General features: G+C 45.3%; 53 protein-coding genes (1 of these 53 only partly in view). 27 read left to right on the forward strand and 26 right to left on the reverse strand.

The window, feature by feature from the left end; genetic code table 11:
* On the forward strand, positions 1-124 hold the end of the coding sequence (locus AC3IT7_RS00270) for a YcgN family cysteine cluster protein (RefSeq protein WP_489248998.1). It extends 329 nt beyond the left edge of the window; only the last 124 of its 453 coding nucleotides appear in the window; its start codon lies off the left edge, out of view; it ends in the stop codon at positions 122-124.
* 17 nt (positions 125-141) lie between these two features.
* On the opposite strand, the gene AC3IT7_RS00275 is transcribed toward AC3IT7_RS00270, so the two are convergent.
* Positions 142-2,280: an EAL domain-containing protein gene (locus tag AC3IT7_RS00275; protein ID WP_489248999.1), complete on the reverse strand. Its 2,139-nt coding sequence runs from the start codon at positions 2,278-2,280 to the stop codon at positions 142-144.
* A 264-nt stretch (positions 2,281-2,544) separates the two neighbouring features.
* Between AC3IT7_RS00275 and AC3IT7_RS00280 the strand changes: the two genes are divergently transcribed.
* Positions 2,545-3,816 carry a replication-associated recombination protein A gene (locus AC3IT7_RS00280; protein WP_489249000.1) on the forward strand — a complete coding sequence of 424 codons (1,272 nt, stop codon included), beginning with the start codon at positions 2,545-2,547 and terminating at the stop codon, positions 3,814-3,816.
* A 305-nt stretch (positions 3,817-4,121) separates the two neighbouring features.
* Here AC3IT7_RS00280 and purC read toward each other — a convergent pair whose 3' ends face one another.
* The 3 genes from purC to dapA are packed head-to-tail and all read right to left on the reverse strand — an operon-like array spanning position 4,122 to position 6,401.
* The gene (purC, locus tag AC3IT7_RS00285) at positions 4,122-4,841 is read right to left on the reverse strand and encodes a phosphoribosylaminoimidazolesuccinocarboxamide synthase (protein WP_004281247.1); all 720 of its coding nucleotides are present in this window, start codon (positions 4,839-4,841) and stop codon (positions 4,122-4,124) included.
* 37 nt (positions 4,842-4,878) lie between these two features.
* Positions 4,879-5,487 carry a lipoprotein-34 precursor (NlpB) gene (locus tag AC3IT7_RS00290; RefSeq protein WP_180074924.1) on the reverse strand — a complete coding sequence of 203 codons (609 nt, stop codon included), beginning with the start codon at positions 5,485-5,487 and terminating at the stop codon, positions 4,879-4,881.
* A 14-nt stretch (positions 5,488-5,501) separates the two neighbouring features.
* Positions 5,502-6,401, reverse strand: coding sequence for a 4-hydroxy-tetrahydrodipicolinate synthase (dapA, locus tag AC3IT7_RS00295; RefSeq protein ID WP_475655124.1), 900 nt, complete (start codon positions 6,399-6,401; stop codon positions 5,502-5,504).
* Positions 6,402-7,131: 730 nt separating this feature from the next.
* On the opposite strand from dapA, the gene mhpT reads away from it, so the two are divergent.
* The 3 genes from mhpT to AC3IT7_RS00310 all read left to right on the forward strand — a co-directional run bounded on the left by mhpT (position 7,132) and on the right by AC3IT7_RS00310 (position 10,482).
* Entirely contained in the window at positions 7,132-8,337 is a 1,206-nt protein-coding gene (gene mhpT / locus AC3IT7_RS00300) for a 3-(3-hydroxy-phenyl)propionate transporter MhpT (protein ID WP_489249001.1), read from the forward strand.
* A gap of 199 nt (positions 8,338-8,536) precedes the next feature.
* On the forward strand, positions 8,537-9,166 hold the full coding sequence (pncA, locus tag AC3IT7_RS00305; RefSeq protein ID WP_489249002.1) for a bifunctional nicotinamidase/pyrazinamidase: 630 nt from the start codon (positions 8,537-8,539) through the stop codon (positions 9,164-9,166).
* A 341-nt stretch (positions 9,167-9,507) separates the two neighbouring features.
* Positions 9,508-10,482 carry a bile acid:sodium symporter family protein gene (locus AC3IT7_RS00310; protein WP_489249003.1) on the forward strand — a complete coding sequence of 325 codons (975 nt, stop codon included), beginning with the start codon at positions 9,508-9,510 and terminating at the stop codon, positions 10,480-10,482.
* Between the two features lie 127 nt (positions 10,483-10,609).
* On the opposite strand, the gene AC3IT7_RS00315 is transcribed toward AC3IT7_RS00310, so the two are convergent.
* Positions 10,610-11,863 (reverse strand): hypothetical protein, encoded by a 1,254-nt coding sequence (locus tag AC3IT7_RS00315; protein WP_489249004.1) that lies wholly within the window; start codon positions 11,861-11,863, stop codon positions 10,610-10,612.
* 77 nt (positions 11,864-11,940) lie between these two features.
* Here AC3IT7_RS00315 and serB point away from each other — a divergent pair, with 77 nt between their 5' ends.
* From serB to AC3IT7_RS00330, 3 genes are all read left to right on the forward strand, one after another.
* A complete protein-coding gene (gene serB / locus AC3IT7_RS00320) occupies positions 11,941-13,161 on the forward strand; it encodes a phosphoserine phosphatase SerB (protein ID WP_489249005.1) in 1,221 nt (406 codons plus the stop codon).
* A 415-nt stretch (positions 13,162-13,576) separates the two neighbouring features.
* The gene (aciT, locus tag AC3IT7_RS00325) at positions 13,577-13,912 is read left to right on the forward strand and encodes a ciprofloxacin tolerance protein AciT (protein ID WP_489249006.1); all 336 of its coding nucleotides are present in this window, start codon (positions 13,577-13,579) and stop codon (positions 13,910-13,912) included.
* 141 nt (positions 13,913-14,053) lie between these two features.
* On the forward strand, positions 14,054-14,533 hold the full coding sequence (locus AC3IT7_RS00330; protein ID WP_180186341.1) for an SCP2 sterol-binding domain-containing protein: 480 nt from the start codon (positions 14,054-14,056) through the stop codon (positions 14,531-14,533).
* A 305-nt stretch (positions 14,534-14,838) separates the two neighbouring features.
* Here AC3IT7_RS00330 and dtd read toward each other — a convergent pair whose 3' ends face one another.
* Positions 14,839-15,279 (reverse strand): D-aminoacyl-tRNA deacylase, encoded by a 441-nt coding sequence (gene dtd, locus AC3IT7_RS00335; protein WP_489249007.1) that lies wholly within the window; start codon positions 15,277-15,279, stop codon positions 14,839-14,841.
* Between the two features lie 227 nt (positions 15,280-15,506).
* On the opposite strand from dtd, the gene AC3IT7_RS00340 reads away from it, so the two are divergent.
* The 5 genes from AC3IT7_RS00340 (at position 15,507) to asd (ending at position 20,940) form a co-directional block, all read left to right on the forward strand.
* Entirely contained in the window at positions 15,507-17,021 is a 1,515-nt protein-coding gene (locus AC3IT7_RS00340) for a catalase (protein ID WP_489249008.1), read from the forward strand.
* A gap of 186 nt (positions 17,022-17,207) precedes the next feature.
* The gene (locus tag AC3IT7_RS00345) at positions 17,208-17,738 is read left to right on the forward strand and encodes an ankyrin repeat domain-containing protein (protein WP_489249009.1); all 531 of its coding nucleotides are present in this window, start codon (positions 17,208-17,210) and stop codon (positions 17,736-17,738) included.
* Positions 17,739-17,856: 118 nt separating this feature from the next.
* Positions 17,857-19,062, forward strand: a complete 1,206-nt coding sequence (gene pncB / locus AC3IT7_RS00350) for a nicotinate phosphoribosyltransferase (protein ID WP_489249010.1) — start codon at positions 17,857-17,859, stop codon at positions 19,060-19,062.
* 181 nt (positions 19,063-19,243) lie between these two features.
* The gene (locus AC3IT7_RS00355) at positions 19,244-20,092 is read left to right on the forward strand and encodes a sulfurtransferase (protein ID WP_489249962.1); all 849 of its coding nucleotides are present in this window, start codon (positions 19,244-19,246) and stop codon (positions 20,090-20,092) included.
* The gene (asd, locus tag AC3IT7_RS00360; RefSeq protein ID WP_489249011.1) at positions 20,089-20,940 is read left to right on the forward strand and encodes an archaetidylserine decarboxylase; all 852 of its coding nucleotides are present in this window, start codon (positions 20,089-20,091) and stop codon (positions 20,938-20,940) included. The genes AC3IT7_RS00355 and asd overlap by 4 nt, the downstream gene beginning before the upstream one ends.
* A gap of 241 nt (positions 20,941-21,181) precedes the next feature.
* Here asd and AC3IT7_RS00365 read toward each other — a convergent pair whose 3' ends face one another.
* Both AC3IT7_RS00365 and argS read right to left on the reverse strand, forming a co-directional pair.
* Positions 21,182-21,796, reverse strand: a complete 615-nt coding sequence (locus AC3IT7_RS00365; protein WP_489249012.1) for an SPOR domain-containing protein — start codon at positions 21,794-21,796, stop codon at positions 21,182-21,184.
* Positions 21,797-22,024: 228 nt separating this feature from the next.
* Positions 22,025-23,815 carry an arginine--tRNA ligase gene (argS, locus tag AC3IT7_RS00370; RefSeq protein ID WP_489249013.1) on the reverse strand — a complete coding sequence of 597 codons (1,791 nt, stop codon included), beginning with the start codon at positions 23,813-23,815 and terminating at the stop codon, positions 22,025-22,027.
* A gap of 258 nt (positions 23,816-24,073) precedes the next feature.
* Between argS and AC3IT7_RS00375 the strand changes: the two genes are divergently transcribed.
* Positions 24,074-24,361: a DUF2798 domain-containing protein gene (locus AC3IT7_RS00375; RefSeq protein WP_100329529.1), complete on the forward strand. Its 288-nt coding sequence runs from the start codon at positions 24,074-24,076 to the stop codon at positions 24,359-24,361.
* Between the two features lie 94 nt (positions 24,362-24,455).
* Here AC3IT7_RS00375 and AC3IT7_RS00380 read toward each other — a convergent pair whose 3' ends face one another.
* From AC3IT7_RS00380 to AC3IT7_RS00390, 3 genes are read right to left on the reverse strand one after another with little or no spacing between them, the layout of a single operon-like run.
* Complete coding sequence (locus AC3IT7_RS00380; protein ID WP_489249014.1) at positions 24,456-25,757, reverse strand: DUF445 domain-containing protein; 1,302 nt, start codon at positions 25,755-25,757, stop codon at positions 24,456-24,458.
* 11 nt (positions 25,758-25,768) lie between these two features.
* Positions 25,769-26,320: a CC0125/CC1285 family lipoprotein gene (locus AC3IT7_RS00385; protein ID WP_489249015.1), complete on the reverse strand. Its 552-nt coding sequence runs from the start codon at positions 26,318-26,320 to the stop codon at positions 25,769-25,771.
* A gap of 42 nt (positions 26,321-26,362) precedes the next feature.
* The gene (locus tag AC3IT7_RS00390) at positions 26,363-26,902 is read right to left on the reverse strand and encodes a DUF924 family protein (protein WP_489249016.1); all 540 of its coding nucleotides are present in this window, start codon (positions 26,900-26,902) and stop codon (positions 26,363-26,365) included.
* A gap of 212 nt (positions 26,903-27,114) precedes the next feature.
* Here AC3IT7_RS00390 and gshA point away from each other — a divergent pair, with 212 nt between their 5' ends.
* Both gshA and AC3IT7_RS00400 read left to right on the forward strand, forming a co-directional pair.
* The gene (gene gshA, locus AC3IT7_RS00395; RefSeq protein WP_489249017.1) at positions 27,115-28,692 is read left to right on the forward strand and encodes a glutamate--cysteine ligase; all 1,578 of its coding nucleotides are present in this window, start codon (positions 27,115-27,117) and stop codon (positions 28,690-28,692) included.
* Between the two features lie 18 nt (positions 28,693-28,710).
* The gene (locus AC3IT7_RS00400) at positions 28,711-29,238 is read left to right on the forward strand and encodes a disulfide bond formation protein B (RefSeq protein ID WP_489249018.1); all 528 of its coding nucleotides are present in this window, start codon (positions 28,711-28,713) and stop codon (positions 29,236-29,238) included.
* Between the two features lie 52 nt (positions 29,239-29,290).
* Here AC3IT7_RS00400 and AC3IT7_RS00405 read toward each other — a convergent pair whose 3' ends face one another.
* Positions 29,291-30,622, reverse strand: a complete 1,332-nt coding sequence (locus AC3IT7_RS00405; RefSeq protein WP_475653660.1) for a PGAP1-like alpha/beta domain-containing protein — start codon at positions 30,620-30,622, stop codon at positions 29,291-29,293.
* Between the two features lie 246 nt (positions 30,623-30,868).
* On the opposite strand from AC3IT7_RS00405, the gene AC3IT7_RS00410 reads away from it, so the two are divergent.
* Positions 30,869-31,462 (forward strand): YqiA/YcfP family alpha/beta fold hydrolase, encoded by a 594-nt coding sequence (locus AC3IT7_RS00410; protein ID WP_489249019.1) that lies wholly within the window; start codon positions 30,869-30,871, stop codon positions 31,460-31,462.
* A gap of 1 nt (position 31,463) precedes the next feature.
* Positions 31,464-33,344, forward strand: a complete 1,881-nt coding sequence (gene parE, locus AC3IT7_RS00415) for a DNA topoisomerase IV subunit B (protein WP_475653662.1) — start codon at positions 31,464-31,466, stop codon at positions 33,342-33,344.
* Positions 33,345-33,419: 75 nt separating this feature from the next.
* Here the strand turns inward: parE and AC3IT7_RS00420 are convergent, their stop codons facing one another.
* The 9 genes from AC3IT7_RS00420 to urtA form a co-directional block, all read right to left on the reverse strand.
* Positions 33,420-33,716, reverse strand: coding sequence for an FmdB family zinc ribbon protein (locus AC3IT7_RS00420; RefSeq protein ID WP_489249020.1), 297 nt, complete (start codon positions 33,714-33,716; stop codon positions 33,420-33,422).
* Between the two features lie 104 nt (positions 33,717-33,820).
* On the reverse strand, positions 33,821-34,999 hold the full coding sequence (gene fmdA, locus AC3IT7_RS00425; protein WP_475653664.1) for a formamidase: 1,179 nt from the start codon (positions 34,997-34,999) through the stop codon (positions 33,821-33,823).
* A 37-nt stretch (positions 35,000-35,036) separates the two neighbouring features.
* A complete protein-coding gene (locus tag AC3IT7_RS00430) occupies positions 35,037-36,152 on the reverse strand; it encodes an AAA family ATPase (protein ID WP_489249021.1) in 1,116 nt (371 codons plus the stop codon).
* Between the two features lie 24 nt (positions 36,153-36,176).
* Positions 36,177-37,226 carry an aliphatic amidase gene (locus AC3IT7_RS00435; RefSeq protein ID WP_489249022.1) on the reverse strand — a complete coding sequence of 350 codons (1,050 nt, stop codon included), beginning with the start codon at positions 37,224-37,226 and terminating at the stop codon, positions 36,177-36,179.
* 238 nt (positions 37,227-37,464) lie between these two features.
* Complete coding sequence (gene urtE / locus AC3IT7_RS00440; RefSeq protein WP_489249023.1) at positions 37,465-38,163, reverse strand: urea ABC transporter ATP-binding subunit UrtE; 699 nt, start codon at positions 38,161-38,163, stop codon at positions 37,465-37,467.
* Positions 38,164-38,174: 11 nt separating this feature from the next.
* Entirely contained in the window at positions 38,175-38,933 is a 759-nt protein-coding gene (urtD, locus tag AC3IT7_RS00445; RefSeq protein WP_489249024.1) for an urea ABC transporter ATP-binding protein UrtD, read from the reverse strand.
* Complete coding sequence (gene urtC / locus AC3IT7_RS00450; protein ID WP_489249025.1) at positions 38,930-40,093, reverse strand: urea ABC transporter permease subunit UrtC; 1,164 nt, start codon at positions 40,091-40,093, stop codon at positions 38,930-38,932. The genes urtD and urtC overlap by 4 nt, the downstream gene beginning before the upstream one ends.
* 19 nt (positions 40,094-40,112) lie before the next feature.
* The gene (gene urtB / locus AC3IT7_RS00455) at positions 40,113-41,033 is read right to left on the reverse strand and encodes an urea ABC transporter permease subunit UrtB (RefSeq protein ID WP_489249026.1); all 921 of its coding nucleotides are present in this window, start codon (positions 41,031-41,033) and stop codon (positions 40,113-40,115) included.
* Between the two features lie 81 nt (positions 41,034-41,114).
* The gene (gene urtA / locus AC3IT7_RS00460; protein ID WP_489249027.1) at positions 41,115-42,353 is read right to left on the reverse strand and encodes an urea ABC transporter substrate-binding protein; all 1,239 of its coding nucleotides are present in this window, start codon (positions 42,351-42,353) and stop codon (positions 41,115-41,117) included.
* A 207-nt stretch (positions 42,354-42,560) separates the two neighbouring features.
* Here urtA and AC3IT7_RS00465 point away from each other — a divergent pair, with 207 nt between their 5' ends.
* Together AC3IT7_RS00465 and AC3IT7_RS00470 are read left to right on the forward strand one after the other, a co-directional pair.
* Positions 42,561-46,028, forward strand: coding sequence for a hybrid sensor histidine kinase/response regulator (locus AC3IT7_RS00465; RefSeq protein WP_489249028.1), 3,468 nt, complete (start codon positions 42,561-42,563; stop codon positions 46,026-46,028).
* Positions 46,022-46,942, forward strand: coding sequence for a response regulator (locus tag AC3IT7_RS00470; RefSeq protein ID WP_489249029.1), 921 nt, complete (start codon positions 46,022-46,024; stop codon positions 46,940-46,942). Before AC3IT7_RS00465 ends, AC3IT7_RS00470 begins: the two co-directional genes overlap by 7 nt.
* Before the next feature lie 12 nt (positions 46,943-46,954).
* Here the strand turns inward: AC3IT7_RS00470 and AC3IT7_RS00475 are convergent, their stop codons facing one another.
* The 3 genes from AC3IT7_RS00475 to AC3IT7_RS00485 all read right to left on the reverse strand — a co-directional run bounded on the left by AC3IT7_RS00475 (position 46,955) and on the right by AC3IT7_RS00485 (position 49,148).
* Positions 46,955-47,680 (reverse strand): hypothetical protein, encoded by a 726-nt coding sequence (locus AC3IT7_RS00475; protein ID WP_489249030.1) that lies wholly within the window; start codon positions 47,678-47,680, stop codon positions 46,955-46,957.
* A gap of 134 nt (positions 47,681-47,814) precedes the next feature.
* The gene (locus AC3IT7_RS00480; protein WP_489249031.1) at positions 47,815-48,327 is read right to left on the reverse strand and encodes a GNAT family N-acetyltransferase; all 513 of its coding nucleotides are present in this window, start codon (positions 48,325-48,327) and stop codon (positions 47,815-47,817) included.
* A 77-nt stretch (positions 48,328-48,404) separates the two neighbouring features.
* Positions 48,405-49,148, reverse strand: a complete 744-nt coding sequence (locus AC3IT7_RS00485; RefSeq protein ID WP_475654181.1) for an outer membrane protein OmpK — start codon at positions 49,146-49,148, stop codon at positions 48,405-48,407.
* A 646-nt stretch (positions 49,149-49,794) separates the two neighbouring features.
* On the opposite strand from AC3IT7_RS00485, the gene AC3IT7_RS00490 reads away from it, so the two are divergent.
* The 5 genes from AC3IT7_RS00490 (at position 49,795) to dsbD (ending at position 53,989) form a co-directional block, all read left to right on the forward strand.
* Positions 49,795-50,031, forward strand: a complete 237-nt coding sequence (locus AC3IT7_RS00490; protein ID WP_489249032.1) for a hypothetical protein — start codon at positions 49,795-49,797, stop codon at positions 50,029-50,031.
* Between the two features lie 281 nt (positions 50,032-50,312).
* On the forward strand, positions 50,313-50,678 hold the full coding sequence (locus AC3IT7_RS00495) for an HPF/RaiA family ribosome-associated protein (protein ID WP_489249033.1): 366 nt from the start codon (positions 50,313-50,315) through the stop codon (positions 50,676-50,678).
* Positions 50,679-50,805: 127 nt separating this feature from the next.
* A complete protein-coding gene (locus AC3IT7_RS00500) occupies positions 50,806-51,348 on the forward strand; it encodes an ankyrin repeat domain-containing protein (protein ID WP_475654179.1) in 543 nt (180 codons plus the stop codon).
* Between the two features lie 21 nt (positions 51,349-51,369).
* Complete coding sequence (locus AC3IT7_RS00505) at positions 51,370-52,125, forward strand: transporter (RefSeq protein WP_489249034.1); 756 nt, start codon at positions 51,370-51,372, stop codon at positions 52,123-52,125.
* Between the two features lie 16 nt (positions 52,126-52,141).
* Positions 52,142-53,989, forward strand: coding sequence for a protein-disulfide reductase DsbD (gene dsbD, locus AC3IT7_RS00510; RefSeq protein ID WP_489249963.1), 1,848 nt, complete (start codon positions 52,142-52,144; stop codon positions 53,987-53,989).
* 29 nt (positions 53,990-54,018) lie between these two features.
* Here dsbD and AC3IT7_RS00515 read toward each other — a convergent pair whose 3' ends face one another.
* Positions 54,019-55,215 carry a GGDEF domain-containing protein gene (locus AC3IT7_RS00515; RefSeq protein ID WP_489249035.1) on the reverse strand — a complete coding sequence of 399 codons (1,197 nt, stop codon included), beginning with the start codon at positions 55,213-55,215 and terminating at the stop codon, positions 54,019-54,021.
* A gap of 264 nt (positions 55,216-55,479) precedes the next feature.
* On the opposite strand from AC3IT7_RS00515, the gene AC3IT7_RS00520 reads away from it, so the two are divergent.
* A complete protein-coding gene (locus AC3IT7_RS00520) occupies positions 55,480-56,049 on the forward strand; it encodes an FMN-dependent NADH-azoreductase (RefSeq protein ID WP_489249036.1) in 570 nt (189 codons plus the stop codon).
* A gap of 65 nt (positions 56,050-56,114) precedes the next feature.
* On the opposite strand, the gene AC3IT7_RS00525 is transcribed toward AC3IT7_RS00520, so the two are convergent.
* On the reverse strand, positions 56,115-57,026 hold the full coding sequence (locus AC3IT7_RS00525; protein WP_489249037.1) for an alpha/beta hydrolase: 912 nt from the start codon (positions 57,024-57,026) through the stop codon (positions 56,115-56,117).
* Positions 57,027-57,182: 156 nt separating this feature from the next.
* Here AC3IT7_RS00525 and AC3IT7_RS00530 point away from each other — a divergent pair, with 156 nt between their 5' ends.
* Positions 57,183-57,620, forward strand: a complete 438-nt coding sequence (locus AC3IT7_RS00530; RefSeq protein WP_475654174.1) for a DUF2147 domain-containing protein — start codon at positions 57,183-57,185, stop codon at positions 57,618-57,620.
* Positions 57,621-57,671 lie beyond the last annotated feature (51 nt).

Here is a 57,671-nt window from a genome sequence, read left to right on the forward strand (position 1 = left end):
TCTGGTCAGCGGTTCACGGCAAAGCGTGATTCAGGCACGCAAGTCGGCAGCAGGGCGCTGCCTGAGTGAAGCGGACATCCATGAAGATGACATCGAAGATTATATCGTACGCTGGGTACGTTAATTTGCCGCGATAAGCGCCTATTGATTTGCCGGCTGCAGTAGGGCCTGAGCCGAAGCACCGGCCATCGGACGATAGAAATAAAAGCCTTGCCCAATCTGACAGTCACAATTGATCAGGGTGTCCAGCTGCTGGGTATTTTCAATGCCTTCGACCAGAACATCCAGTGCAATACTGGAACCGATCTGGGTAATGGCTTTGACGATTGCCAAGGCAGAAGGATCACTGTTCATACGTTCTACAAAGTTGCGGTCAATCTTGATGCAATCCACCGGATAATCCTGCAAACGGGTCAGTGAAGAATGACCGGTACCAAAATCATCCAGTGAAATCTGGATTCCGGCCTGTTTCAGTAGGTTCAGAGCACGTACCACATAATTGGCACCATGCTCGGACAGGCTTTGTTCGGTAATTTCCAGTTCGATCTTATGCGCAGGAATATCAAAATTGGACAGGCGGGCCAACATCTTTTCTGCATAGTCATCGCGCAGGAATTCAACTGGTGCGGCATTGATTGAAATAGGTAACAGATCCAGACCCTCTGCCTGCCAGCGGCTCATATCGGCAAAGACTTTGAGCTGCATGGTTTCACTGATGCGTGAGGCCAGTTCATAGTCCTGAAAGGCACCAAAAATCTCGGAAGGCAGTTGCACCTGCTGATCCTGATCCTGCCAGCGTAAGAGCGCTTCAAAGCCAATCACCACGCCATCAGAAAGACGTACTTTGGGCTGATAATAGGGAATGATCTGATCGGCCTGAATGATTTTACGTGCCAGGGTCAGCTGCCTGGTCATATTTTCCAGTGAGCCGCACATGTCCTGACTAAACATGCGGATGCCACCACGCCCACTATTTTTCAGATCATTTAAGGCAATGTCGGCACACTTCAACAGATTCGAGGTATTCAGGGCATCACGTGGATAGATGGCACAGCCAATACTCATGGCACTGCTGATGCTGTTACCTACATAATTGATGGGCTGATCCAGCTGGCTATAGGCCAGTTGTGCCGTGGCCAGCAGCTGTTCTTCATTTTCCAGATTTTTTACCAGAACCGCAAATTCATCCCCACCCAAACGGGCAACAATGGTATTCGGGCCAAAACAGCTTTGGAAGCGCTGACCCAGGACATGTAACAGATGATCGCCAGCAATATGGCCCAAGGTGTCATTAATATGGCGGAAATAGTCCAGATCGATCAGCAGCAGACCTGCCATGCCCTGTTGCTGATTGGCCTTTAACAGCACCTGCTTGAAGGTTTTATAGAAGGTGCTGCGATTATACAGCCCGGTGAGCTCATCCCGTTTAATGGCTTCTTTGAGGCGGGTTTCTGCAATTTTCTGCTGGCTGATATTACGTGAGACACAGAGGATGCTTTGGGTAATATTGTGCTGATCCAGAATCGGGGTCAGCAGATGATCCCAATATTGGATCGGTTGGTCTTTGAGCTGGCTTTTGCTGGAGAAACGGCTATTTAGGCCTTGAGCTGCCTGTTTCAGTGCGCGTTGTCCGGATTTTCGGGCTTCAGGTGCTAAACGGTTCAACCAGGACAATGAACTGTCCTGAGCCTGCGCGACGGTTTCGGTTTCCGCAATCAGGCCACAGCACTGGTTGCTATGCCGAATCTCGCCATCCGGACTGATAATATTGATACAGTCTGCACTGGCATCTAGCATGTTTTCCTGGGTTGAAACAATCTGGGAAAGTTGCTGCTGGATTTCAAAATAATCATGTACATCGGTCAGGGAAACTGCCCACTGCAACACATCTTCCAGATCATGATGGAATTTTACCGCCAAGTTACACATACGATAATGGGTATCGCTGCGTTTGATCCGGCACTGGGTTTCAAAATTCTGATGCTGATCCAGCGCAGCATGCCATTGCCCCGAAAACAGCTTTAAGTCCTCGGCATGAATAAAACTCTGCCATGGTATATTGTCCGGTTGATTCAGATTGACACCAAGATAACTGGTCATGGCGGCGTTAAAATATTGCAGATGTGTTTTGGTACTGACCCATAGCGGCTGGGGTAAGGCATCAATCAGTTTTTGAAGCTGAACGAATTCATTCAGATGAACATGGTTCGCAATCAGTGATGCTGACAGCAGTGGCTTTGACTGGCGCACCGCTCCTTGTTCAAATTTATCATGCTTCATGCATTCACCAATACAACCCAAAAAATGCCTCAAGGGCGACATACGTTTCTTTTAATTAGAATAAACAACATGAAAATTACAGTGTAATTAATTCACAATTAATCATGTTTAAATTATTTGCTTTTATGAAGATTAATTCATTCAGAATTAAAAAAATAGTGGATTTCTGCATAAATTAATTTTTTATGCTTTATGTTTGCAATCTTGGAATCAAAACTGCTGGTGTTAGAATGAGATCAGAATTTAGTTTGAGCCAATAATAATATGTCAGATAGTCATATCCCGCTTCCAGAACGCTTACGGCCACGTGACCTTGCAGAGATTATTGGGCAGGAGCATTTGCTGGGAGAACAGGCACCCTTACGCCAGATGATTGATCAGGGGCATCTGCCTTCGATTATTTTCTGGGGGCCACCCGGGGTGGGTAAAACTACCATTGCCTTACTCCTGGCTCAGGCTGTAGACCGGCCTTTTATCAGTCTGTCTGCACTGAATACCGGGGTGAAAGAACTACGTGAAATCATTGCCGAAGGCGGTGATCTGCTGACTCCAGTAGTGTTTATTGACGAAATTCACCGTTTTAACAAGTCCCAGCAGGATGCACTGTTAAACGCAGTGGAGAAGGGAAAAATTACCTTAATTGGTGCGACTACCGAAAACCCATCTTTTGAAGTGAATAGTGCCTTATTGTCACGTTGTCAGGTGTATAGCCTGAATGCCTTGAGTGCCGAATCGATTCAGACCTTGCTGACTCAAGCCTTGCAAAATGACCACTTCTTGCAAGAAAGACATATCCTGATTGAAGAATTTGATGCCTTGGTTCAGTTCGCCGCAGGCGATGCCCGTAAGGCACTGAATCTGCTGGATCTGATTGCCAGTACTTTTGAGCCGGATATGGAAAATATCATCACCAATACGGTGGTGGTCAAAGTGGCACAGCAGAATATTGCCCGCTATGACAAGTCGGGTGAACAGCATTATGATCTGGTTTCGGCGTTTATTAAATCAATTCGCGGCAGTGATCCGGATGCAGCGCTGTACTGGATGGCACGCATGCTCAAAGGCGGTGAAGACCCGGTATTTATCGCGCGCCGTATGCTGATTGCAGCCTCGGAAGATATTGGCAACTCCAATCCGAATGCCTTGCTGCTGGCAGGTGAGTGTTTCCGTTCAGTGCAGGCGGTCGGAATGCCGGAATGCCGGATTATTTTAGGACAATGTGCGGTTTATCTGGCCACCAGTGCCAAAAGTAACAGCACCTATCTGGCAATTAACAAGGCAATGGAACTGGCAGATAAAACCTCGAATTTGCCGGTGCCGCTGCATCTGAGAAATGCACCGACCAAGCTGATGAAAGAGCAGGGCTATGGCGTGGATTATCTGTATCCACATCATTATCCTGAGCATTTTGTGCTGCAGGAATATCTGCCGCCCGAACTGAAAGATACCAAACTGTATGAATCGGCACGCAATAAACGTGAAGTTGAAGCTGAACGTTTACAGCAACGCCGTTGGCAACAACAGCAACAGCAGTAATCATCTCGGTATATAAACCGGTTGAATTCAGGCAAAAAAATGCCCAATTCAAGGCGAACTGGGCAGAAAATAGGATGTTGTTGAGGGAGATAACATCCTAGAGGGTAGAGGAACAATCTGGTCTGAAACCTGACGTTAAATCATTCAACGCGCTGATTTGCCTGGTATGTGATGATATTAAGCCAGAACACTTCTGTTGTAAAAACGATCATTTTTATGATAAAAATTTGTTTTTCCGATTAAAAGCCAGACATAAAAAAACCGAGCTGAGAGGCTCGGTTTTTTTATGTCTATCCAGGGATAGATCAGATGTTGTCGAGGTTAATACCTAAACGGCCCGCGACTTCTTCGTAGGCTTCAACCACACCGCCTAAACCTTGACGGAAACGGTCTTTGTCCAGTTTTTTCTTGGTGTCTTTGTCCCATAGACGGCAACCATCCGGAGAAAATTCATCACCCAGAACGATACGGTCATGGAATACACCAAATTCAAGTTTGAAATCGACCAGAATCATATTACCTGCATCAAACAGTGCTTTCAGCACGTCGTTCACCTGGTAAGTCAATTCTTTCATTTTCGCCAATTGTTCAGCTGTTGCCCAGCCTAAAGCAATCGCTTGCGATTCATTGACCATTGGATCGCCAAGCGCATCATCTTTAAAGAACAGTTCAAATGTTGGAGGCGTCAGTTCCTTGCCTTCTTCCACGCCCAGGCGACGGCATAAAGAACCCGCTGCATAGTTACGGATGACACATTCTACCGGGATCATATCCAGTTTTTTTACCAGCACTTCATTTGGAGTCAGCAGCTTTTCAAAATGGGTTTCAATGCCCGCTTCTGCCAGCTTTTCCATAATGAAGGCGTTAAAACGGTTGTTCACCTTGCCTTTACGATCTAGTTGCTCGATTTTTTCGCCATTGAATGCAGAAGCATCATCACGAAAGACTAAAATCAGATGGTCTGAACTATCTGTGGTATAGACAGATTTCGCTTTACCAGTATAGAGCAAGGTTTGTTTTAACATGAGGGAACCTTTTACGAAAAAAAATGCCTAGAAATGTCTAGGCTGGCCAATTTTGGTAAATCTGGTTAAGCAGTTCTGCGGCTTTTTCACGGTCGGCAAAACTGTTATCGGCATTGAACACAGCGAGGTTATTACTTGAACCGACAGAAGATAATCTTAATACATAGGTCTGCTGATCGACCTGAATCGTGACTTCGTAACGATTTTTGCTCTGGGCAACGACGTTATGATTCAGGCTGCTCAGGGTGGCAAGCGTGTATTGCCAAATTGTAGCAGAATTTCCGTCAATTTTAAGCAACGGATTAAGATTTCCGTCAGTAAGCAGCTGTGGTTGACCGACAGTATTGGTTTCAGTCAGATCGGCTTGAACGCTGTTCTCGGTCTGGGCCGCCTGTGGGCGCGGCAGGGCAAAACGGTTGCCACGCTGGTTTTCCAGCTTCGGAGCATTTTCAATTGCAAGCGGATCGACTGTCGGAGCAGGATACAATGGCGTTGCAGGACGAACCATGGCGCCTTCAGGATATTGTAAAGCTTCCAGGCTGGTAGTTTCTTTATAGTCTAAAGTGCCATTATTAAAGGCCATTGAACTACAACCTGCCAAACTGAATACTGAAAGTGTGAGGCTCAGTCCTAAACGTAATTGCATAATCTTGTGCTCTTTTATTGAATAACGCCCGCGGCAAGCAGTGCTTCATGTAGCGGAGCGCGATATTGTTCTGCAAGTGGTGTTAATGGAAGGCGAATACCTGTACCAATTAAGCCCATGTCATGGAGAGCCCATTTCACAGGAATTGGGTTCGATTCGCAAAATAAAATATTGTGTAAATTTGCAACCTGAGCATTTGACTGTTCAGCGCCTGCTGCATCACCGGCAATCGCCGCTGCACATACTTGGCTCATGGCTTTAGGTGCCACATTTGCTGTGACCGAAATATTGCCTTTGGCACCGTGAGCCATCAGCTGATATGCAGTCGCATCATCACCTGAATAAACCACCATGTCTTTGCCTTGCAGGCCTTGCAATAATTCAGCACCACGCGCTACATCGCCAGTTGCATCTTTAATCCCGACGATTTGTGGAATATCTGCCAGACGAATCACGGTTTCATTCAGCATGTCGACGCCGGTACGGCCAGGGACATTATAGAGAATTTGCGGCAGATCTACTGCTTCAGCCACAGCTTTATAATGCTGGTACAGGCCTTCTTGGGTCGGTTTATTATAATAAGGCGTCACCAGAAGTGCAGCATCGGCGCCAAGTTCTTTGGCCTCACGAGTCAGTTCGATGGCTTCACGGGTCGAGTTTGCGCCCGTACCTGCGATTACAGGAATACGTTTATTGGCTACACGAATGATTTCTTTGATCACTTGTGTGTGCTCACTCATGCTGAGTGTAGATGCTTCGCCTGTTGTTCCAACGGCAACAATACTGTTGGTACCCTCTGCAATATGCCACTCAACCAGCTTCTCGAGACCCTTCCAATCTACGCTGCCATCTTCAAACATAGGGGTGACGATTGCGACTATGGAACCTTGAATGGTCTGTGCTTGCTGAGTCATTTTAAAAAACTATCCTATTTGTCCATCCGAAAGGAATAAAAAACATAAATTGGGATGGATTTGTATTTTGATTTATAGCAAATTCAATAGACTTGCGTGAAATTGAATATTGCTTATGCAAATTATGACTGATCAAACGCATAAGAACAATATGCTTTAGTCAAAGCCAATAAATTCTTTATACAAAGCCTGCGAGTAACAATCAAGCTTTTAAATACAGCAACGGTGTAGCCATGTATTGAATTAAAAAGCATCAAAATCAGAAAAATTCGAATTAATGCAATTTTTTTAAACAAAAGTTCTCATAAACTGCGAATTCAAGCCCTTAAAAAGCTGTAAATGCTGCGATATAAGCATTTTAAAGCCTTAAGTTAGATGTATATATGATGATGTAAGATCTAAAAGATATAGTCTGTTTTAATATCAATCGTGCTTTAAGCGGCTTAAAAGCGGCTGACTGATCCGTTTTAGATATGAGTGAATATTCAAGTATTTATCTGGTGTTTAAGTTTGAGACTTGATCTATAAGACTTATAGGGCAATCTGCTGATTTTATATAATTTTATTAATTGTTTCTGCGACTTTATCCCATCCGGGATGAAAACAAGAAAGTTCCACTTTTATACGGGATATCCGAGCAAAACGTTCAACTTATTGGTAGTTAATACTGCAGCCGCGCATCATGGATGATAGCACCTTATTTGAACGCTGATTGAACAAGGATATTCCAATGGAAAAATCAGATAATAAACATGCGATTATCACCGTTGCGATCTGTTTTCTGATTGCGGTGATTGAAGGCTTGGACATTCAAGCCGCCGGGATCGCAGCAGCGGGGATTCGTGAACATTTTGGGCTCGATAGCTCGCAATTGGGTGTGTTTTTTAGTGCAGGGATTCTGGGCTTGTTGCCTGGTGCACTGGTTGGCGGTCGGTTTGCAGACCGTATTGGCCGTAAGAAGGTTTTAATCTGGTCAACCGCAGTGTTTGCCGTATTTACCTTATGTACGGTCTGGGTAAACAGCTTTAACAGTCTGCTGGCAGTACGTTTTCTGGCTGGAGCCGGCCTGGGCGGCGCAATGCCAATTCTGATTACACTGGCGTCTGAAGCTGTATCGCCACAAAACCGTGGCCGTGCAGTGGGCCTGATGTATTGCGGTATGCCGGTTGGTGCTGCGATTTTATCGTTAATTGCTGCCACTGAATTTGGTGCTAACTGGAAGAATGTCTTCTATCTGGGTGGCCTGCTGCCTATTTTTGCAATTCCACTGATGATGCTGTTTTTGCCTGAGTCGAAGGAATATCTGAAAGCCCAGAACAAAACTGCAGCAGAACTTGCTGTGGCACCGCAAGGCTCGTTTAAAGACCTGTTTAACTCGGACAACCTGTTACGTACCTTGTGTATCTGGATCACCTACTTCTTCACGCTGATGGTGGTATACATCATGCTGAGCTGGTTACCGTCACTGTTTATGGAGCTTGGCTTTACCCGTAAGGATGGTTCAACCGCACAGTTCTACTTCATGGTTACGGCGACGGTTGGTACGATTATTTTGGGTATGCTGACCGATCGCTGGAAAAAAGCCTATGTGATTTTGTTGATGTACGGCGGTATTTTGGCAGGACTATTGGCGCTGAATGCTGCAAGCTCGCTGAACCAGATGTACATGGCCGCAGCACTGGCAGGTGCATTCGTGATTGGCTGTCAGGGCGTACTGTATGCCTTTGGTAGTATCGTATATCCAACCGAAGTGCGCGGTACCGGTGTTGGTGTGGCTTCTGCAGTAGGACGTATTGGTGCCATGCTGGGTCCTGTGATCGCAGGTCAGCTGCTGGTTGCCGGTTTTGGGGCGGCTGGGGTCATTAGTGCTGCCATTCCATGTATTATCATCTCTGCACTGTGTATGCTGTTTTTGGTGAAGCGTACCAAAGTGTAAGACAGTACAATTTCAAAAAAAGCCTGCACTTGCAGGCTTTTTTATGCTTGGCATTCAAGCCAGCAGATCTGCAGCATAATTACACACAGGCAGACTGAGCAGGGGCAGTTCTATCATTTTTTAACAGCAGCGCTAAAAATCCTCTGACAATTTGCGCTATGCTTGGACATGAATCGAAGCTTTCAATGGATGGAAACAGATGCAGAATAATATCGCTTTACTGGTCGTCGATGTACAAAGAGGTTTTACTCCGGGCGGCAATCTGGCAGTAGCCAATGCGGACCAGATTATTCCCAGCATCAATGTATTGGGACAGCATTTTCAAAATATTATCCTGACCCAGGACTGGCATCCTGAAAACCATATTTCTTTTGCAGACAATCATCCAGGCAAAGCAGCCTATGACAGTATTCAGCTGGAATATGGCAGTCAGGTCTTATGGCCAAAGCATTGTGTGCAGGGCACACTGGATGCCGAACTGCATCCGGATTTAAATTTACCGCAAGCGCAACTCATCATTCGCAAGGGCGTTCATTCCCAGATTGACAGTTATTCGGCCTTTATGGAAGCCGACCAGAATACCAGCACCGGTCTGGCCGGTTATTTGCGTGAACGTGGTATTGATAGCGTGTTTGTGGTCGGAATTGCCACGGACTTCTGTGTGGCCTGGACCGCCATCGATGCTCGCAAACTGGGGTTCAAGACCTATGTGATTGCCGATGCCACCAAGGGCATTGACCTGAATGGTTCCTTGCAACATGCCTGGCAGGATATGCTGGCGCATGGAGTGAAACGTGTCTATATGAAAGATATCGTTCAGGCAGCTTAAGGCTGGGTCAGGATAGATTTTGAATATCGCTTTGATATTTTTTATTTAAATTGATAGAGCTCTTTCATCAATTAAAAAATGATCGTTATATTCATATTTGCATGAATATTGATAGTTCTTTTTCCCTTGGGGATGAGACGTATTGCTTTGCAAGAGGATGGGGGAGCTTTCTTGGAAAAACATCTCCCTTGCGCAGCAGTGCTGCTCTTCTCCGACAATGAGAGGGCATTGCCTTCGTCGTGATTTTAAATGATTGATCAAATAACCCTTATAATGCCAGGTGTCGAGCGATACCTGTTTGATTTCACTTCTGCTCCCTTGATCTCACCTGGATAAAACCCATGTCAGTCCTGCTCCAGTTTAGCCAGTTTGTCCAAAAAACCTTTGCTTTATGGGTGCTGCTGTTTTCCGGCATTGCCTTGCTGGTTCCCGAGGCCCTGCTCTGGTTACGTGCTTATATTCCGTGGATGTTGGGTATTATTATGTTCGGCATGGGCATGACCATGACCGTCGCAGATTTTAAAAGTGTACTGCAAAGTCCGAAAGCGGTCGGGATTGGCGTCGTAGCGCAATTTGTAGTGATGCCTGGTCTGGCTTTTCTGCTGTGTCAGCTGTTCCGGCTTCCGGCTGAAATTGCGATCGGGGTGATTCTGGTGGGTTGCTGTCCGGGTGGAACCGCCTCCAATGTGATTACCTATATGGCCAAGGGCAATACTGCACTGTCTGTGGCCTGTACTTCGGTTTCGACCTTGTTAGCTCCGATTTTGACCCCTGCAATTTTTTATCTCTTGGCCAGTCAATGGATTAATATCAATGCCTTATCCATGCTGGTGTCGATTCTACAAGTCGTGCTATTCCCAATTGTGCTGGGCCTGATTGTACGGGGTCTGCTCAAGCAGAAAGTAAATACTTATATTCAGGTAATGCCGTTGATTTCCGTGATTGCCATTGTCGCAATCGTGGCAGCGATTATTGCCGGCAGCAAAAGCCAGATTCTGCAATCTGGACTGCTGATTCTGGGGGTAGTGGCCTTACATAATGGTCTGGGCTATCTGCTGGGGTATTGGGCCAGTCGCATGTTTAAGCTGGCAGAAATAGACTGTCGTGCGGTATCGATTGAGGTCGGGATGCAGAATTCGGGTTTAGGCGTGGCATTGGCGGCAACCCATTTTGCAGCATCTCCACTCACAGCCTTGCCCAGTGCGATTTTTAGCTTATGGCATAATATTTCCGGGCCAGCCCTGGCCACTTACTGGGCTGCCAGAAGCAAGGCGACGACAGCAGCAGAGGAACAACATCCGGATATACAGCCATAGCAGTTTAAAATCTGAGAATCGCTTTGCTGGCAGCCAGCGGCTCAAGACAGAACTTGGCCAGTCATTATGCAAAAATGCTGCGCATAAAAAAGCCCGATATCATATCGGGCTTTTTACTGTACAGGTTTTATGAGGCTTTGGACTGTTTGGATTTTAAAATCTCGGTTCTAAAGGTCTGTGCCAGTTCTGCGGTTTCTGCATCCATGCCGTTAAGGACAAAGGCATGACGGGTCAGAACATTGGTTGGATTCGGCATGCTGACCAGCTGGAAGTGCTCGCTCACATCTTTCAGTAACGTATTCGGTACATGCAGTGCACTTTCTTTCGCGACCAGATGCTGGCTCAGACGCTCAGCAGCCTGTACCGAGTTGAGCTGCATTTCTTCAACCTTAGAGGCAATCGCACTACGGGTTTGTAGTACAAAACGTTTTTCTTCACGATAGCGTTTATACAGAACTTCCGAGAGTAACTGGAATACCGCACTGATCATGGTCAGGCAGGCCAAGGCATTTGGCTTGTCTGCGGCAATGCTGATGGTTGCACCTTTCTCATCAAACTTATGCACCGTACAGATATCACTGCCGTTGAGTTTATAGCGCTGCACACACAGTTCAGTGGCTTTATTCAGGAAAATCTGACACAGGTTAAAATAAGGTACTGAAACTGTTTTATTGACACTATCGAGTAACTGTTTCGGATCATAGAACTGGATATTCAAGCTCAGGCTGTCATTATCCAGTACAGCAGGTTTATGCTCTTTCTCTTTGACTTTATTTTTTACTGCCTGCTGGGCCTGGGCAATCGCCAGTGCAGCATTATGCTTTTCCTGCTCCAAAGCCTGCGTCAGGGTCTGGATCTCGAATTTTAAACGGGATTCATTATTGATCCGTGCCAGATATTCGGTCCGGCTCGGACGCGCGATGGCACGATAAGCCACCCAGATTAAGGCATGAATAATGAACGAGAACAGAATCGCCAGCCATTGTGTCCGCAGAATTTCACCAATACTTGGTTCAATCAGGGTGATTTCAATCAGGCCGACTTTTTTCTCGTTTTGCAGTGCATCCCGGACAAAAACCTCGCCATCGCGGGTTTTGGTCAGTCCGCCGGTGGCTAAAACCTGACCTTTTGCATCCAGAATCCGAATCGATGCCACACTAGGGTTGGTCGCATAACGATTTGCCAGCAACGCCAGGGAAACACGATTGGCCGGTTCCAGCTCGGACAGGCTGTCTGTCACCAGTTGACTGGTGATCAGCTGCCCCTGATTGGCACGGTTTTCATTCAGTTGGTGAGTGGTTGCCAATACCAGTAAAAAGGTATGCAGAGCAAAACTTACAATCAATAGGCTAGCAAATAGCCCTTGTCTAGGCGCATTCAACGTAAACTTCCAAGGCAATTCTGTTCAATTTCGATTATGATTCTAACAATAGTTGTAGCTCAGACCCGAGTCAATTCATGCGAGAAATCATTCTTATATCATTCTTAGGACCTGACCAGCCTAATCAATTTACACGATTAATGCAGGTTTTGTCCGCCCATTCCCTACAGATTTTAGATGTGGGGCAAGCGGTTATTCATAATCAGTTAACCTTAGGTATTGTTGTAGCATCTGATGACCAGACGGCGACAGCATTAGCCATGAAGGAAATCCTGATTCTAGCACATGATATCGGGTTAACTGTGCGCTTTAAACCGATCTCTGCGACTGAATATGATCAGTGGGTCAAAGAGGGTGGACGCACACGTTATATCGTAACGGCATTGGCCCCTGAATTAAATGCCTCCCATCTGCAAGCCGTGACCCATATTGTTTCCAGTCAGGGCTTCAATATTGAAACCGTGACCCGTCTGTCTGGCCGCCCGGTTCTGGACGGCAGCAGTGCCGGTCCGAAACGTGCCTGTATCGAATTTGGTTTAAAAGGCCAGATGCTGGATGCTGCAGCCATGCGTGCGGCCTGTTTGCGCTTATCCAGTGAACTGAATGTCGATGTCGCCGTTCAGGAAGATAATGCCTATCGCCGTAACCGCCGTCTGGTCTGCTTTGATATGGATTCGACCCTGATCGAACAGGAAGTCATTGATGAACTGGCAATTGAAGCTGGTGTCGGTGAGCAAGTTGCCGAAATTACCGAGCGTGCCATGCAAGGCGAGCTGGACTTTCAGGCCAGCTTCCGTGCCCGTGTTGCTTTGTTGAAAGGCATGGATGCATCGGTACTCCCGAAAATTGCCGAGCGCCTGACTATTACCGAAGGTGCTGAACGTCTGATTTCGACCTTGAAAGCCTTGGGTTACCGAACTGCAATTCTTTCTGGCGGCTTTCAGTACTTTGCCGAATATCTGCAAAGCAAACTGGATATTGATGAAGTGCATGCCAATGCGCTCGATGTTCAGGATGGGGTCGTTACCGGTGAAGTCAAAGGCCATATTGTCGATGGCGCGCGTAAAGCCTTCTTGCTCGGCGAAATTGCCAAGGAGATGGGCATTTCACTGGAACAGACCATTGCGGTCGGTGATGGTGCCAATGACCTGCCGATGCTGTCGATTGCCGGTTTAGGGGTGGCATTCCGTGCCAAGCCACTGGTGCGTCAAAATGCCAATCAGGCGATTTCCAGTGTCGGCCTGGACGGGGTGCTGTATCTGCTAGGGGTACATGACAAAGACCTGAATCGCGCATAACTACACATCTTTAGTGCAATAAAACGCGGCCTTAGGGTCGCGTTTTTTGATTGCGTATAAGGTTCGGTGGCACAGCAACACAGAAATTTGAACACAAAAACATCGATCATCTTAAACGGAAAAATAATTTTTCACTGCCTAAGCACCCTGATAATTTTGTAATGACACGCCAACATTGACGCAGTCATTGATCCACAAAAATGGCAAAAGCAAAAAATGTAATGACAATATAATATCGCGACAAAGTATGTCGTGAGGCAAGATCACAGGACTTTTTTTATGCAAAAAACTCAGCATAATGCAGGCATAGAGATACAAATCAACAGATTCCATTTTATTGATTGAACGAAATTCAATAGATAGAACCGTTGCAATATCAGACAGGCAAACTATCTATTTGGATGGAGGGGGTTATATGGTAACAGCGAATTTAGCAACGATTGTGGGCTTCAGTTTAGTCGCTGCAGCTGTAGTTGCTGTGTTCTTCTCGCCTTATCGTCGCTGGTTAAGTTTTATGGCAGCAGGAATGTTGCTATGGGGCCTGATCGAGGTAATTCGTGTCGGTACGCAAACCTTGTTTGAACTGCCCATGACCTATAGTTATCTGAGTGCGTTGACGGCAGTCATGATGGTGGTCACCTTCTTGTTATTGCGTGAAGACCGTCGTGCGGAGCGTGCTCTGGCCAAACGCCGTTACATCGAACATACACCTGTCTATGAAGATGACCAGCAGCAGCTTTCAAGCCGTTAAGTCTACAAAATCGCAAAGAAAAAATGCACCTTCGGGTGCATTTTTCAGCTTGGAAATATGATACAAACTGCTTAATCAACCTAGCCAAGAATTATGCTAGGATATTTATCAATTTTCGTACAATTAGAATAGGCATCCTCCATGAAACTGTCGTCCATTCCTGTTTTAAAACTTCCTTTAGTCGATATGAGCACCGATCCACTGGACTTGCTGGTTGCAGGTTTAGCTTTACGTATGAAGCAGTTGGCACGTACCAGCCCGAAATTTATTGAACTGGTACATGAGCGTCAATTCCGGATCCAGATTGGCACAGATGAGGGTATGGCGCGTCAGATCATTGTCAATAATGGCCAGATTGATACGGTTTCAGGCGATGCGGAAAAGGCAGATTTTGTGTTGCAGTTTGCCGACAGTGAGCAGGGCGTAAAGACCCTGGTTAAAGGCGACCCGACTGCATTTATGACCGGTATGCAAAGCGGTACTATCAAAATGGAAGGTGACTTTGGTTTGCTGGTCTGGTTTAACCAGGTGGCGAAAATGATTCCACCAAAACTGCCAAAGCCAGTCAAAGAAAAATTTAAAATGGCACGCCAGTTTATTAAAGAGAAAACAGGCAAATAAAACGCTGCTCCTGACTCGCCCGCCTTTTTCAAGGAGGGCGGAGGGCAGGATTCAGCCAGTTTCAGTCTGGGTAATGCCAGTCAATTAGGGAGTTTAGATCTAAGCTCCTTAATTTTTTAAATCTTTTACAGAAACAGTTATTTTCTAATCTTGCGGTGCAATACACCTCATGCCCCAGACCGTTGGGGATGAGGTTTCCTGCTATCCCATATCCTCATGAATTAACAATAATAAAAAACCAGACAGTTTCCTGCCTGATCTGCATTACTCAATCTGAGGGTTTTTTAAGGTGGAAAATAGTGTCGCTATTCAACTTCTAAATTAAAAGTCACCGGCCCATCATTGACTAGATGCACTTTCATATCTGCTGCAAAAATACCGGTCTGTACATGCTCAAACTGGCTGCGGGCGTATTCTACCAGCTGTTCATACAAGGCTTTTGCTTCAGCCGGCGGCATGGCCGGGCCAAAATCTGGACGTAAGCCTTTTTGAGTCTGCGCCATCAGGGTAAATTGTGAAACCAGTAACAAACCGCCGTTGGCCTGACTGACATTCCAGCCCATCTTGCCTTGTTCATCATCAAAAAAACGGTATTTCAAGATCTTATCAATCAGTTTTTTGCCTTTTTCCAGATCATCACCTTTGCCAAGACCTAAAAAAACCAGAATGCCTTTTTCGATTTCACCGCTGACTGCACCGTCTACCACGACTTTAGCTTCTAAAACTCTTTGTAATAACGCACGCATTTCACATATTTACTGATGACTATGGGAGGGCGTAATTGTAGCAAGAATACAATCTGCTAAAGGGGTAAATGCTGATTTTTTGGGCTACAAACACCTGAAAAATAATTGATTAATTTTTATATATTTAATAAAGCGATTAAAGTAATGAGAATAATCCGTTTTAACAATATTTGGTTTTTCTATATCTTAGCCCATGCAGGAAAGGTAATAAATTGAGAGATTTAGAAATGTTTAAGCGTTCATTACTGGTTGCAATGCTTGCAACGATTACAGCTGCACAAGCGGCTCCTTTGACTAAAGACAATGGCGCACCAGTCGGTGACAATCAAAACTCGATCACTGCTGGTCCAAATGGTTCTGTTTTACTTCAGGACGTTCAGCTGGTACAAAAATTACAACGTTTTGGTCGTGAGCGTATTCCAGAACGTGTTGTTCATGCGCGTGGTACAGGTGCTTATGGTGAATTCGTTACCACCAAAGATCTGTCAGATCTGACCATTGCTTCATTGTTCAAAGCGGGAACCAAAACCCCGGTCTTTGTGCGTATGTCGACAGTTATTCACGGTAAAGGTTCTCCAGAAACCTTGCGTGATCCGCATGGCTTCGCCATCAAATTCTATACCCAAGAAGGCAACTGGGACTTAGTCGGTAACCAGACCCCTGTATTCTTTATCCGTGACGCGATCAAGTTCCCGGACTTTATTCACGCGATGAAACCAAGCCCGGTCAACAACGTTCAAGATGCCAACCGTGTGTTTGATTTCCTCTCTAGTCAACCATGGGCAACCAACATGTTGACTTATGTGTATGGCAAGCAAGGTGTACCAACCAGCTACCGCGAACAGGATGGTTTTGGTGTTCATGCCTACAAACTGTATAACGACAAAGGCGAATATAAATACGTTAAATTTAACTTCCGCTCTCAACAGGGTGTCAAAGGTCTGAACGTTAAAGAAGCAGCGGAACAGCAAGGTAAAGATTTCAATCACCTGACCAATGATCTTTACAACAACATCAACAAAGGCAACTTCCCGAAATGGGATCTGTATATCCAGGTATTGGACCCTCAAGACCTTGGCAAGTTTGATTTCGATCCACTGGATCCAACCAAAATCTGGCCAAACGATTTAGTTCCAGAAACCAAAGTCGGTACCTTGACCTTGAACCGTATGCCGAAGAACTTCTTCAATGAAACCGAGCAAGCTGCATTTGCACCAGGTAACCTGGTTCCGGGCATCGAACCATCTGAAGACCGTTTGCTGCAGGGCCGTATCTTCTCTTATTCAGATACACAAATGTACCGTTTAGGTGTGAATCACCAGCAAATTCCTGTAAACCGTCCAATCGTTGCTGTGAACAACAACAACCAGGAAGGTTATATGAATGTGAGCGAGCGTGATTCTGATGTGAACTACGAACCAAGCCGTAAAGAGCCAAAAGCTGCAACTGAAAAAGCGCGTGCAGTTCAGACTCCACTTGCCGGCACAGTCCAGCAAATGGGTGTGAAAGAGCAAAACTTCAAGCAGGCCGGTGAGCTTTACCGTTCATATACTGCCAAAGAAAAAGACGATTTAATCATGAACCTGGCGGCAGATCTTGGCAATGTCAAAGATTCTGAAACCAAGCACATCATGTTGTCTTACTTCTACAAGGCAGACGCGGATTATGGTACGCGTATGACCAAAGCAGTGAAGGGCAATCTTGCGACTGTGAAAGCCAAAGCAGCGCAATTCAAAGACTAATTTGGATTAGTCCGACAAATTGGTGACTAGGGTCTAGCACGTCACCTCAAGAAAGTCCTGTAAAACTCCAAACCTTTCCTGCACCCTAGGGGGAGTTTTACAGGCACCCGGTTTTATTCATTTTCTCTTATTTGAACTGAATCAGACTCGATTCATGTCTCTACTCGATTTCTGTTGGAGTCCATCATGAAAGTTATGCAGCATGCAGTTTTAGCCAGTATTTTTGCCTTGGGTGCCATGTTTGCAAACCTGAGCAGCGCACAAGATCTCTCTTCCGCTAAAAGTGTTGCAACTACACCGATGAACTCGCAACAGGAATTGGTTGCACTGTTCTTTGCCGCGGCCAAAACCGGCAATGACGAAGTGATCAATGAATTTTTAAAGCACGGTTTTCCGGCCGATGTGCGTAATAGCGATGGCTATACACCACTGATGATGGCGACCTATTATGGACATCAGAGTATTGTAACGAGCTTGCTCAAACACGGCGCTGACCGCTGCGCCCGCGATAATAAGGGCAATACTGCCTTGATGGGTGCGTTGTTTAAAATGGAATTTACCATTGCCAGACAGCTGCATCAGGTCGACTGTGATGCCCAGGCCGAGAAAAGCGGACGAAAGACCACAGCCGAGTTTGCCCGGGTGATTGGTCAGGAAAAACAGCTCCAGAAAATCATTCAGGAACAGGGCACAACCCAGGCCCAGCCTCAGAAATAAAACGCTTTATGGCCTGATACTTTTGTCGCAGTTTCAGCCGGCTGTACGTAAATCCTGCAATATTGCATGAATTTTTATGCTTTAATGCAGAGATAAGCACAGCGATATTTCCTTAATTATGGCTCCAATTATCCGTTCTCTGTTAGATACTGACTTGTACAAATTCACCATGTTGCAAGTGGTATTACACAAGTTTCCGCAAACGCATAGTGTCTATCATTTCCGTTGTCGTAATCTGGAAGACACGGTCTATCCGCTGACGGATATTCTGGATGATCTCAATCATCAACTTGATCTGCTGTGTCAGCTCAACTTCAAAGAAGACGAGTTGCAATACTTAAGAAGCCTGCGTTTTATCAAGAGTGATTTCGTCGACTATCTGGAACTGTTTCAGCTCAAACGCCGTTTCATTCAGGCCAGTATTGATAGTGAAGGCCGTTTAGACATTAAAGTGGAAGGCCCGATGGTTCAGGCGATGATGTTTGAAATCTTCGTGCTGGCAATTGTCAATGAACTGTATTTTAGCCGGATCCGTAGCCCTGAAGTCATGGCTGAAGGTGAGCGCCGTTTACAGGCAAAAACGCAATTACTACAACAATATGATGCATCGCAAAATCCACAGGATCCACCATTTCTGGTGTCGGACTTTGGTACGCGTCGCCGTTATAGTTTCGAATGGCAAAAGCATGTGGTAGAAGAATTCAACAAAGCTGCACCGCATGTATTCCGCGGTACCAGTAATGTGCTGTTGGCCAAGGAACTGGGTATTACCCCGATTGGCACCATGGCGCATGAATTCCTGCAAGCATTTCAGGCGCTTGATGTACGTCTGCGTAATTTCCAGAAATCTGCGCTGGAAACCTGGGTACAAGAATATCGTGGCGATTTAGGCATTGCCCTGACCGATGTGGTCGGTATGGATGCTTTCCTGCGTGATTTCGACCTGTATTTTGCCAAACTGTTTGACGGCCTGCGTCATGACAGTGGCGATCCCTATGTTTGGGGCGACAAGGCCTATGCACATTATAAAAAGCTGAAAATTGACAGCAAAACCAAAATGCTGACTTTCAGTGATGGTCTGAATCTGGAAAAAGCCTGGAAACTGCATCAATATTTTAAAGACCGTTTCCAGGTCAGTTTCGGCATTGGCACCAACCTGACCAACGATATGGGGCAAACCCCTTTAAATATTGTGCTGAAACTGGTGGAATGTAACCGGCAGTCGGTGGCAAAAATCTCGGACAGTCCAGGCAAAACCATGACCAATAATGATACTTTCCTGGCTTATCTGCGTCAGGTTTTCGAGATTACTGAACCTGCCTAAGTCTATTTCAGACATACGCAATTTTAGAACCGCTTCTCTGTAGAGGCGGTTTTTTTATCCCGGACGGTTTTTGGGCTGGCTTATCTAAAATCTTGCTAATCATCTTAAAAGAAACCGCATAAAGCTAAAAATGAGCTGTGCTAAGATCAAGGTAATTTGACCAAGAATAGCCATGATACCGATGACCGCTTCAGCCTTTAATTTTGGCCTGCTGATTGAGGCAGAAGATTTAGTTCCCTATCTGGGCCATGAAAAACTTCGTATTGTTGACCTCAGTCGGGCTTCGGTATACGAGCAACTGCATATTCCGCATGCCCTGCATCTGCAACCCAAGCTGCTGGTTCGTCAGGAAGAACATAGCATGGGCTTATTGCCGGACATCGACGGCTTGCAGGCGCTGATTGCTTATCTAAACATTTCGCCTGAGCATCATGTGGTGGCTTATGATGATGAGGGCGGGGCATGGGCTGGACGTTTACTCTGGAATCTGCATTGTCTGGGGTTTGAAAATACCAGTTTATTGAATGGCGGGATTCATGCCTGGCTTGGTGCCGGTTTGCCGACCTCTTCCGCTCAGGAAATATTTAGCCCGGTCAGTCATTTAGTTCCGGTAAATCTCGAACAAAAAGCCGCGTTTCAAATTGGGTATGATGAATTGTGCCAGCTTGTTGAAAAGCAAGAAGTTCAACTGTGGGATTGCCGCACTGAAGATGAATATACTGGTCTGCGTCTGGCAGCGCGACGCGGCGGTCACATTCCGGGAGCACGTCATTTTGAATGGAGTACTGCCCTTAACCGGCAAAATCATTTAAAATTGCAGCCTTTACCACGTACTCAGCAGCGTCTGGAACAACTGGGCTTCGATTTGAATCGGCCGGTTGTGGTGTACTGCCAGTCCCATCATCGCTCAGGTTTGGCCTATATTCTGGGCCGCTTACTGGGCTGGAAAATTCGAGCCTATGATGGTGCGTGGAGTGAATGGGGCAACCGCCTCAATAGTCCAATCGCTACAGGGGAGGTGCCATCTTGAGCATCACATCACGTTTAAAACAACAGTTTTTTATTAAAGCTCAACGATTAGTACCGCAACATCGCTTGTCTCGCGTGGTCGGCAAAATTGCTGCCAGCGAAAACCCGATTATCAAAACGGCTGTGATTACCGCCTTTAAGGCCCAGTACGGCATTGATATGTCGATTGCTGAACAGGTCAATGCCCTGAAGTTCAAATCTTTTAATGAATTCTTTACCCGGGCCCTGAAAGAAGGCATCCGCGCGGTTGATCCCGATGCCAGCAGCGTTGTTTCGCCAGCAGATGGTGCGATTTCCCAGCTTGGTAAAATTGAAAATGGTGATGTGTTTCAGGCCAAAGGTCAAAAATTTACTGTAGAAGCGCTGATTGCTGATCCGCAACTGGCTGAGCCCTTCAAAAATGGCGAGTTTGCGACGGTATATTTGTCGCCACGTGATTATCACCGTGTGCATATGCCATTTGCAGGCACATTAACTGAAACCTTGTATGTACCGGGCGAGCTGTTCTCGGTCAATCAGGTTACGGCAGAAAATATTCCGGGTCTGTTTGCCCGCAATGAACGCATGGTCTGCCTGTTTGATACTGAAATCGGCCGTATGGCGGTGGTGCTGGTTGGTGCGATGATCGTGGCGGGTATTGAGACCGTCGCCACCGGCAAGGTTAAACCTTCTGGCCGGATCGAGTTAAACCAGCATGATCTGTTCCTGGAAAAAGGCGCCGAACTGGGACGTTTCTACCTCGGTTCAACTGCGGTGATTTTATTTGAAGAAAATAAAATGCAGTGGGATGCAGCCTTCAAGGCCAATTCTCTGGTGAATATGGGGGAAGCACTGGGGCATACAGTTTAAAGATTTGAGTCTCTTATTGCTTCCCCCTTTTTCAAAGGGGGATTGAGGGGGATTTAATATTTAATCTCCGCCTCTTGCGCTTTAATTCAAAGCAAGACGTTTCATCTCCGAGAAGGAGTGGGAGCTTCCTGTTTTCCAAAGGGAATTTAATTTTAGCTAATCCCTCCCAACTTCCCTTTAAAAAAGGGAGAAATTGAAAAACTAAAAAAGCGCCTGATGGCGCTTTTTTAGTTCTAGAAATTTATCGTTTCACTACAATTGAATCAATCCCGCTATTTTGCAAGGTTTGCTGCGCGATAATCGCGGCTTCTGCAGAGTCATAAGGTCCCGAAACCACACGATACCAGACTTTGCCATTTTCTACGCTTCTGACCACATCGGCAGACAGGCCATTCAGAATAATTTCGGCGCGGCGCGCATCGGCCTGATCCGGATCATCAAAACTGCGGACCTGCAGAATATAGCTGGCCGGAGCTGCAACTGGTGCTTCGCTGGCTTCTAAGCCAGGTTCGGGATTGGCTACAGGTTCAGGCACTTCCGGTCGAGGCGCTTCTACAATGACTACAGCATTCTGACTTTTGGTTTCTGGTACAGCCTGTTCAGGAATCGGAGTCACTTGTTGTTGTGGCAACAAATCATAAAAACGGTAATCTTTATTGGTATCTTCTTGCTGAAGATGTTCAGAGCTGGTCTGTACTTGAGGCTTAACCGGTTCCCATGGCTTCCACAGCATCAGTGCCATTAAAAAACTTAACACGATTAAAATGATCACGAGTGTGCCGAGCCAGGTCGGAATCAGTGGCTTTTTAGGCTTATTCGGTCTTTCAGATACACCGCGTTGCGTTTTTCCAAACACTTGGAATTTCCTCTATATGGGGTGGCCTCATAGCAAAGGCATCACCGCAGTAATGCCTGACTATTATTTCATCCTATGTGATTCGGATCTAAATGTCATTATTTAGATCAAACTGCACACCAGATTTATACTGGAGCTATTTTTCAAATACCTGGCAGAATTTGCCAGGTATTTTTGAATCGCTACAACAATCGTTTTAGGTGTAACATCAAGTATGCAAAGCAGTGCTTACATACTCTCAGGCGCAGACACACCAAGCAGTTCCAGGCCATTGCGCAGTACCTGGCGAACATTTACCGATAACAGTAAACGTGCCTGAGTCAATTCAGCATCATCGCCCAATACTTTATTGTCGTTGTACCAGCCGTGGAACAAGGCTGCCAACTCTTTCAGATAATTACCAATTTGATGTGGCTCATAGCTGTTTGCAGCACGTACCAGAATTTCTGGATATGCCGCCAGTTTGGCCAGCACTTCAGCTTCAGCATCGAGTTCCAGACGTGCCGCCAGAGTACGTGCTGTCGTCGCATCAAAAGTCACGCCTGTAGCGGCCGCTTTTTCCAGCATACGGCAGATTCGGGCATGCGCATACTGGATGTAATACACGGCATTGTCCTTGCTTTGCGATACAGCCAGGTCCAGATCAAAGTCGATGTGTTGTTCAGATTTACGCATCACGTAGTAGAAACGTGCAGCATCGTTGCCGACTTCTTTACGCAAGTCACGCAAAGTCACGAACTGGCCTGAACGGGATGACATTTGTACCATCTCGCCGCCACGCCATAGGCTGACAAACTGAACAAGAAGGACTGTTAATTTTTTCGAGTCATAGCCCAGTGCATCAATCGCAGCTTTGACACGTGCAATATAACCGTGGTGGTCAGAACCCCAGATATCAATGATATCGGTATAGCCACGTTGTAATTTATTTAAGTGATAAGCGATGTCAGAGGCAAAATAGGTGGTCTGGCCATTACGGCGTTTTACCACACGGTCTTTTTCATCGCCAAATTCAGTCGATTTGAACCAGATGTTGCCATCTTTTTCATAAAGGAAACCGCGTTGTTCTAGGGTCTGTAAGGCTTCTTCAATTTTTTCGGTTAATGATTCTTCGCTGAACCATTGGTTGAAAGTGACACCAAACTCGCCCAGGTCATCTTTAATATCATCCAGAATCGCTTTCAGTGCGGCCTGCAAGAATACGCGGTAGCCTGTACCAATCAACGCCTGAGAATTAAAGATCAAACCATCAATGTGTTTTTCTTTATCGCCAGAGAGCACCACCTTGTTGCCATCTGCATCCAGTTCAGCTGCAAATTGCACATCTTCAGGCACATCTTTATACACATCAGCCACAGGGCGGACATAGGCATCGCCATGCTGGTCAATAATGCTTTGCGCGATTTCTTTGACATAGTCGCCCTGATAAGCATTTTTTGGGAATACCAGTTCCTGACCGGTTAATTCTAAATAACGCAGGTAAGTTGAGGTTGCCAGAATGTCCATTTGACGGCCAGCGTCATTGACATAGTATTCGCGGTCAACTTTGGCACCAGTCGCTTCTAAAAGATTGGCAACGGTCATCCCATAAGCTGCACCACGACCATGACCTACATGCAGGCTAGAGGTCGGATTGGCAGAGACGAATTCAACCTGAATGCGCTTGTCAGCATTGACATGGGTACGGCCATAAGTTTCTTGTTGTGCTGCAATTTGATCGAGTACCACAAAGCGCTGGTCTGCATTTAAAAAGAAGTTAATAAAACCAGGACCTGCAATTTCTGCCTTGCTGATATCTGCTACTTCAGGAAGTGCAGCAAGAATTTTTTCTGCTAAATCACGCGGCTTCATACCCGCAGCTTTAGAGGCAATCATCGCGATATTTGACGCGAAATCACCATGGGTTCGGTCTTTGGTACGCGTCAAACTGCTGGTATTGTTCCAGTCAGATGGGAGGACACCTTCAGCTTGAAGGGATTGCACTGCATGTTCTAGAGCTGCTTGGATTGCCGTGTTCATAATCAGTCGAAAATAAATGTCGCAGAAAAACAGCAAATATAGCAAATTTCATGCTCTTTAGGTAAAAGCATTTCCAGGGAATAAAATTTATACGATCAACTGCCATAAATTTTGTGCAGTAAACCCAAAAGCACCGGACGGATCTGGTGAAAATGAAATCAGTTTTAGAGAAAATGCTGCCAATAAAAAAATCAGTCCTCCAAAGTGCGGGATTTGGCTTATTATTGGTGATCTGAAAAATAATTAACAAGAGTCAGCATGGCTTTACCACAACGTCCGACCATTATCGGCAATATTCCTAAACTTCCTGCAAAATGGGCACTGATCATTGTGCCATTTATTTTGTCCTGCCTGATGAGTGGCATTATTTCCTTGATCAATATGCTGCGCAACTTGGGCTGGATCGATGGATTTATAGCGCTCTGGTTTCATAACTGGATGATTTCCTGGGCAATTGCCTTTCCAATCGTGGTGACCTTATTGCCATTTGTACGCAAATTTACCGGACTGCTGGTAGATATGTCAGGCCCCCAAGCCCCCAAGTGATTGCTTGGAACAACACTGACAGAGGCTGAATTAATTAGATTTCAAACCGCCTGGCTTTGCTGCAGGGCCAGGCTGTGTCCAGGAAAAATGATATTTAAATCAAATGCTCCACTGCTGCTCTGATCATCCCGAGCACCAGACCGATACAGGCACCGACCACGACACCATTGACACGGATCATATGCAGGTCACCACCGACTTCATTTTCAATCTTGTCGATCATCTCGCTCGAATCCCATTCGTGAATGCGTTCGCTGATAAATCGAATCACTTTCTCACTGTACTGATCACTCAGGTCAACCGCGATCCCGCTAAGACGTTTATTTAACAGCTCACGTACTGAAGCATTCGAGATAATATTTTCTCCAACCTGCTGAATCGCAATCCTGAGATTCTCGGCAATACCGGAATCCGGTTTTTGCAAATCCTCCTTGATCGCATCACATAAAATCACCACGGCACCGCTGATAAAATTCAGTACCTGCGGGCTATCGAGCAGGGCATCCTTGGTTTCATTCAGACGCTGGCTGGCTTCACTGTGGTTATCGGCCAGTTGCAACATCCAGTTGTGACCAGTTTCCTCAATTTTAAGCCGCCAAGGGTGATCCGGGTCGGCCAGCATCGCTTCAACCCGCTGAATCACAGAATCAATACTGCGTTGCTGCACATCAATCCCGATCCAGCTCGCGCCTTTGGCCAGTTTCCAGACACCCATTTCCTTGAACAGGTTGCGGGTGAGTTCCCGGGTTTCTTCAGGATGGGAGCTCATCCAGGCATGTACCACGTCTAGTCCGCGTTGTAGTACATCCTGATGGAAATCATTTTCGAGTACGGCGCGCAGCATCTCGCTGGCCAGGGTATTGATCTGGGTATTCTTGACCCATTGCACGCTATTATTCTGGATAAACCCGGCAATCTGTTCTTGCCCGACAAATTCAAAAACCTTCGGCACGGTTTGCTGGATCACCTGGGTGACCTGGGCATTATTCTGCGGATTGGCCAGCCAGCGCCCCGCGGCCAGACTCAGGTCGGTACTGGCCAGACTGCGCTGTACAATTTGCGGAGAGAGAAAGTTTTCCTGCACAAAACGGCCCATCGACTCTGCAATACGGGCCTTGTTGCGGGGAATGATTTCAGTATGGTCACGTAAAAATTTCGGGATCGGCAAGCGGCCAAAAGGATTGCGGAACAGTACGGTAATCGCATACCAGTCAGCCAGACCGCCGACCACACCGGCTTCTGCAGAGAGCATCAGGATATGAATCAGCCAGACATATTCTGGCAGCAGTTTGGCGGCAAGCATGAGTGCCAACCAGATCAGTACCGCGACCACCAGTGCGATGGTCGCAAAACGTTTACTGCGTTGTAAGCTCGGTGAGATACTCTCTGTCTGCATAAATCATCCTGTCAAGAGGGATTGGCCGGTTGCGGTTGCAGCACCGCGCCGGATGGACTTAAACCATATTTAGCCCCAAGTGACTGTAAAATCAAGCGCGCATCGAAAGCATCGCTAGGTGCCTGACCGGCTTTGAAGCATTCAATGGTATATGCCACCTGAGCCGGATCCAGGGTGACGGTATAAGGATGGTCATAGAATGGATCTGGCCAGAACCCCGGATAGCGACGGTAATAGCCATACGGATAAAAACTCGGTGCCGGGTAGACGATTGCCTGACGTGGCGGTTGCTGGGTGCGGTTACTTGGATCATTCAGCACTCTAAAGAACTGAAAGCCATTTTGTACGGTGGTCTGGGCGGCTTTGACCAGGGCAATTTCTTCGGCCGTACCGAAGCTCATATTTGGCCGGGCCTGAAATCCGATACGATAGGTGTTGTTGTTGAGTGGTGTGGTACTGTAACGGCCTAACTGATCAAACGTTAATGGTTTTGACGGCGTCGTTGCACAACCTGTCAGGCTGATGGCAGCGATCACACTCAATCCCAGTAGCATATTTTTCATGTTCGATCTCCTGATGCAATGATCCAGTCGCCACCACAGCCTTTAAAAGCTGCTGTCGGGCTGGGTCAGGAATGTTAATTCTTCCGCGGTCGATTCACGACCGAGGATCCGGTTACGATGAGGATAGCGTCCAAAGCGGTCGATAATAACCTTGTGCTTTTTCTCGAATTCCAGATTGGTCGGATTGCCCAGACGCTGGAACAGCTTGAGTGCAAATTCGTGTATCAGTCTAGATTCGCTGTGCATGAATGGCATATATAAAAAAGCGCGTTGTTCAGGACTGAGCTGCTGGTCCAGATCCAGGCTAATGGCTTCTTGTGCCAAGGCCAAGGCCAGACTGTCCTGCGCAAAAGCTTGTGCAGAATCACGGAATAAATTCCGTGAAAACTGATCTAGAACGATAATCTCGGCCAGACGGCCTTCTGCTGTTTTACGCCAGGACCAGAGTTCAGCCCGGGCGGCCTGCTGGTGCGTGCTCATGAACTGCTGCGCAATACTTTGGTCGAATTCGTGACTTTGACTAAACCACAGCGGTTGACTGTCGGCATGAAACCAAAAGTCTAAAATATCTTGATAATTCATAATATTTACAATTCATTAGCATTTCTTTCTTAATAAAATCACAAATTTCACATGTCTTATAGAGAAACTTTGTGTTAAAAATTTGCCAAATTAAAAATCAATGGTTTGCCTGAAATCTATACAGCCTATAATGTGCCGACCAGAAATCACGTTATACTGATTAAACTGATGATTTTAATTTAATAGTTTAGCCCCCCTTAAGCGAGATTGTAATGAGTCAACCTGAATCGACTTCCCAAAATGTGTTACCGACCTGGGTCGAGTCGTCACTCATCAAAGGCATGCTGCGTGGTATTGAGCGTGAAAGCTTACGTATGCAGAGTGATGGTTTCCTGTCACAGGCAGGGCATCCGCGTGCCTTGGGTTCAGCCCTGACTCATCCACATATCACCACCGACTATTCTGAAGCCTTGATGGAGTTCATTACTCCACCGCAGGATACCATCAAGAAAGCCCTGGACTATCTCAGTGATATTCACGCGATTGTGCATCGTCATCTGGAAAATGATGAAAAACTCTGGCCAATGTCGATGCCCTGCATGCTGGATAGCCGCGATGAAAGCATTCCGCTGGCGCAGTATGGCAGCTCGAATATCGGCCTGTTTAAAACCTTGTATCGTCATGGTCTGGGCGTGCGTTATGGTCGCCGCATGCAGACCATTTCAGGGGTGCACTACAACCTGTCTTTCCCGGATCACCTGTTTGAAGCCTTGCAAGCGCAGGAACAGGATGAGGCACTCAAGGCCTTAAGCCTGCAGGATTATCGCAGCCACCGTTATATGGGCCTGATCCGCAACTTTATTCGTCTGACCCCACTGGTGATGTTCCTGGTGGGTGCCAGTCCGGCAGTCTGCCAGTGCTTTATGACCGGTCGTGATCATCATCTGTTGCCTTTGGTGAAGGGCACCCTGTATACCCCGTATGCGACAGCATTGCGTATGGGTCGTTTTGGCTATCAGAATTCCGCCCAGAAACAGCTCGGCATTCACTATAATAACTTGCAAGACTATTTAGAGGGACTGCAAAAAGCAGTCAAAACGCCGTATAAACCGTTTAGCCGTCTTGGGCTGAATGCAGCCGATGGCCAGCCGACGCAGATCAATGATCATGTGCTGCAAATCGAAAATGAATATTACAGTCTGGTCCGTCCGAAGCAGGTGCCGCTAGAGGGTGAAACCCCATCTCAGGCCCTTGAAAATCGCGGAATTGCCTATGTCGAGCTGCGTGCTGTCGATGTCAACCCATACAGCCCGATCGGGATTAATGAAGAAACTGCCGGTTTCCTGGAAGTGGTGGCCTTGTACTGTTTATTGCAGGACAGCCCGGCATTATTCAGCGCTGAACAGGATATTATCGAGCAGAACCAGGCCGAGGTCGTCAATCGTGGCCGTGCGCCGAATGCTGCCATTCTGGCCGATGGCCAGAGCTATCCGATTGAAGACTGGTGTGCCATGCATCTGCAACGTATGCAGCCTTTGGCCGAGCTGTTAGACCAGACCTATGCCACCGACCTGTATTGCAATGCCATGAAGATGATGCAGATTCGGGTCGATGAAGTTGATGCGACCTTATCGGCACTGGTGGTGGGCGATACCCGCACTCAAGGCAGTATGTGGCACTTTGGACAGCATCTGGCGCAGCAACATAGCAGTGTCTATGAAGCGCATCAGCTTAGCCCGGAAACCCTGGCTTATTTTGAAGAAATGTCACAAAAGTCATTGCAGCAGCAACAGCAACTCGAGCAAGATAGCAGCGTCAGTTTTACTGATTATTTAGCCCAATATCGATAAAAAATAAGAGGATTCACCATGCAATGGGGTTATCGCTTCGTGAGTGGTATGTTGTTTCTGGCTGCTGTCATCGGCATGGCATTTGCCTTATATCTTGAGCATGTACAAGGCCTGGCGCCTTGTCCATTGTGTGTATTTCAGCGTGTGGGATTAATTGGACTGGGGATCATCTCACTCATCGCATGTCTGCATAATCCTAAATCCAATGGCATGAAGCGACTGTATGCCTTGCTGGGTTCGCTCAGTATTCTATGGTCTGTGGGTGTGGCCGCCCGGCATGTCTGGCTACAGAACCTGCCACCGGATCAGGTGCCGAGTTGTGGTCCTGGTCTGGAATACTGGCTGGATACCTTGCCAATGCAGTCCGTGCTGCAACAGGTGCTGAATGGTTCCGGTGAGTGTGCCACCATTGACTGGACTTTCTTGGGGCAGTCTTTACCGGTCTGGTCCCTGATCTTCTTCAGTATTTTATTGCTGGTCAGTCTATGGCAACTGCTGCGTAAATATAAAACCGCACCCGTAAAACGACTGAGAGATAAATATTAATCAAGTTGCTATTAAAAAGCCCGCAATTGCGGGCTTTTTAATGTACTGAGGGTTAAGTCAGGGCAATACCTTCCAGACTGTCCAGATCCGTCATATATTCACGAATCTGGTCAAAGGCTGCATCTTCCAGACTTGGATAGAACCAGCGTGCCACCTGTTCCGCCACCAGCGGATGATATTGAATTTCAAAATGGTTCAGGCCATAGAAAATCGCCTTGTGTGCATCCGGCACTTTGAGCTGGAAACGCGGATTGGGATGCTCACCCAGAGCACTCTTGATACTGACCAGATAGTCGCCAATCACATGCAAGGTCTTGTTCTTACGGTTTTCAAATTCGATGGTGCCTGCAACCAGATAGGTATCGATATGCGAGGGAATCGGGGCCGGTTTACGGTTATCGTCCATGAAGCCGATCCGAAGCGGATTATGTTCCCAGTCATCATCACGGACGCTGCCATGGCGTAAATCCAGAATCCCGTTACTGCGAATATTGACCAGATGACCAATCAGCCGGATCAGAGGGAAATGTCCGAGTTTGTCCTGCAGGCTAAAACCAAACCGTTCCAGTACTGCACCATGATGCGGTGAACCCAGACAAACCAGATTCTCTACCATATTGACCCAGTCATACACATTCTGCTTGCCATAAAACAGCGCACTACGCGAGACCAGACCGCCCATGCTATGCCCGATCAGGTCAATACTGGTAATTCTCGGATTACGAGTGACCAGATCCTGCAAGGTATTAGCCAGGCTGCGACCATTGGCAGAAATCCGCCGTCCGGTATTGTAGTTTAGATACAGCATGGTATTGCGGTCGCGCTGTGCCAGTAATTTTTCCCCGATCCCTTCATACTTGCGATTTGACCAGTCGAGATGGTTCATACATAAGCCATGCACAAACAGGGTAATTCGCCCGCTTAACTCGCCATTTTGCAATGAACCATAGTGGTCATAGATCACCATCGGCAGCGCCAGAGGATTCTGATATTTCAGTAGATAATCCCCGATAATGCCATTCAGGGCACTGACCAGAAAATGCAAGGAAGGTGTCAGCGGCTTATTATGCAGTTTGGGAAAACGCTCAATAATCTGGCGTAGCCCGGGCGCAATCAGGGTGTTGCCATAGTGAAACAGCATGTCATAGGACATTTGATAAAGCCGGGCAATCGATGGAATATTCTGAAGTTTTTGTGAATTATTTTCACTCAAACCAAAAATACTCATTAAAATTTCGCGTTGAATACTCTTGATCAGCTCCTGAATCACGTCGTTAAAGCGCGTCGTTACCAGCTGTGCCAGACCTTCCAGTACATCGGCCTGACTCGGTGGGGTTCGGTCCCAGCGACAATAGGTTTCATGTAACGGTGTCAAACTTGGCATCTGATCCTGTCCTTTCAATGAGCCGCATGTGTTGCCATCTTTCTTTTTAAAGAACTTCGCGGTATAAATTCTTTTTCTTATGGTGTTTCCAGGTTTTTAGGGCCTCATTCTAAAATAGCGAGAATTACAGAACATCTCCGGCTTTTTTGTCAGACAATTTAAGCAATTAACTGGTCTACTATTGTAGTGTACTTCACATTTTTTAAATTAAATTTTAATGATTAACGGGATTTTTGTTGGTAGTTCATGAATATTATTTATTTGCATGGCTTTAGAAGTAATGCGCACTCAATCAAGGGTACATTGCTGCAACACTACTGTGCAAAATACCCCGGAATTCAGGTACATTTGCCCGATTTAAACATGCCACCCAAAGATGCGATTGCACATGTTTCTGCCCTGATTGAGTCAATGCATGAGGTGGCCCTGGTGGGGAGCAGTCTCGGGGGATTCTATGCGACACATCTGGTCGCAGAGCATGCTGTGCCTGCTGTACTGATTAATCCGGCAATGCGACCATGGCAGCTGTTTCGTGAACTGTTTGACGAGCAGTTGCCTTTGCAGGTCCATCCAAACTGGTGTCTGGATGAGACAGATCTGCTGCAACTGCAACAATTGGCCCTGCCAGTTGCACAAGATGCAGACAAAATGCTGGTTCTGCTGCAACAAGGCGATGAAGTTTTGGATTATCGTGAAGCACATCGTTATTATAGTGCTGCGCGTCCCCCTGCAATGCTGATGACCGAAGCAAATGGCAGTCACGGGATGGATGATTTTGCGGAGAAAATTCCGCTGCTCTTACAGTTTTTGTTGGACTGCATAAAAAAGGAAACCGAATAACGTGTCTCAATATACGGCTCAATCTCTTGAAGTTTTATCTGGTCTGGATCCGGTACGTCGTCGTCCGGGCATGTATACCGATACCTCTCGTCCGAACCATCTGGCGCAGGAAGTGATTGATAATGCTGTCGATGAGGCACTGGCCGGACATGCCAACAAGATTACCGTGACCGTCTACAAAGATGGTTCATTGTCTGTTGACGATAACGGTCGTGGTATGCCAGTCGATATTCACCCCGAATATGGTCAAAGTGGTATTGAAATCATCATGACCAAGCTGCATGCCGGTGGTAAGTTCAGTACCGACAATTACCAGTTTTCCGGTGGTTTGCACGGGGTCGGAATTTCCGTGGTCAATGCGCTTTCGACCCGTGTAGAAGTCGAAGTTCAGCGTCAGGGCAACCTGTATAAAATGGCCTTCGAAAATGGTGAACCGGTGGCACCGCTTGAAGTGCTGGCCGGCAAGGCACCGAAACGGGCATCTGGAACTGCAGTGCATTTCTGGCCTGAAGCCAAATATTTCGATTCACCCAAGTTTGCCTTAAAAGCCCTAAAGCATAATCTTAAAGCCAAAGCGGTTTTGGCGGCGGGCTTACAGATCAATTATATTGATCAGATCAATGATGAAAAGATCACCTGGCAGTTTGAAAATGGTCTGGTCGACTATTTGATGGATGAGCTAGAAGACCGTGAAATTATTCCTGCACCCGCTTTTGTAGCAACAGGTGAGGCCGAGCGGGCCAGTGCCGAATTTGCAATTTGCTGGAATGTGGAAGGCGGCGACAGCATTCAGGAATCCTATGTCAACCTGATTCCGACTGCGCAGGGCGGGACCCATGTCAATGGTCTACGTTCAGGCGTGACCGATGCGATGCGTGAGTTCTGCGAGCTGCGTAATCTGTTGCCACGGAATATGAAACTGTCTGCAGAAGATGTCTGGGATGGAGTCAACTATATACTGTCGCTGAAATTTCAGGAGCCACAGTTCTCGGGTCAAACTAAAGAACGTCTGTCGAGTCGTGAAGCATCCGGGATTGTGCAAAATATTGCCAAAGATGCCTTTGCACTCTGGTTAAATCAAAACTCCGACATTGCCATGCAACTGGCAGAAATGGCAATTTCCAAGGCCGGTCGCCGTCTGAAAGCGGCAAAAAAAGTTGAACGTAAAAAGATTGTGGCCGGGCCAACCTTACCGGGTAAATTGTCGGATTGTGTCGGTCACGAACTGGAACAATCTGAACTGTTTATTGTCGAAGGAGATTCAGCAGGGGGATCTGCCAAACAGGCACGTGATAAAAACTTTCAGGCGATCATGCCAATTCGCGGCAAGATTTTAAATACCTGGGAAGTGTCTTCTGATGAGGTTCTGGCGTCGCAGGAAGTGCATAACATCGCAATTGCGATTGGGGTCGATCCGGGTTCGGATGACTTGTCAGAGCTGCGTTATGGCAAGATCTGTATTCTGGCCGATGCCGACTCTGATGGTCTGCATATTGCGACTTTGCTGTGTGCCTTGTTTGTGAAGCATTTCCCCACTCTGGTGGAAGCAGGACATTTATTTGTGGCGATGCCGCCGTTGTATCGTATCGATGACAACAAAGACGTGCATTATGCCCTGGATGACGACGAGCTGGATGGCATCCTGAAAAAATGTAAAAGCAAAAATCCGCAAATCACCCGCTTCAAAGGTCTGGGCGAGATGAATGCCAGCCAGTTACGTGAGACCACACTTGATCCAAATACACGCCGTTTGGTGCAGCTGGACCTGGATGATAGTCATTTCACCGCAGGCTTGCTGGACAAGTTACTGGCAAAAAAACGCGCCAGTGACCGTAAAGAATGGTTAGAGCAAAAAGGCAATCTGGCCGATATTATTGTGTAATACAGCTATTTTCTTTTAACACAAAGCCCGTAATTGCGGGCTTTTTTATTATTAAAATCTTGGCTCAAATTGATGTTATATATCGCAGAGTGAGCAGTTAATACCGCGACAATTGTGGAGTACAGAGTTACGTGCATTATTTTGACTGGTCCCAGGACCTTCTACCAGTGGACCTGCAAGCTGTTCAGCACCTGAGCTTGGACGCCATTTGGTTTTCATGTTGATTTGCTGATGACCTGTGATCATCGGTTTTGCTAAAGTCTGTTGGTTACAGTAGTTACATTCAATCGTATCTGTTGAAATACGAGCAATAGGTACACGCTGTTCAAAAATTCCTTCACAGTGTTCACAGCGGAAATCATATAACGGCATTTCTGTACTCCTGTACCTAGAAAATTTTAAATTAAAAAAGCCGAGTAGCGAAATTGATAAGGAACTGCTACTCGGTGTGAAGCTTGCATGAAAACACTTAAAAGCTAGCGTCTACGTCCCCAGAATTTATCATCATTGAGCGCGCCTTTCGGCAAAATGTCTTGCTCAAAGATTGAGGTTGGTAAAGAGACTGTACACGCACAGTTTGGAATGTCCACGATACCGCCAATACGACCTTCAATAGGTGCAGCCGTTAACAGCATATACGCTTGAGAGCCTGTGAAACCGAAATTCTCTAAGTACTTAATCGCTTTTAAACACGCTTGGCGATACGCCACCGTTGCATCTAGATAATAGTTCACATCATTTTCGACGCTGATGCCTTCGAAGGTTAACCATTGATCATAGTTTGGCTTCACATTACTTGGTACAAAGATCGGTGAATCAATGTTGTATTTCGCCATACCCCCTTTGATCAAGTCGAAACCGACACGGGTTACACCATCCATTTCGATTGCACCACAGAAACCGATTTCACCATCCCCTTGCGAGAAGTGTAGGTCACCCATCGAGAAGCCTGCGCCTTTTTGATAAACAGGGAAGTAGATGCGGCTACCTGCTGCCAAGTCTTTAATATCCGTGTTACCACCATGTTCACGCGGTGGAACGGTACGAGCCGCTTCTGCCGCCATACGATCAAATTCAGCACCGGTCACGCCACGTAAAACGGCAGTACGTGGATCTGGTGGATTGGCTTGACCTTTTGGTACAAGCAGGGCTTCACGACGATTCCACTCTTTGAGCAGATCATGAGAAGGCAATGTTCCCATCAAACCAGGGTGTTTTAAACCTGCAATACGCACGCCCGGAATATGACGTGAAGTTGCAAATAAACCTTTTAAATCCCAAATGGCTTTGTCTGCATCAGGGAAATAATCAGCAAGGAAACCACCGCCATTTTCTTTGGCAAATACACCTGAGAAACCAACATCAGAGATCGGTTGAATATCTAATAGGTCAATGACCAGCAAGTCGCCCGGTTCAGCACCTTCAACATAGAACGGCCCTGTCAGTGGATGGGCACGGGTCAAATCGACATTTTGAACGTCAGAAACGTCATCATTGTCCTTGATCTGAGCATCCAAGAAATCCAAGCTTTCAATGAGAATTTCTTCCCCCGGCTTGACCGAAGTCAAAAATGGCAAGTCTGGATGCCAACGGTTATGACCAATTTCAGCTTGTTCAGCTAGTGGAACCCCAGGTTTAATTTTAATATGTTGCATGTGTTATCCCCTATGTTGAGGTCAAATAAATCTCGTTTTAATGTTTGGTTTCATCCATGACCAAGACCGATTCTGTCTCGGTAGCGACATCGCTGTTTAGGGCAATGATGGTTAAACCTGTACCGTCGCAATCCACCAAAATCTGGCTTGCGTCAGGATGTTGCAGGAAAAACTTCGCCAATTTAGGCTCAAGTAATATTCTAAAACGTCGCCCTAAACCGCGTGCCCCGAAACGTACATCATGCCCACTTGATAGCAACGAACGTGCTGCTGGACTTAACTCAAGGACACGACTTTGTTTATGTAAACGTTGATTCAGTTTGCTGAGTTCTAAATCCACCAAAGTGGCCGCAAAATCTGACTCAACAGCCGCATAATGCAAAATTCGTTCAATACGATTTAAAAATTCTGGATCGAACTTCTTATGCAAAGCACGTGCCGTAATTTCGCTATCATCTAACTTGGTCAGTCGCGCGAGGTTTTGTAAGGGTTTGGGAAGCTTAGCAATGGTTTTTAAACGTGCTTGAGCATCCTTTGCACCGACATTACTGGTCATAAAGATCATGCAGTTTTTAAAGTCGAGAACTTTGGTGCCTGCGGTGAGCTTTAATGTGCCTGTTTCTAAGACATTGAGCAGACCACGAATGACTTCGGTACTGGCTTTTTCAATCTCATCAAACAGCACAATGCCTGGCTTAGAAAAACTGCCCTGAATCAGTGCTTCATCAAATAAAGTGTTGCCTTCTTTTGAACCGACATAACCCGGAGGTGCACCTGTTAAGGCTGCGGCATAATGCTCTTGAGCCAAGGTATTCATGTCGATTCGGCAAAAGGCATCGGCTTTACCATGAATCGCTTCTGCAATGAGGCGAACGGTTTCAGTTTTACCCACCCCAGTGGGACCCAACATGAGGGTCACACTGAGCGGACGGTGAGGGGCATTAAAATCTGCCTTCACCGTCACCAGCATATTTTCAATTTCATCCAGTGCAGCACTTTGTCCAATGATGCGAGAGCGCACGTGTTGCATCACTGCATCAGGATCAAAACTAAAGCGTGAGGTACGCGCAATACGTTGTTTGCTTTGCATCTCATAACGTTGTTTTGCCAAAGTATCTTGGTTGGCTGTCATTCGTTCACTGGCAAATGTCATGGGTCATACCTCCCTCAATGGCGCTTAAGAAGCTTCTTTTTCTAGACCTTCATGTGGCAAGTTGCCGATTGGGCATTCCGCCACGCCAATGGTTGAACGGGTAATTTTTTCCACATTTTCTTGGGCTTTTTGTGCATCCAAAACCCATGTTTTATAGAAGTCGAATGGACAGTCTGGGATGCCTTTATCACCATCACCATCACCATTGGTATGTACGCCTGTATAACCACGGTGTAATAATTTAAATAAATGGTTTTGTGATTGGTCATATTTGCGTGCATCACGAATTTCGTGCAGTGAAAGCTGCGCATATTGAATGCCATTTTCTTCCGTGCCACATTCACCTAAGGTACGACCGTCGAAACCGACCAATGCAGAGTGACCAAAGTACGTGTAGACGCCATCAAAGCCTGTGCAATTGGCAACTGCCACATAGACATTATTTGCCCATGCCATTGATTTCGACATGTTGACTTGCTGTTCAGCAGCAGGGTACATATAGCCTTGGCAACGAACCACAAGTTCAGCACCTTTCATGGCACAGTCACGCCAGATTTCAGGATAGTTACCATCATCACAGATGATCAGTGACATCTTGATGCCTTTAGGACCTTCAGTCACATAAGTCGTATCACCTGGACACCAGCCTTCAATTGGACACCATGGAATAATTTTGCGGTATTTCTGAACAATTTCGCCTTGGTTATTGATCAGCACTAAAGTGTTATATGGCACTTTATGCGGGTGTTCTTCATGTTGTTCACCTGTAATGGAGAACACGCCCCACACATTGGCTTCAATGCAGGCTTGCGAGAAAAACGCTGTTTCATCACCCGGAATAGTGGCAGCCGTTGCCATCATTTCATCATGATCGTACATAATGCCCATGGTGCTGTATTCAGGGAATACAATCAGATCCATACCTGGAATCCCTTGTTTAATCCCTTTTATCATTTCTGCAATTTTTTTTGCATTCTCAAGTACTTCAGCCTTGGTATGTAGGCGAGGAATTTTATAATTCACGACTGCTACACCGACTGTATTTGGACTACTTGAGATATCACCGTGACGCATTTAATTTCTCCAACACTACTGAGTATTTATTCTTGATAGATCGAGTGTCGCCTGAAATGTGCGGTTTAAAAATACGTTGAATTGCGTATATGAAATGTGATTTTTTCTGCTGATTTTTGAATGAAAAGTAAAATAATTTATCGACTTCAAACAGAAAAAAAGTTGAATAAAAAATGATAAAAACAAGAATAAAAAAATCCCCTGAATCAACAGGGGAGAGAATGAAACGATACGCTATTTAGACAGATAGATATTTGCTGATGGTGGTTTCATCGACATTTTCACGCACGTCTTCATAAGCGAAACGACCTTTATCAATCACCAAGAAGCGATCTGCCATTGCCATGGTAAAACTTAACACCTGCTCAGACACCACAATGGTTAAATCGCGTTGGTTACGAATTTCTTTTAAGGTTTTGGCAATGTCTTTAATAATCGATGGTTGAATGCCTTCGGTTGGCTCATCCAAGAGCAACACTTTAGGATTGGTGGCTAAAGCACGGGCAATCGCCAATTGCTGTTGTTGCCCTCCCGATAAGTTTCCGCCTTTACGTTTACGCATATCCCAAAGCACAGGGAACAAGGCATACAAATCATCAGGAACTTTGCCATTGGCAGATGCAGGTAGACCGGTTTGGATATTTTCCAATACAGACATGGTCGAGAAAATCATCCGTCCTTGAGGAACGTATGCCACGCCATTTTCTACACGTTGATAAGGATCAAGCGTTTCTAAATTTTTACCATCGAGTTTGATTTCACCCTTGGTATTTTTAATATCACCGATCAGGGTTTTAAATAGGGTGGTTTTACCCATCCCGTTACGTCCCATGATGGCAACAATTTCTTTAGGTTGAATCTTGAGTTCTAGGTCATGAATGACCTGACTTTGTTTATAGCCTGAACACAAAGAATTAATTTCTAATAATCCGCTCATCGTGCGTCTCCTTAGTGTCCGAGATAGACTTCAATCACTTTTGGGTCATTTTGGACATCATCCATTTTCCCCGCAGCTAAGATTTTACCTTGGTGTAAAACCGTCACTTTGTCGGCAATGGTTTTTACAAATTCCATATCGTGTTCGATCACCAGTACCGAACGCCCTTTACTAATCTCACGCAAAAGCTGTGCCGTTTGCTCACGCTCTGACACACTCATACCTGCAACAGGTTCATCTAACATAAGCAGCTCGGGGTCTTGCATCAGCAACATGCCAATTTCAAGCCATTGCTTTTGACCATGTGACAGTAAACCTGCTGAAGTTTCGAGGAGATCCGTTAAGAAAATTTTGCTTGCAACTTCTTGAATACGATCTTCAACATCCTTGCTACGACGGAAGAACAAGGCACCAAAAACATTACGCCCACGTGGGAAAGACATTTCTAGATTGTCGTAAACCGATAGGTTTTCGTAAATGTTCGGGTTTTGGAATTTACGCCCTACACCTTTACGCACAATGTCGAATTCTTTGAGTTTGGTCAGTTCAATGTCGTTAAATTTAATCGTGCCTGAGGTCGCTTTGGTTTTACCGCAGATCAGATCTAAGACTGTGGTTTTACCTGCACCATTTGGCCCAATCACGACATGGACTTCATTTTTGTCGAGGTAGAAGTTGAGATCGCTGACGGCTTTGAAGCCGTCGAACGATACTGTGAGATCTTCAATTACCAAGACGGGTTTATGCATTTCTACGCCGACTTTACTCATTTCACGCCTCCTTCTACCACAGGTTCAATAGGACTGTCTGGGTCACTGTTCGGTGGTGGGGCAGCTTGATCGCTGACTTCTTTCTTCAGGAATAATGGACGGACATATTTTTCATACAGACCCGCTAAACCATTCGGTAAGAACATCACAACACCAATGAACAATGCACCGAGGAAGTACAACCATACTTCAGGGAACGCTTCTGAGAAGTAAGTTTTGCCTAAGTTCACCAGTACTGCACCGTACACTGCACCGATCAGAGATAAACGGCCACCCACAGCTGCAAGAATCACCATCTCAATAGAAGGCACGATGCCAATAATGGTTGGTGACATGAAGCCCACTTGTAAGGTGAACATTGCTCCGCCAATTGACGATACTGCTGCAGCAAAACAGAAGATAAACACTTTGTACATCGCCACGTTGTAGCCAGAAAAACGTACGCGTTCTTCTTTATCACGCATTGCAGAGAGTAGCCGACCTAGTTTAGAACTTAAAACGAAACGGCTAATCATGATCACTGCAATGAGCAGGAGGGCATTGATGTAGTACAAAACATATTTGGCTTCATCACTACGGATGTCCCAACCATGTAAGGTTTTTAAATCTGTGATGCCGTTAATACCGCCTGTTAAACCTTGTTGACCAATGATTAGGATCGTGAGGATTGCAACAATCGCTTGCATGATGATTGAGAAGTACACATCACCGACGCGACGGGTAAACATCGCAAAACCAATGATAAAAGCAATCAAAATTGGAATCACAATGATGGCAAATATCGTAAAACTGAAACTATGGAAGGGTTCCCACATCATTGGAAGTGAGGTGATTTGGTTCCAGTCCATAAAGTCTGGAATACCAGGTGTGGTCTGTGCTGCTGTGGATTGTGGATCGGATGCTTCAAGTTTTAAGAACATCGCCATGCAATAACCGCCGATGCCGAAGAAGATACCTTGACCTAAACTCAAGATCCCGCCATATCCCCAACACAGCACCAAGCCAATTGCGACAAAGGCGAAGGTTAAATATTTGCCCATCAAGTTCAGACGGAACACATCGAGGAACATTGGCATGACCAGTAAAATAATGACTGCAAGAATGGCTAAGCCAATTGCACCCTCTTTACCGCCTAGAAAGGCATTCATTGGATTACTCATATCAATCTCTCCTGAATACCTATTTACGAACTTTGATTGAGAATAGACCTTGAGGGCGCATCATGAGAATGATGATCACAACAGACAAGGTAAGCACTTTGGCGATAGAGCCAGATAAGAAGAACTCAAGGATCGATTGTGCTTGCGCGATACTAAATGCAGAGGCAATTGTGCCGAGTAAGCTTGCTGCACCACCGAAGACCACGACCAAGAAGGTATCTACGATATACAGTGAACCAGCTGTTGGACCTGTTGAGCCGATTGTGGTGAATGCTGCACCTGCGATGCCTGCTAAGCCACAACCCAAAGCAAAGGTTAAGCTGTCTACACGTTTGGTATTGATACCCACTGCACCACTCATAAAACGGTTTTGGTTGGTTGCACGCAGTTGTAAGCCCCAACGTGAACGGTAAATCAGGAAATATACAAAGGCAGTAACTGTGAGCGTTACACCTACAAGGAATAAACCATTTAAAGGGATATCAATGGCATCCGTTGGTTGGTATGAACCCATGAGCCATTCTGGGAGAGTCGGGCTGACTTCTTTAGGGCCAAATGTAGAACGGAAAATTTGTTGCATGATGAGGCTGAGACCCCATGTTGCAAGTAAAGTATCGAGTGGCCGTTGATAGAGCCGACTGATCATGAGCCGCTCGACCATATAGCCGACGATGCCTGCTGTTAAGAATGCCGCAATGATGGCAATAAAGAAGTAATAGGAAAGCAACTGAGGAAAATAGCTTTCTGTTAAAGTTGAAATGACAAAGGTCGTATAGGCACCAATGGTAAGGAACTCACCATGTGCCATGTTGATCACACCCATTTGTCCAAAGATAATTGCAAGACCCAGTGCCATGAGTAACAGCACGCAGAAAACCGATAGCCCATTAAAGCCTTGCATCGTAAATATTGCACCGAAGTCTGCAAATGACATATCCATTGCATCATCCTCCAAGCTTTAAATTAATTGTGTGGAATAAAAAGATCAGGAGAAAATCCCCCTGATCTGATGCCGGCTCGATTAGTACCCTTTAGGGAATGGGTTTGGTTTAATTAAGTTTTTAGATTCGTAAACTACTTTAAATTGACCGTTGGCTTGTACTTGACCAATACGTGATTTGCTCCACAGGTGATGGTTAGGATCGACTTTCACATAGCCTTCAGGTGCTGTTTTCATTTCTAAGCCTTTAGATGCTGCAGTCACTTTTGCCACATCGAAGCTACCTGCTTTTTCAACAGCTGCTTTCCATAACCAAGGGCCTAAGTATGCAGCTTGCGTTACGTCACCGATCACTGCTTTAGGACCATATTTCGCTTTAAATGCTTTGACAAAGGCTTGGTTATTTGGGTTATTTAGGCTCTGGAAGTACTTCATTGAAGAGTAGAAGCCCTTCATGTTCTCGCCGCCAATACCTAATAATTCATCTTCAGTAACTGATAATGTGAGAAGTGTTTGTTTATCACCTGTCACACCTGCTGCTTTCATCTGTTTGTAGAACGATACGTTTGAACCGCCGACAACCGCAGCAAAGATTGCATCTGGTTTACGAAGTTTGGTTTTGTTGATCAATGAACCAAATTGGGTATGACCTAGTGGGTAGTATTCTTCGCCAACCACTTTACCTTTCAATACTTTTTCAATGTGTGTACGTGCAATTTTCATGCTGGTACGTGGCCAGATGTAGTCAGAACCAATCAAGTAGAACGTTTTGGCATTTTTCTCTTTTGCCAGCCAGTTTAATGCTTCTAAAACTTGTTGAGTGGCTTCTTGACCTGTGTAGATGACGTTTTTAGATTGTTCTAAGCCTTCATAGAATGTTGGGTAGTAAAGCAGTGAGTTATTACGTTCAATGATCGGTAATACCGCTTTACGTGATGCCGATGTCCAGCAACCGAAAATCGCAGCAACACGATCACGTTCAGAAAGCTTACGGGCTTTTTCTGCAAACGTTGGCCAATCTGATGCACCATCTTCTTGAATGATTTTAATTTGACGGCCAAGCACACCACCTTGTTTGTTAATCTGTTCAATCGCCAGACGCTCTGCTTGGATTGCACCTGTTTCAGAAATAGCCATCGTACCTGTTGCAGAGTGAAGCTGGCCAACATAGACAAACTTGTCTGTCACATTCAGTTTAGTGGAGTTCACTTTAGCGGTTGCAGGAGCACTTGCGTTGGTTAGGACAGGCGTAAGGAGGAATGGAACAGCAAGCAAGCCTGCGATGAGTCCGGAAGTTTTAATTTTTGATTTTAAGGTCATGTGTGTTCCCCTATTTAAATAAGCTATCTTTCATGCGCTATGTCATTGAAGTGCGCTAGGTATGGCTTAAGCCTAAGGGGAGTTAAAAAATGAGCATATACGTCACTTTACGTATATCTCTGCGTAGGGCATTGCTGTTTATCATGCACTTAGAATGGGTATAGTTTTTGCTTTAAAACTGATCATCTTGCTAGATGATCAGCCGTAATGGATCCGACGAACGCTTCTAATGCTGCACCACAACGTGTCATTCACACACGCCGTAAATACAATACGTGGGTGGTGGATGAAAGTATTGAAGATTATGCCTTACGTTATGCGCCGAAATCGGTGCGTAAATGGTCGGCTTGGACTGTAACCAATACCGCAATTGCTGCGGTCAGTTTCCTTGCAATGGAAGCATTGGGTGCGACCATGCTGTTCCAATATGGCTTTAGTAATGCATTTTGGGCATTGGTGGTGGTTGCAATGATCATCTTTTTAACCAGTTGGCCGATTGGTTACTACGCTGCAAAATATAATGTCGATATTGACTTGCTGACTCGTGGTGCAGGCTTTGGTTATATTGGTTCTTCTATCACTTCAGTGATTTACGCCAGTTTTACCTTCATTTTCTTAGCTTTTGAAGCCGCTATCATGGCATTGGCTTTAGAGTTGGGTTTGGGCATCCCCTTAAGCATCGGCTATTTACTGTCAGTATTGATCATTTTGCCCTTGGTGGTCAAAGGCATCGGCTTCATTAATAAAGTACAGGCAATCAGTCAGCCTCTATGGTTATTCTTATTGTTAGTGCCGTGGTGCTTTGTTTTGTTTAAGCATCCGACTTTAATAAATGACCTTGTCTTGGTTGAAGGGGCACAAAGCCAAAGTTCAGGCTTTAATTTGATATATTTTGGTGCATCGTGTACGGTGCTTTTTGCCTTGATTACGCAAATTGGTGAGCAAGTCGATTATTTACGCTTCTTACCTGATAAAAAAAATATCAAAAAAAAGTGGAATCTCGCGGTATTTTTAGGTGGCCCTGCATGGATCTTGGCAGGATTCATTAAGATTTTCATGGGCATGCTGCTCATGGTCTTGGCAATTCAATTTATGGTGCCTGAATCTGAACTTACCAACCCGAATTATTTGTATTGGATCGCCTATCAACAAGTCGTAGCACATCCGGGATTAGCTTTATTTTTCGCAGTGCTATTTATTTGTATCGCCCAAATCAAAATTAATGTCACCAATGCATACGCAGGCTCTTTAGCATGGTCGAATTTCTTCGCGCGTTTAACCCATAGTCACCCAGGGCGCGTGGTATGGTTAGTTTTTAACGTCTTTATTGCATTACTTTTGATGGAATTGGGCGTAATTCATGCGGTTGAGCGCGTTCTGGGTCTATATAGTAATGTGGCTTTAGCATGGATTGGGGCAATCTTTGCTGATTTGGTGATTTGTAAGCCTTTGGGTTTAAGTCCAAAAGGCATTGAGTTTCGCCGTGCGTATTTATATGACATTAATCCTGTTGGCGTCGGCAGTTTAATTATTGCGTCAGCACTTTCAATCTTATGCTATTGGGGAGTTTTTGGAGACATCGCCAAAGCCTTAGCCGGTTTTATTGCTTTAGCCACATCGTTAATCTGTGTCCCTTTGATCGCCTATTTCACCAAAGGTCGCTATTACATTGCGCGTAAAGAACAGCTTCCTTTGCACTGTGTCAGTACGCAAACCTGTGTGGTGTGTGAACATGATTATGAAGTCGCAGATATGGCGAGTTGTCCTGCTTATAATAGTCATATTTGTTCGTTATGCTGCACCTTAGAAGCACGTTGTCATGACCTATGTAAACCACATGCACGTTGGTCATCACAGTTACGCGTCTTTGCTTCATGGTTTTTACCCAAAGACTGGATGCAATACATCAACACACGCTTAAGCTTTTATATCTTGCTCATCTTCGTGCTCAACGTCGTTCTCGCTGTGAGCTTGAGCTTGGTATATTTACAAGAACTCTCCAATAGCCAATCTAGCTTTGCGCAGCAACATGATTTATTCATGTTATTTTTCAAAATTTATGCTGTGCTGTTTTTAATGCTTTGCGTAGCTGCATGGTGGTTGGTGCTCAATGATGAAAGTCGTCGTCAGGCACAGCTCGAAAGTAATATGCAGACGCAACTGCTGATGGATGAAATCGAGGCACATAAAGTGACCGATCGTCAATTACAAGATGCACGCATCTTGGCAGAAAAAGCCAATGAAGCCAAAAGCCGTTATGTGATTGGGATTAGTCATGAATTAAGAACACCACTCAATAGTATTTTGGGCTATAGCCAACTGCTACAAAAACAGGAAAAACTCTCTGATCAAGGGCAGGCAGCATTAGGCGTGATTAGTCGCAGTGGACAGCATTTGACCTCATTGATTGATGGTTTATTGGATTTGGCACGGATTGAAACAGGAAAAATTTCCTTAGAAATGTCGAATATTGATTTACCAAGATTTTTAAATCAAATCGTGCACATGTTCAAACCGCAATTTGTGCAAAAGCAATTGGATTTCAATATTGAAATCAGCGACAAGATTCCACAATACGTCCGTACCGACAAAAAACGTCTGGAACAAGTACTGATTAATTTACTCGGCAATGCGCTCAAGTTTACGGTTACAGGACAAGTCACCTTTAAAGTCGATTATCGTTTTCAGACCGCATATTTTGAAGTACGTGATACAGGCTGTGGTATTGCTGAAATTGATATTGAACGGATTTTTCAGCCCTTTGAACGTGGGCAAAATGTGGTCCAAGGGAGCTTTGCAGGTACAGGTTTAGGCCTGCCAATTGTGAAATTATTGGTGGATATCTTAGGTGGTGAGCTGACTATGAGCAGTCAGTTGCAGCAAGGCTCGACCTTTAAGATCAAACTATATTTACCATCAAAATCGCTGATTCATCCAATAGCCGATGTGGCATCCAACACAGTTACGAGTTATGTGGGGCCACGCCGTAAAATTTTAGTAGTTGATAATGAACTCACCGATCGTGGCTTGGTGATGAATTTCCTAAAACCACTTGGCTTCATTGTGGAAGAAGCAGAATCAGGTTTGGAATGTTTAAGAGTCGTGCCAAGTTTTAATCCTGATTTGATTTTGATGGATTTAAGTATGCCAATGTTAGGTGGCTGGGAAACGGCAAAATTATTGCGAAAAAATAAGATGACCAATGTGCCGATTATTATCATTTCAGCCGATGCCAATGAGCGTATGCTCAATCCGGAAACCGACGTATTGAATGAAGATTTTTTGGTGAAACCTGTTGATTTAAATCTATTGCTAAACAAGATTGGCGATAAATTAGGACTGAAATGGCAGCATCAAAGTCACACCACTCAGCCAGAACAGACACAAACAGGGATGTCAAATCCTCAACAGCATTCTGAAACCTCACTTAAAATGACCATCGAAACCATTCCATTTAATGACTTAAATGATGCTTTAACACAGCTCGAGCATGATTTATCGATTGGTTATTTGCGTGGGGTAAAAGCTTTAGTGGCTCAAGCCAAAGTTCAGTTTTCAGCACATGATGAAATTTGGCAACAGATTGAACGGGATTTAAAACAATTTGAGTTTAAAAAAGCCAGCCAAGGCTTACAGAGTTTGGCAGCTCAACAACAGGGAGATGATGCATGTTAGAAAGTATTTTGATTGTCGATGATATTCCTGAAAATTTAAGCTTGCTCAATGAAAGTCTGGATCAGGTCGGCTATCAAGTATTAATTGCCACCAATGGTTTTACAGCGATTGAAATTGCCCATCGTAGTCAGCCTGATATGATTTTATTAGATGGCAGCATGCCTGAACTCGATGGTTTTGAGACCTGTCTACAGTTAAAAGCCAGTCCAATGACTGAGCATATTCCTGTGATTTTTATGACCGGTTTAACGGAAACAGAGCATATTTTAAGAGGTTTTCAAGTTGGTGGTGTGGACTATGTGACCAAGCCTTTAAACATTGATGAGGTACAAGCGCGCGTCAAAACCCATTTGTTGCAAGCCAAACTGATGCATCAACAAAAACAAATGTTAGATGCCACAGGGAGTGCAATTTTATCGCTGAATTTACAAGGAGAAATTATTTGGCAAACTCCGATTGTGCATGAGCTGCTGACCCAACATGAAATTGAATTAAACCATTTTCAACACAGTCTAAATGAATGGTTGCAACGGCTGTTAGCTGACCCCGATCAAGCACACTTAATGCATGGCCAATATGGGCATGGTAGACAGCAATTACAGCTCAATCTGTTGAGTAAAATTGATTCTCAGCATGTCTATAAGCATGTTTTAGTTCAGGTTAAAGAGCAGAGCCAAATGCCAACCACTGAACAGATTATGTATGCTTGTGCTCAGTTGACTCCGCGTGAAGCTGAGGTGATGCATTGGGTGATTATGGGAAAAACCAACCGTGATATTGCTGAGATTTTACAGCTCAGTCCCCGCACGGTGAATAAACATTTAGAGCATGTATTCGAAAAACTCTATGTTGAAACTCGAACGGCTGCGGTACTGCATGTGATGTCTGCTTGTCAAAATCAGACTATAGCTTGACCTCTCTCAAGCTTATTCCACCTTTAAAAATACCCCATCCGCAGATACATTATGTCCAAAGCCACAATCTGAACCCTCACCATCTTGTTTTAACACAGCCTGTTGTCCGCGCTGAGGATCAAAAACAAAAGATAGCTCAATTTTACAGTCTTCATAACGGTATTGGGCCCGTGTTTTATTGAGTGGCATCGTGGTATTAAATCCACCTAGATTTGGCCCATAAATCAGACTGCGTAACCCCATATAGAGTCCATTGAACTCAATCTGGTAGGCATTGGCAGCCTGTTTAACTTCAATCGTATTCCACTGACCAAAACCTGCATGGCGGACATATTTTCCCGCTAAGTTAGCACTTTTCTGAGGAGCGGGAAGCTGTTTCAAATTAAACTGGCTACTTTGAGCTTCAGGATAGACAGAAAACCAGGCACGCGCCCATTGCGGTTTGCCAAGTTTGCTATAGCTTAAACCGACATTATTAAATGCCGTTGTAATGGCGTGTTCCGAGAAAGAGATCTTAGCTTCATCACGGTTTAACTCACAAAAAGATGACCAGGCCGCTTGCTGCTTAAATTGCTCTATAGCCTTTTGATATTGTTTCTGATCATAGAATTTTTTGCCATTATTTGCATAACTCTTCACCTGATTACAGCCTATGCGAAGCTCTTTTTCAAAATCTGAGTCGGCAAAAGTCAGGGTGCTTAAACTTAGAATGCCAATAGAACATAGAGATTTATACATTGTTTTTCTCAAGACGGTTTTTATCTGAATAAAACATAGCAAGCCTTTCAAGTAAATAGACGATCTGTTGGTATTTAAACTTGCGAAAAGGGCCAGTAAATTGCTACAAAAAAGAAGATTGAAATATCAGAAAATTAGCCCTGATCCAGATTCAACTGCAAGAAGACCAGATTGCGCCATTGCCCAAACTTTTTCCCCACTTGCGGCATATAAGCGGTTTGAATAAAACCGAGTTTCTCATGCAGGCGAATCGATACGGTATTTTCGGAATCAATTGCTGCGACCATAATATGCAACTGTTGTGCTTGAGCCTCTTTAATCAGATGCTTCAACAATCTGGAACCCAAACCTTGTCCGGCATAATCCGGATTTAAAAAAATGGAATGTTCTACGGTCTGCTGAAAGCCCTGAATGCTTCGGAAATGATCATAACAGGCATAGCCGGCCACGACCTGCTTTGGGATATCTTCAATCACGAACACCGGAAAATTCTGATTTTTTAACTGTTTAAACCAGATCTTAAAATAGGCCAAATCCAGGGCGGTTCTGTTCCAGGTTGCAGTACCATGCAGCACTTCCTGGTTATAAATCTCGAGGATGGTTACAAGGTCATGTTCGGTGGCATGTCGGATTTGAAAATGATGCATATTCTTGTTCTGTAGGGGGCTTAAATATGAGGTTAAAAAAAAGCAGAACCGAAGTTCTGCCTTTGATCATACAACAATTAGAAGTGATACTTCACAAGTGCACTGACATCATGCTGATCAATATTTGTACCAAACTTGTTATTCCAAACTGAATGTTCAACACCCAGATAAAGCTTAGTCTCTGGAGAAATGTGTTTACCCACATTCCATTTGTATTGAGACGTCCAGTTTAATTCGCTTTTATGATTAGGACCTTCAGCAGTTGACCAATCCAGGAAAGCATCTGCCAGGAATTCTTCACCGCCAATTTTAAATGGCACGGCATAGGTAATGGTCATTTGATAATCATCTTCTTGAAGATCATTTTCGGCTTTGTAGAAGTTGATGGTTGCATAGTTGGTATAAGGGATCGCTAAATTAAAACCAATACCATATAGGTAGTTGTTAAAATCACTGTCCTGAGCACTGTTGCCTTCCCAAGTCGTTGCAATCAATACGTCTGTGATAGGGCCCAGTTCAAGTTTCTGGCCAGTTACTGCGCCAAGGCTTAAACGTGGTGCAACTTCAAAATAGGTTTCGTTACCATTTGGATCATTATTGGTACGATCCGCAAAGGCAAAGAAATCACCATATTTAAAACCGGCTGCATATTCAGCAGTAACTGTGCTTTGCTCAATTTTTTCATCTTGAGTTACAAATGGTGATTTGTAGTTTTCACCATAAAGGCCGGTCAGGCTAAAGTCCTGCCAAACTGGTTTTGCTTGAGCAAATGCTGCAGTTGAAGCCAATGCACAAAGTGCTGCGAGTTGTGTGAATTTCATTTAAATCTCTCCCCCAAGAAAGCAGAGTAAGCATACAGATTAATAAGTAAAAATAAAGTTAAAATTGACCACTAACCTAAATATCTTTCCGCCCTGAGCATCAGAAAATATTGGATCCAGATGCCAGGCCTTTCCTGAAATAAAAACCAAGTTTTTAAGTCATTATTATTCAAATAAATTTATGTCAGGCTCTATCACAATCCAAAAACTTCTACTGAAATTATGAAAATGCAGCCCCGAGTCAAACAGACGTTTTAAACTGCGTTAAATAAAGCAGGGCTGTTAAATTGCAGTTAAATATTTACCGCTTTCTCAAGTCTCTTGAATGTATCAAATGGTCATTTCTCCCTGTACTAACAGGAGAATGTCGAAGAGATATATTTTAGACAGCGTAATTCGCTAAAAATCTTGCAGATCTAGAAGCAAATAGCGTTATTTAGCCGAGAGAAAAATGACTGTGACTGCTTAAATTCTAAAATTTGTGTTCATTTTGTGTAATGCAGTCAGGCCTTAGATTCAGATTTATTGTTCATTTATTAAACTGATCTGATTGTAGTAAATGATCCTGGCCGGCCAGTTCCTCCGTAAAAAATCATCAACAAAGGGAAGGATGTTTCGAGTGTTAAAGCATTTCTAGAAAAGTTACATGAATACTGGAAAATCATCATCAAACTGGCAAACCAATAATTCCTGTAATACTGATCCGGCTTGTCTTCGCTGGAATTTTTTTGCAGATGGGTGTGCAGGTTTTAATCGCCACTCTTTAAATTTTGTGCGTATTTTAGTCATTAAATACAACAATCTGGCTATTATTTGTACTTGTTTTATAGGTCTGATCTACGCAGAATTTTCAATCAAGTCATGTGAAAAGCAAAGCAATTAAATAAGATTTTTGTCACTATTTTTAACTCGGTAAGCAGTTGTCACAATCAATTATTCTTTTGCTAAAAAACCAAAATATCACTTGCATATTTTTAAGATAGGGCTGATATTCAAGATATAAGGACACGATTCTGCAGACTCAAAAATGTGTTCATCATTCAAAGTGGAGGGTGTAATTCCAATCATTTGAAGAAGTGAAATGCGATGCGAAACAGCAAGCTACAAACGTGCCAAGATAAAAATTTTGCACTCCAAAGTTACAAAGATTGAGGATGGTAATTTATGAATATTGAACTTCGTACCGATAAACACATTCAGAATAGCGATCGTTTAATCAGTTATGTACGTGAAGAATTAAATCAAGAATTTCAGCGCCACAGCGAACGCATTACCCATTTTTCAGTCCATCTTAGTGATGAAAACGGCGCCAAAGGCGGCGATGACGATATTCGCTGTATGATTGAAGCGCGTCCGGCAGGACTGAAACCGGTGGTGGTCAATCACCGTAGCCATAATGTCAATACGGCAATTCACGGTGCAATTGACCGGCTAAAACGCAGTCTGGAACATGTGATCGAGAAAAAAGACAATGTTCGTCCTGGTGCTCTTGAACTGGCAGATACCGATACTGCAGATATCGAAGAGTAACTCAGACCCATTTGAAAAAGCCCTGCGGGGCTTTTTTTGTATGAAACAAAAATATAGTTGCTGGAAGCACAACAAATCCCTCTTTATTCGGCATAATAGTCGAAAACGAATCAAAGTGAGCTCCATCATGTTAACTGCGCAACAACAGCTTTTTGTGCAAGCACTCGAAGAACTAAATCTGGATCAGGTAAAACAGCTGCTGGCAGATGGACTCAATCCAAATTTTATTGATCATGACAAAGGCCCGGTAATTTCGGTCTGGTCAGATGGCCTGTTTAAATGGTGGGAAGAGGTATGCGAATTATATGAAGCCGGTACCCCGCTTTCAGCAGAAGAGAAACAGGCACGTCTGGCGGTACATTTGCAGATTCTGGAAGAATTGATTCAGGCCAAAGTCAATTTGCATTTGTGGGATGCAGAAGAGATTTATGGCCCGCTTTGGGATGCGGCAAGTGCTGCCTGTGCACCTGCTGTGCAACGCTTACTCGATGAAAAAGTCGATCCAAATAGCAGAGATGAAGATGGCATGACCATTTTATCCTCAATTAGTGATCTGTTCTTTGACTGTGATTTTGATGAAATCAACTGGTCAGAAGCCCTGGATGAAGAAAAACAGACGCTAGAACTACTCCGTAGTCATGGCGCAAAAATGACCAAAGAACTCAGTTAAATTTTAATAAAGAGCACCAACATGACCATATTAAAAACCTTGGGTTTAATTGCACTTACTGGATGTAGCGCGCAGCTTTTTGCGGCAGATTTTGAATTTGATCGACCAGGTGAAGGCCTGAGTACCGGAATTACCCCAGTCGGAAATGTTGCCTGGGAGCAAGGCTTGCCCACAGTCCGTTATAGCAAGTCGGGCGATGAAACGGTCACCACACTCAATGCCGATATGTTGCTGCGTACCGGATTGAGTGATGGTCTGGAGTTGCGTCTGGGCTGGGAAGGTCCGGCGTGGTCACAAGTTAAATCCAATGGTCAGACTGAAGAAAATGACGGTCTTGGTGATGTCAGCATTGGCCTGAAGAAAGCCATTGACCTGAATGATGACAGACTGAGCATGGCCTTGCTGGCCGAAGCCACTATTGCCACAGGCAATACCGGTTTCAGTAATGAGGAAGATATTTACAGCCTGGGTTCTGTCGTATCCTATCAATATAATGACTTGGTCAGCACTGCATTGACCATGCGTTATGAATGGCAGGACAGCAACTGGGCCGTAGCTGCGATTCCATCAATCGGCTACCAGATTGCCGATCGCTGGTCAGGCTATTCGGAACTGATTTACCGCAAGGCGGAAAGTAACGACAATGAATATGCGCTTGGTACCGGGGTGATGTATGCACTTAACGAGCGTGTGCAGCTGGATGTCAGTGTCGGGGTGGATCTGGATGGCTCAGCGCGAAGCTACTTCTCGGGTTTAGGCTTATCTGTCCTGTTCTAAGCGATTTAATGTGCAGATGATCAATGACCAGCAGTTGCAGGGCTGGGGCAAAATACTTGCTCCGGTCATTTTGGGCAGTCTCCTGTTTAATAGTGCTGCCCAGGCGGAAACCGCGCTGTTATCTGCCGAACAGGCTTTTCCTGTCAGTGTGATTTCCACCAGTCAGCAACAGGCAGAGCTGAGTTGGCAGATTCCAGACAACTATTATCTGTACCAGCATAAAATTGAAGTACGGCAGGGCAATCAGGCTGTGCCGTTGCAATTGCCACTTGCTGAAGATTTATATGATGAAAACTATGGGCATACCCAGGTTTATTATCAGCAGCTAAAGTTTCAGATCCCCACTCAGGCAAACCAGTCTTATCAGCTGAGCTGGCAGGGCTGTGCCAAAGACCGGATCTGTTATCCGCCGCAAACTGTTCAGTTCAAGACAGATCTGTCAGGTCTGGTGCAATTTGAATCTGCCGGTTCAGGAACCAAGCGCCTACTTGATCTGAACGGATCATCATTACAACAGAATACCCTGTTTAATACCGCAGACTCCTCAGAAGTTGCGTTAAATGACATCTCGGCAGCAGCCAGCACGCCAACCACTGCCTATGCGGCACAAGATCAACAATGGACAGCTCAGCTACTGGAACGCTCTTTGGGCTATGGGCTTTTGCTGTTCTTTGGCTTGGGAATATTGCTGGCATTTACCCCATGTTCCTTACCGATGCTGCCGATTCTGACCTCGCTGATTGTACGGGACAGCAAAGGTCTGAAAGCCTGGATGATTGCCCTGACTTTTGTCAGCAGTATGGCTGCGGTGTATGCACTGCTGGGATTGATTGCATCTTCCGCCGGCCTGAACTTCCAGCGCTGGTTGCAGCAACCCGGCACCCTGATTGCTTTTAGCGTCCTGTTTGTCCTGTTTGCGCTGAATCTATTTGGCCTGTTTGACCTTAAGCTGCCCCAAGGTCTGGTGCAGCGTCTGGACCGGGCTCAGGCCATGCAACAGGGCGGGAGTCTGGTCAGTGCCGGCGTCATGGGCATGATCTCGGCACTGCTGGTAGGACCATGCATGACCGCGCCACTGGCCGGTGCATTGTTGTTTATTTCCCAGACGCAAAGTCAGTGGCAGGGGGCTCTGCTGCTGTTTACCCTGGGTTTTGGAATGGGCACACCTTTATTGCTGGCCAGTATTCTGGGGGCACGAATTCTGCCCAAAGCCGGACACTGGATGAATCAGATCAAAGTGCTGTTTGCTTTTATCATGCTGGCTTTGGCCCTATATTTTATTCGTCCCTTGATCTCTGAACCTGCCTTACAGTGGTTATCCCTGGGCTTGGGCATGGCCTTTGTGGCTTATGTGCTGTTCCGGATTTTCTGGCATCGCACGGGCCTAAGATGGCTGTATATTTTATGTCTGCTCATAGCAGTGCCTTATATCGGTTATAGCCAATATCAGCACAGTCAGCGTTTTTTTGTTGAACAGGCCAGCACAGCAGCCGAGTGGCATGTGGCTGACAGTGCCGCAGCATTTCAACAGATACTGGCAAGCGTGCCGCAAGGGCAAAAGATCGTGATTGATGTCTATGCCGACTGGTGTGTCGCCTGTCAGCCCATTGAACATCGTATTTTAAAATCTGCCCCGGTCCAACAGGCTTTGGCACCTTATTTCCTGATCAAGCTGGATTTAAGCCAATACAATGCTTCTCATCAAAGCTTGCTGAACCAATGGGAAATTCTGGGGCCACCAACCTATCTGTTTTTGAATGAGCAGCAGCAGGAAATTCGTGGTTTACGTTTGACGGGTGCCTTTAGCGAAGCAGAATTGCTTACCCAGTTGCAACGTCTGGCGCAAGGCCCAACTCCCGAATAGGTGAAGTAGTTGCAAAAAGTTGAACCGGTTTAAGAGACCTGCATCTGTGCGCTCACCGGTTCGATATAGGCTTTGACCAGATTGCGTCCACTGGCTTTGGCCTGATAGAGGGCCTGATCGGCCTTGCTGAGTAACTGTTGGGGGCGTAAGTTGGCTCTGGAAATGGCAATTCCGAAACTTGCAGTCACTGGAATTGGCTCACCTTCATCACTGATTACCTGTAATTGCTGAATTGCGCTGCGGCAGCGTTCAGCCACTTGCTCGGCTTTTTCCAGACTGGTGTTTTGCAACACCAAAATGAATTCTTCACCACCAAAACGGCCGACCACATCACTTTCGCGTAATTGCTGGTTCAGTACTGCACTGACTTCGACCAGGGTTTCATCCCCTTTGTGATGCCCGTACTGATCATTAATTTTTTTGAAATGATCCAGATCGAGCAGCACTAAGGCGTAATTGGGAGTGGCTGCGGCATTCAGTTGATCCAGACATTGATTGATGCTGCGACGGTTAAACAGGTTAGTCAGTGGATCAATCTGGCTGAGCTGTTTAATCAGCTGTTCACGATGCCGCCATTGGCTCAGTAGAATTTCAAATAACACCATGCAGACCGCTAAAATTGGCAGAATGAAATACAGCATGGATAACAGCCAGAAGCCATTATAAAAAAGCTTGTCATCGATATTAAATAAAGGGGAATAGGGCAATTGATGGCTAAAACTTAAATAGGCACATCCGCCCAAAAACAGGGAGGCGGGTATCAGCATGCTATACACCAGGGTGCGATGAAACAGCACCAGTCCCACCATAATCAGACAGACATAGGAGGTCGTAGCCACGGGGCTGATTACCCCGACCAGATAGGCATCACGACACAGCGAAATTACAAAGGTACCCACGGCCAGATAGGGCAGATAACGTTCAACCAGCCGATTGCCCTGAAATTTATAGCAGGGATAAATCAGGGCCAATAGAATCACCAGAAAACTGCTGTTCAGGATAATCTGGATATAAACCCGTTCCAGCTGGACATATTGCCAGTACTGCGGATTCAATAAGACAAAGATATCCCAGCCCAGCCAGGTCAGATGTACCCCGCAGCCTAATGCCAGCATCAGGATGCACTTTTTGAGAATACTCCAGTTCATCACGACTTCATCTTCGACCAGATATTTCGTGAGGCTGTGCTTCAGCATTTTTTGTAATACAGGCGATATTCGCTTCATGGTATCGGTCTGACTTTAATTGTTATCGCAGATTTTTAAGACTTATAGGTTATTTATAGCTTTATTTACACAAGATAACATAAGTTTTAAGGCTTGATAAACAACAATATTTAACTAAGATTAAAAATAAGGAATTTTAAAACAACAAGGCAGTTTTGTTCTAAATCTGGAATGATGTGTTTTATCTGTGCTAATTATTTCGTTCAGGCTAGGCATTACAATGGCTGCATTAGTTAGATAGAAGCATAGATAAAGGGCGAAGCCATGAAAGTTTTACAGATTGATTCCAGTATTTTAGGCGATGCTTCTGTGTCGCGTCAGTTGACTCAGGCCTTGGTCAGTCAATTACAGCAAAAACATGGTCAGGCCATCGAGCTTGAATATCTGGATCTTGCTGCGCAGCCGATTCCACATCTTACAGCAGAAATTTTAATGGGCCAGAATGCCGAGCAGACCGCATTGGGCGAAGACATCCTGCAGCAGTATTTACAGGCAGATATCGTGGTGATTGGTGCGGCGATGTATAACTTCGGATTGCCATCGACCTTGAAAGCCTGGATTGACCGGATCTGTGTGGCAGGCCGTACCTTTAAATATACCGAACAAGGGCCTGTCGGTCTGGCCGGCAATAAAAAAGTGTATATTGCCAGCAGCCGTGGCGGTGTATATGGCGAGCAAAGCCCTGCCGATTTTCAGGAAGCTTTTCTGAAAACCGTGTTTAACTTTACCGGCGTAACCGATATTGAAGTCATTCGCGCTGAAGGTGTGAACATGGGAGAAGCGGTTAAGGCCCAAGCCTTAGAGACGGCACTACAGCAGGTTCAGGCCATCTAAATACGCAAAAAATGAATGAAAAAAGGTCAGCAGGTACTGACCTTTTTTTATGGTTTTAAGATTGACTAGTCCCGATCCAGGCGGTGTGCAAACTCGGCAAGATCGCTTAATGCCTGTTTGGCTTCATCGAACCAGGCACTGAACATCTGAAAGTTATGCCACATGCCGGTATACAGTTTAAATTCAACTTCGACACCCGCCTGTTCAGCTTTTTCCTTAAAGCGGCTGGCATCATCCAGTAAAATTTCTTTGGAACCGACCTGAATATGAATTGGGGGCAGGCCGCTTAAATCGGCAAAAAATGGTGACACTTCTGGATCACCGCGGTCAATGGCACGCGGCACATAGTACTCAATGCCTGTCTGCACCGTTTCCAGGGAAAGTAGCGCATCATGCTTCTGGTTATAACGTAAAGATTCACTGGTCAAAGTCAGATCCAGTAAGGGCGACATTAAAATCAAGCCGCTAACCTGAGGCAGTTTTTCCTGCTGTATTTTCAGTGCCAAGGCCAGTGCCAGATTGGCACCACATGAGTCACCGGACAGAATGATATCTTTGGACTGCACCCCTTGATCCAAGAGTAAACCATATACATCAAACAAGGCTTCCAAAGCTTCGGGATAGGCGGACTCCGGTGCCAGCGGATAATCTACATGCAGTACCTGCATCTGGGTTCTGGCTGCAATCTGGGTCATGAAGGCGCGATGGGTATTTAAAGAACCTAAGTAAAAAGCCCCGCCGTGAATATGAAAAATCAGCTGGGTCGATTCCTGCTGGGGCTTAATTTCCTCTGCGCGCAGGCCAGCCAGACGTAGTGAACGAATCTGTACAGTTTTGTCCTGTGGAAACAGCTTGCATAACTGCTCCAGTGCCATACGCACCGAGCTGGGCGGAAGATTAAATCGGCTAGGGGCACGAATGGCCGTTTTTAAAAAGCTTTCTGTAATTAATTGTTTCGTAAGCGGGCTTATCTTCATCTTCCTTCCATCTTCTTGTGCTTTTATTGATCATATAGATTATTTACCAACCATATTTACAAGGTTACACTAAATAGTCACAGCTAAAAATTGAAAATTTGTTGTGACTTTTTAATACTACAGAGGTCTATTTTCAGACTAAGGAAATGAAGAAAAATGAAAAAAATAGCGCTTACGTTAGGATTACTAGGCTTATCTGTACTGGCAAATGCCGCAGATCCTTTAAATGGTACTGTGTGGAAAACCATTGATGATAAAACCAAGCAGCCCAAGGCTATGGTTAAATTTACTGAACAAAAGAACGGTACCTTGTCAGCAAGTATTCAATCTGTGTTAACACCAGGTGAAGAAAATGCATGTACCAAGTGTGAAGGCCCGTACAAGAACAAGTCTCTGAAAGGCTTGACCATTGTCAAAGGTCTTAAAAATGCAGGTGGAACCAGCTATGACAGTGGTTCGATCCTGGATCCACAATCTGGTAAAACTTATAAACTGAAAGGCCAGCTGGCAGATGGTGGTAAGAAACTTGAGCTTCGCGGCTTCATTGGTGTAGCAGCACTGGGCCGTAACCAGACCTGGATTCGTGCCAACTAATCTAGTCAGATCGACCTATAAAAGCCTGACCTCAGTCAGGCTTTTTTGTTT

It is taken from the genome of Acinetobacter sp. KH_038 (assembly GCF_057839405.1).

What these genes read in the sequence shown, in the direction of transcription:
- AC3IT7_RS00290 (WP_180074924.1), bottom strand. Translation starts at nt 5,487, where the DNA reads ATGCAATTACGTTTAGGACTGAGCCTCACACTTTCAGTATTCAGTTTG.
- AC3IT7_RS00355 (WP_489249962.1), top strand. Translation starts at nt 19,244, where the DNA reads ATGACCGCTTCAGCCTTTAATTTTGGCCTGCTGATTGAGGCAGAAGAT.
- AC3IT7_RS00520 (WP_489249036.1), top strand. Translation starts at nt 55,480, where the DNA reads ATGAAAGTTTTACAGATTGATTCCAGTATTTTAGGCGATGCTTCTGTG.
- AC3IT7_RS00505 (WP_489249034.1), top strand. Translation starts at nt 51,370, where the DNA reads ATGACCATATTAAAAACCTTGGGTTTAATTGCACTTACTGGATGTAGC.
- pncA (WP_489249002.1), top strand. Translation starts at nt 8,537, where the DNA reads ATGCAGAATAATATCGCTTTACTGGTCGTCGATGTACAAAGAGGTTTT.
- mhpT (WP_489249001.1), top strand. Translation starts at nt 7,132, where the DNA reads ATGGAAAAATCAGATAATAAACATGCGATTATCACCGTTGCGATCTGT.
- AC3IT7_RS00380 (WP_489249014.1), bottom strand. Translation starts at nt 25,757, where the DNA reads ATGCAGACAGAGAGTATCTCACCGAGCTTACAACGCAGTAAACGTTTT.
- AC3IT7_RS00390 (WP_489249016.1), bottom strand. Translation starts at nt 26,902, where the DNA reads ATGAATTATCAAGATATTTTAGACTTTTGGTTTCATGCCGACAGTCAA.
- urtB (WP_489249026.1), bottom strand. Translation starts at nt 41,033, where the DNA reads ATGGATATGTCATTTGCAGACTTCGGTGCAATATTTACGATGCAAGGC.
- argS (WP_489249013.1), bottom strand. Translation starts at nt 23,815, where the DNA reads ATGAACACGGCAATCCAAGCAGCTCTAGAACATGCAGTGCAATCCCTT.
- AC3IT7_RS00310 (WP_489249003.1), top strand. Translation starts at nt 9,508, where the DNA reads ATGTCAGTCCTGCTCCAGTTTAGCCAGTTTGTCCAAAAAACCTTTGCT.
- AC3IT7_RS00480 (WP_489249031.1), bottom strand. Translation starts at nt 48,327, where the DNA reads ATGCATCATTTTCAAATCCGACATGCCACCGAACATGACCTTGTAACC.
- AC3IT7_RS00485 (WP_475654181.1), bottom strand. Translation starts at nt 49,148, where the DNA reads ATGAAATTCACACAACTCGCAGCACTTTGTGCATTGGCTTCAACTGCA.
- AC3IT7_RS00465 (WP_489249028.1), top strand. Translation starts at nt 42,561, where the DNA reads ATGGATCCGACGAACGCTTCTAATGCTGCACCACAACGTGTCATTCAC.
- AC3IT7_RS00475 (WP_489249030.1), bottom strand. Translation starts at nt 47,680, where the DNA reads ATGTATAAATCTCTATGTTCTATTGGCATTCTAAGTTTAAGCACCCTG.
- AC3IT7_RS00525 (WP_489249037.1), bottom strand. Translation starts at nt 57,026, where the DNA reads ATGAAGATAAGCCCGCTTACGAAACAATTAATTACAGAAAGCTTTTTA.
- dtd (WP_489249007.1), bottom strand. Translation starts at nt 15,279, where the DNA reads ATGCGTGCGTTATTACAAAGAGTTTTAGAAGCTAAAGTCGTGGTAGAC.
- AC3IT7_RS00375 (WP_100329529.1), top strand. Translation starts at nt 24,074, where the DNA reads ATGGCTTTACCACAACGTCCGACCATTATCGGCAATATTCCTAAACTT.
- aciT (WP_489249006.1), top strand. Translation starts at nt 13,577, where the DNA reads ATGGTAACAGCGAATTTAGCAACGATTGTGGGCTTCAGTTTAGTCGCT.
- dapA (WP_475655124.1), bottom strand. Translation starts at nt 6,401, where the DNA reads ATGACTCAGCAAGCACAGACCATTCAAGGTTCCATAGTCGCAATCGTC.
- AC3IT7_RS00500 (WP_475654179.1), top strand. Translation starts at nt 50,806, where the DNA reads ATGTTAACTGCGCAACAACAGCTTTTTGTGCAAGCACTCGAAGAACTA.
- gshA (WP_489249017.1), top strand. Translation starts at nt 27,115, where the DNA reads ATGAGTCAACCTGAATCGACTTCCCAAAATGTGTTACCGACCTGGGTC.
- AC3IT7_RS00410 (WP_489249019.1), top strand. Translation starts at nt 30,869, where the DNA reads ATGAATATTATTTATTTGCATGGCTTTAGAAGTAATGCGCACTCAATC.
- AC3IT7_RS00420 (WP_489249020.1), bottom strand. Translation starts at nt 33,716, where the DNA reads ATGCCGTTATATGATTTCCGCTGTGAACACTGTGAAGGAATTTTTGAA.
- AC3IT7_RS00385 (WP_489249015.1), bottom strand. Translation starts at nt 26,320, where the DNA reads ATGAAAAATATGCTACTGGGATTGAGTGTGATCGCTGCCATCAGCCTG.
- AC3IT7_RS00405 (WP_475653660.1), bottom strand. Translation starts at nt 30,622, where the DNA reads ATGCCAAGTTTGACACCGTTACATGAAACCTATTGTCGCTGGGACCGA.
- urtC (WP_489249025.1), bottom strand. Translation starts at nt 40,093, where the DNA reads ATGAGTAATCCAATGAATGCCTTTCTAGGCGGTAAAGAGGGTGCAATT.
- AC3IT7_RS00490 (WP_489249032.1), top strand. Translation starts at nt 49,795, where the DNA reads ATGAATACTGGAAAATCATCATCAAACTGGCAAACCAATAATTCCTGT.
- urtE (WP_489249023.1), bottom strand. Translation starts at nt 38,163, where the DNA reads ATGAGCGGATTATTAGAAATTAATTCTTTGTGTTCAGGCTATAAACAA.
- AC3IT7_RS00495 (WP_489249033.1), top strand. Translation starts at nt 50,313, where the DNA reads ATGAATATTGAACTTCGTACCGATAAACACATTCAGAATAGCGATCGT.
- serB (WP_489249005.1), top strand. Translation starts at nt 11,941, where the DNA reads ATGCGAGAAATCATTCTTATATCATTCTTAGGACCTGACCAGCCTAAT.
- AC3IT7_RS00530 (WP_475654174.1), top strand. Translation starts at nt 57,183, where the DNA reads ATGAAAAAAATAGCGCTTACGTTAGGATTACTAGGCTTATCTGTACTG.
- AC3IT7_RS00345 (WP_489249009.1), top strand. Translation starts at nt 17,208, where the DNA reads ATGAAAGTTATGCAGCATGCAGTTTTAGCCAGTATTTTTGCCTTGGGT.
- AC3IT7_RS00280 (WP_489249000.1), top strand. Translation starts at nt 2,545, where the DNA reads ATGTCAGATAGTCATATCCCGCTTCCAGAACGCTTACGGCCACGTGAC.
- AC3IT7_RS00515 (WP_489249035.1), bottom strand. Translation starts at nt 55,215, where the DNA reads ATGAAGCGAATATCGCCTGTATTACAAAAAATGCTGAAGCACAGCCTC.
- AC3IT7_RS00340 (WP_489249008.1), top strand. Translation starts at nt 15,507, where the DNA reads ATGTTTAAGCGTTCATTACTGGTTGCAATGCTTGCAACGATTACAGCT.
- AC3IT7_RS00435 (WP_489249022.1), bottom strand. Translation starts at nt 37,226, where the DNA reads ATGCGTCACGGTGATATCTCAAGTAGTCCAAATACAGTCGGTGTAGCA.
- urtD (WP_489249024.1), bottom strand. Translation starts at nt 38,933, where the DNA reads ATGAGTAAAGTCGGCGTAGAAATGCATAAACCCGTCTTGGTAATTGAA.
- AC3IT7_RS00430 (WP_489249021.1), bottom strand. Translation starts at nt 36,152, where the DNA reads ATGACATTTGCCAGTGAACGAATGACAGCCAACCAAGATACTTTGGCA.
- urtA (WP_489249027.1), bottom strand. Translation starts at nt 42,353, where the DNA reads ATGACCTTAAAATCAAAAATTAAAACTTCCGGACTCATCGCAGGCTTG.
- purC (WP_004281247.1), bottom strand. Translation starts at nt 4,841, where the DNA reads ATGTTAAAACAAACCTTGCTCTATACTGGTAAAGCGAAATCTGTCTAT.
- pncB (WP_489249010.1), top strand. Translation starts at nt 17,857, where the DNA reads ATGGCTCCAATTATCCGTTCTCTGTTAGATACTGACTTGTACAAATTC.
- AC3IT7_RS00330 (WP_180186341.1), top strand. Translation starts at nt 14,054, where the DNA reads ATGAAACTGTCGTCCATTCCTGTTTTAAAACTTCCTTTAGTCGATATG.
- AC3IT7_RS00400 (WP_489249018.1), top strand. Translation starts at nt 28,711, where the DNA reads ATGCAATGGGGTTATCGCTTCGTGAGTGGTATGTTGTTTCTGGCTGCT.
- AC3IT7_RS00275 (WP_489248999.1), bottom strand. Translation starts at nt 2,280, where the DNA reads ATGAAGCATGATAAATTTGAACAAGGAGCGGTGCGCCAGTCAAAGCCA.
- dsbD (WP_489249963.1), top strand. Translation starts at nt 52,142, where the DNA reads ATGATCAATGACCAGCAGTTGCAGGGCTGGGGCAAAATACTTGCTCCG.
- fmdA (WP_475653664.1), bottom strand. Translation starts at nt 34,999, where the DNA reads ATGCAACATATTAAAATTAAACCTGGGGTTCCACTAGCTGAACAAGCT.
- AC3IT7_RS00470 (WP_489249029.1), top strand. Translation starts at nt 46,022, where the DNA reads ATGTTAGAAAGTATTTTGATTGTCGATGATATTCCTGAAAATTTAAGC.